Source organism: Cryptosporangium minutisporangium, from assembly GCF_039536245.1.
In the GTDB taxonomy this organism is placed as follows: Bacteria; Actinomycetota; Actinomycetes; order Mycobacteriales; family Cryptosporangiaceae; genus Cryptosporangium; species Cryptosporangium minutisporangium.
Window position 1 is genome coordinate 36088 of the sequence record NZ_BAAAYN010000027.1, and the last position, 57011, is coordinate 93098.

Annotated in this window: 50 protein-coding genes and 1 tRNA gene; 17 read left to right on the forward strand and 34 right to left on the reverse strand. The window is 70.9% G+C overall.

The features are described from left to right. Nucleotides 1–1762: 1762 nt before the first annotated feature. The 3 genes from ABEB28_RS21480 to ABEB28_RS21490 form a co-directional block, all read right to left on the reverse strand. Nucleotides 1763–2545, reverse strand: coding sequence for an alpha/beta fold hydrolase (locus ABEB28_RS21480; protein ID WP_345729954.1), 783 nt, complete (start codon nt 2543–2545; stop codon nt 1763–1765). Next, nucleotides 2542–3363 (reverse strand): alpha/beta hydrolase, encoded by an 822-nt coding sequence (locus ABEB28_RS21485; protein WP_345729955.1) that lies wholly within the window; start codon nt 3361–3363, stop codon nt 2542–2544. The genes ABEB28_RS21480 and ABEB28_RS21485 overlap by 4 nt, the downstream gene beginning before the upstream one ends. Nucleotides 3364–4197: 834 nt before the next feature. After that, a complete protein-coding gene (locus ABEB28_RS21490; protein WP_345729956.1) occupies nt 4198–5892 on the reverse strand; it encodes a 3-hydroxyacyl-CoA dehydrogenase family protein in 1695 nt (564 codons plus the stop codon). Nucleotides 5893–6266: 374 nt separating this feature from the next. On the opposite strand from ABEB28_RS21490, the gene ABEB28_RS21495 reads away from it, so the two are divergent. From ABEB28_RS21495 to ABEB28_RS21510, 4 genes are all read left to right on the forward strand, one after another. Beyond that, nucleotides 6267–7790, forward strand: a complete 1524-nt coding sequence (locus ABEB28_RS21495) for an aldehyde dehydrogenase family protein (RefSeq protein ID WP_345729958.1) — start codon at nt 6267–6269, stop codon at nt 7788–7790. Nucleotides 7791–7861: 71 nt separating this feature from the next. Then, nucleotides 7862–10003, forward strand: coding sequence for a S9 family peptidase (locus ABEB28_RS21500; RefSeq protein WP_345729959.1), 2142 nt, complete (start codon nt 7862–7864; stop codon nt 10001–10003). Nucleotides 10004–10189: 186 nt separating this feature from the next. Next, nucleotides 10190–11776, forward strand: coding sequence for a methyl-accepting chemotaxis protein (locus tag ABEB28_RS21505; protein ID WP_345729960.1), 1587 nt, complete (start codon nt 10190–10192; stop codon nt 11774–11776). Between the two features lie 86 nt (nt 11777–11862). Beyond that, complete coding sequence (locus ABEB28_RS21510) at nt 11863–12609, forward strand: SGNH/GDSL hydrolase family protein (protein WP_345729961.1); 747 nt, start codon at nt 11863–11865, stop codon at nt 12607–12609. 156 nt (nt 12610–12765) lie between these two features. Here the strand turns inward: ABEB28_RS21510 and nucS are convergent, their stop codons facing one another. Next, nucleotides 12766–13425: an endonuclease NucS gene (gene nucS, locus ABEB28_RS21515; RefSeq protein WP_345729962.1), complete on the reverse strand. Its 660-nt coding sequence runs from the start codon at nt 13423–13425 to the stop codon at nt 12766–12768. On the opposite strand from nucS, the gene ABEB28_RS21520 reads away from it, so the two are divergent. From ABEB28_RS21520 to ABEB28_RS21530, 3 genes are all read left to right on the forward strand, one after another. Then, nucleotides 13412–14962, forward strand: a complete 1551-nt coding sequence (locus tag ABEB28_RS21520; RefSeq protein WP_376980885.1) for a DUF2252 domain-containing protein — start codon at nt 13412–13414, stop codon at nt 14960–14962. The genes nucS and ABEB28_RS21520 overlap by 14 nt on opposite strands. A 432-nt stretch (nt 14963–15394) precedes the next feature. Further along, nucleotides 15395–16054, forward strand: coding sequence for a DUF4126 domain-containing protein (locus ABEB28_RS21525; RefSeq protein WP_345729964.1), 660 nt, complete (start codon nt 15395–15397; stop codon nt 16052–16054). Between the two features lie 126 nt (nt 16055–16180). After that, entirely contained in the window at nt 16181–17407 is a 1227-nt protein-coding gene (locus ABEB28_RS21530) for an arginase family protein (protein ID WP_345729965.1), read from the forward strand. Here ABEB28_RS21530 and ABEB28_RS21535 read toward each other — a convergent pair. Together ABEB28_RS21535 and ABEB28_RS21540 are read right to left on the reverse strand one after the other, a co-directional pair. Then, nucleotides 17386–19434 (reverse strand): protein meaA, encoded by a 2049-nt coding sequence (locus ABEB28_RS21535; RefSeq protein ID WP_345729966.1) that lies wholly within the window; start codon nt 19432–19434, stop codon nt 17386–17388. The genes ABEB28_RS21530 and ABEB28_RS21535 overlap by 22 nt on opposite strands. A gap of 130 nt (nt 19435–19564) precedes the next feature. After that, nucleotides 19565–19900 carry an STAS domain-containing protein gene (locus tag ABEB28_RS21540; protein WP_345729967.1) on the reverse strand — a complete coding sequence of 112 codons (336 nt, stop codon included), beginning with the start codon at nt 19898–19900 and terminating at the stop codon, nt 19565–19567. A gap of 313 nt (nt 19901–20213) precedes the next feature. On the opposite strand from ABEB28_RS21540, the gene ABEB28_RS21545 reads away from it, so the two are divergent. Beyond that, nucleotides 20214–20522, forward strand: a complete 309-nt coding sequence (locus ABEB28_RS21545; RefSeq protein WP_345729968.1) for a hypothetical protein — start codon at nt 20214–20216, stop codon at nt 20520–20522. 49 nt (nt 20523–20571) lie between these two features. On the opposite strand, the gene murA is transcribed toward ABEB28_RS21545, so the two are convergent. Continuing rightward, entirely contained in the window at nt 20572–21870 is a 1299-nt protein-coding gene (murA, locus tag ABEB28_RS21550) for a UDP-N-acetylglucosamine 1-carboxyvinyltransferase (RefSeq protein ID WP_345729969.1), read from the reverse strand. 91 nt (nt 21871–21961) lie between these two features. Here murA and ABEB28_RS21555 point away from each other — a divergent pair, with 91 nt between their 5' ends. Continuing rightward, nucleotides 21962–22534, forward strand: coding sequence for a cob(I)yrinic acid a,c-diamide adenosyltransferase (locus ABEB28_RS21555; RefSeq protein ID WP_345729970.1), 573 nt, complete (start codon nt 21962–21964; stop codon nt 22532–22534). A 199-nt stretch (nt 22535–22733) separates the two neighbouring features. On the opposite strand, the gene ABEB28_RS21560 is transcribed toward ABEB28_RS21555, so the two are convergent. The 24 genes from ABEB28_RS21560 to argS all read right to left on the reverse strand — a co-directional run bounded on the left by ABEB28_RS21560 (nt 22734) and on the right by argS (nt 47727). Further along, nucleotides 22734–23171, reverse strand: a complete 438-nt coding sequence (locus ABEB28_RS21560) for a DUF2550 domain-containing protein (RefSeq protein ID WP_345729972.1) — start codon at nt 23169–23171, stop codon at nt 22734–22736. Nucleotides 23172–23196: 25 nt separating this feature from the next. Continuing rightward, on the reverse strand, nt 23197–23484 hold the full coding sequence (locus tag ABEB28_RS21565; protein ID WP_345730025.1) for a F0F1 ATP synthase subunit epsilon: 288 nt from the start codon (nt 23482–23484) through the stop codon (nt 23197–23199). A 91-nt stretch (nt 23485–23575) separates the two neighbouring features. Further along, nucleotides 23576–25033 (reverse strand): F0F1 ATP synthase subunit beta, encoded by a 1458-nt coding sequence (gene atpD / locus ABEB28_RS21570; RefSeq protein ID WP_345729973.1) that lies wholly within the window; start codon nt 25031–25033, stop codon nt 23576–23578. Then, nucleotides 25033–25965 (reverse strand): F0F1 ATP synthase subunit gamma, encoded by a 933-nt coding sequence (locus tag ABEB28_RS21575; RefSeq protein ID WP_345729974.1) that lies wholly within the window; start codon nt 25963–25965, stop codon nt 25033–25035. The genes atpD and ABEB28_RS21575 overlap by 1 nt, the downstream gene beginning before the upstream one ends. A 3-nt stretch (nt 25966–25968) precedes the next feature. Continuing rightward, nucleotides 25969–27591 carry a F0F1 ATP synthase subunit alpha gene (atpA, locus tag ABEB28_RS21580; RefSeq protein WP_345729975.1) on the reverse strand — a complete coding sequence of 541 codons (1623 nt, stop codon included), beginning with the start codon at nt 27589–27591 and terminating at the stop codon, nt 25969–25971. A 192-nt stretch (nt 27592–27783) separates the two neighbouring features. Continuing rightward, on the reverse strand, nt 27784–28794 hold the full coding sequence (locus ABEB28_RS21585) for a F0F1 ATP synthase subunit delta (protein ID WP_345729976.1): 1011 nt from the start codon (nt 28792–28794) through the stop codon (nt 27784–27786). Then, on the reverse strand, nt 28794–29360 hold the full coding sequence (locus ABEB28_RS21590; RefSeq protein WP_345729977.1) for a F0F1 ATP synthase subunit B: 567 nt from the start codon (nt 29358–29360) through the stop codon (nt 28794–28796). The genes ABEB28_RS21585 and ABEB28_RS21590 overlap by 1 nt, the downstream gene beginning before the upstream one ends. Nucleotides 29361–29365: 5 nt before the next feature. After that, nucleotides 29366–29569: an ATP synthase F0 subunit C gene (gene atpE / locus ABEB28_RS21595; RefSeq protein ID WP_345729978.1), complete on the reverse strand. Its 204-nt coding sequence runs from the start codon at nt 29567–29569 to the stop codon at nt 29366–29368. 73 nt (nt 29570–29642) lie between these two features. Beyond that, nucleotides 29643–30434, reverse strand: a complete 792-nt coding sequence (gene atpB, locus ABEB28_RS21600; RefSeq protein WP_345729979.1) for a F0F1 ATP synthase subunit A — start codon at nt 30432–30434, stop codon at nt 29643–29645. Beyond that, complete coding sequence (locus tag ABEB28_RS21605; protein ID WP_345729980.1) at nt 30431–30853, reverse strand: AtpZ/AtpI family protein; 423 nt, start codon at nt 30851–30853, stop codon at nt 30431–30433. Before ABEB28_RS21605 ends, atpB begins: the two co-directional genes overlap by 4 nt. After that, nucleotides 30850–31383: a Cg1360 family ATP-synthase-associated protein gene (locus ABEB28_RS21610; protein ID WP_345729981.1), complete on the reverse strand. Its 534-nt coding sequence runs from the start codon at nt 31381–31383 to the stop codon at nt 30850–30852. The genes ABEB28_RS21605 and ABEB28_RS21610 overlap by 4 nt, the downstream gene beginning before the upstream one ends. Nucleotides 31384–31628: 245 nt before the next feature. After that, on the reverse strand, nt 31629–32276 hold the full coding sequence (locus tag ABEB28_RS21615) for an arsenate reductase/protein-tyrosine-phosphatase family protein (protein ID WP_345729982.1): 648 nt from the start codon (nt 32274–32276) through the stop codon (nt 31629–31631). Continuing rightward, nucleotides 32273–32989 carry an L-threonylcarbamoyladenylate synthase gene (locus ABEB28_RS21620; protein ID WP_345729983.1) on the reverse strand — a complete coding sequence of 239 codons (717 nt, stop codon included), beginning with the start codon at nt 32987–32989 and terminating at the stop codon, nt 32273–32275. The genes ABEB28_RS21615 and ABEB28_RS21620 overlap by 4 nt, the downstream gene beginning before the upstream one ends. Further along, nucleotides 32986–33897, reverse strand: coding sequence for a peptide chain release factor N(5)-glutamine methyltransferase (gene prmC, locus ABEB28_RS21625; RefSeq protein ID WP_345729984.1), 912 nt, complete (start codon nt 33895–33897; stop codon nt 32986–32988). The genes ABEB28_RS21620 and prmC overlap by 4 nt, the downstream gene beginning before the upstream one ends. 9 nt (nt 33898–33906) lie before the next feature. After that, a complete protein-coding gene (gene mptB / locus ABEB28_RS21630; RefSeq protein WP_345729985.1) occupies nt 33907–35358 on the reverse strand; it encodes a polyprenol phosphomannose-dependent alpha 1,6 mannosyltransferase MptB in 1452 nt (483 codons plus the stop codon). 107 nt (nt 35359–35465) lie between these two features. Then, the gene (gene prfA / locus ABEB28_RS21635; protein WP_345729986.1) at nt 35466–36542 is read right to left on the reverse strand and encodes a peptide chain release factor 1; all 1077 of its coding nucleotides are present in this window, start codon (nt 36540–36542) and stop codon (nt 35466–35468) included. A gap of 95 nt (nt 36543–36637) precedes the next feature. Then, complete coding sequence (rpmE, locus tag ABEB28_RS21640; protein WP_345729987.1) at nt 36638–36856, reverse strand: 50S ribosomal protein L31; 219 nt, start codon at nt 36854–36856, stop codon at nt 36638–36640. Nucleotides 36857–37442: 586 nt separating this feature from the next. After that, on the reverse strand, nt 37443–38228 hold the full coding sequence (locus ABEB28_RS21645) for a glycoside hydrolase family 16 protein (RefSeq protein WP_345729988.1): 786 nt from the start codon (nt 38226–38228) through the stop codon (nt 37443–37445). Between the two features lie 283 nt (nt 38229–38511). Continuing rightward, the gene (gene rho / locus ABEB28_RS21650) at nt 38512–40698 is read right to left on the reverse strand and encodes a transcription termination factor Rho (RefSeq protein WP_345729989.1); all 2187 of its coding nucleotides are present in this window, start codon (nt 40696–40698) and stop codon (nt 38512–38514) included. 410 nt (nt 40699–41108) lie between these two features. Beyond that, on the reverse strand, nt 41109–42041 hold the full coding sequence (gene thrB, locus ABEB28_RS21655; RefSeq protein ID WP_345729990.1) for a homoserine kinase: 933 nt from the start codon (nt 42039–42041) through the stop codon (nt 41109–41111). Continuing rightward, nucleotides 42038–43141, reverse strand: a complete 1104-nt coding sequence (gene thrC / locus ABEB28_RS21660; protein ID WP_345729991.1) for a threonine synthase — start codon at nt 43139–43141, stop codon at nt 42038–42040. The genes thrB and thrC overlap by 4 nt, the downstream gene beginning before the upstream one ends. Continuing rightward, nucleotides 43138–44466, reverse strand: a complete 1329-nt coding sequence (locus ABEB28_RS21665; RefSeq protein WP_345729992.1) for a homoserine dehydrogenase — start codon at nt 44464–44466, stop codon at nt 43138–43140. The genes thrC and ABEB28_RS21665 overlap by 4 nt, the downstream gene beginning before the upstream one ends. Next, a complete protein-coding gene (gene lysA, locus ABEB28_RS21670; protein ID WP_345729993.1) occupies nt 44463–45851 on the reverse strand; it encodes a diaminopimelate decarboxylase in 1389 nt (462 codons plus the stop codon). Before lysA ends, ABEB28_RS21665 begins: the two co-directional genes overlap by 4 nt. A 220-nt stretch (nt 45852–46071) precedes the next feature. Beyond that, nucleotides 46072–47727, reverse strand: coding sequence for an arginine--tRNA ligase (gene argS / locus ABEB28_RS21675; protein WP_345729994.1), 1656 nt, complete (start codon nt 47725–47727; stop codon nt 46072–46074). Between the two features lie 221 nt (nt 47728–47948). Here argS and ABEB28_RS21680 point away from each other — a divergent pair, with 221 nt between their 5' ends. The 4 genes from ABEB28_RS21680 to ABEB28_RS21695 all read left to right on the forward strand — a co-directional run bounded on the left by ABEB28_RS21680 (nt 47949) and on the right by ABEB28_RS21695 (nt 50835). Continuing rightward, on the forward strand, nt 47949–48971 hold the full coding sequence (locus tag ABEB28_RS21680; RefSeq protein WP_345729995.1) for a thioredoxin-like domain-containing protein: 1023 nt from the start codon (nt 47949–47951) through the stop codon (nt 48969–48971). A gap of 44 nt (nt 48972–49015) precedes the next feature. After that, a complete protein-coding gene (locus ABEB28_RS21685) occupies nt 49016–49816 on the forward strand; it encodes a DUF305 domain-containing protein (RefSeq protein WP_345729996.1) in 801 nt (266 codons plus the stop codon). After that, nucleotides 49813–50643, forward strand: a complete 831-nt coding sequence (locus ABEB28_RS21690; RefSeq protein WP_345729997.1) for a thioredoxin-like domain-containing protein — start codon at nt 49813–49815, stop codon at nt 50641–50643. The genes ABEB28_RS21685 and ABEB28_RS21690 overlap by 4 nt, the downstream gene beginning before the upstream one ends. A 120-nt stretch (nt 50644–50763) precedes the next feature. After that, nucleotides 50764–50835, forward strand: a tRNA-Arg gene (locus ABEB28_RS21695). A gap of 4 nt (nt 50836–50839) precedes the next feature. Here the strand turns inward: ABEB28_RS21695 and ABEB28_RS21700 are convergent. The 3 genes from ABEB28_RS21700 to ABEB28_RS21710 form a co-directional block, all read right to left on the reverse strand. Next, the gene (locus ABEB28_RS21700) at nt 50840–51808 is read right to left on the reverse strand and encodes an acyl-CoA desaturase (protein WP_345729998.1); all 969 of its coding nucleotides are present in this window, start codon (nt 51806–51808) and stop codon (nt 50840–50842) included. A gap of 196 nt (nt 51809–52004) precedes the next feature. Further along, nucleotides 52005–52820: a SigB/SigF/SigG family RNA polymerase sigma factor gene (locus ABEB28_RS21705; protein WP_345729999.1), complete on the reverse strand. Its 816-nt coding sequence runs from the start codon at nt 52818–52820 to the stop codon at nt 52005–52007. Between the two features lie 161 nt (nt 52821–52981). Then, entirely contained in the window at nt 52982–53599 is a 618-nt protein-coding gene (locus ABEB28_RS21710) for a hypothetical protein (protein WP_345730000.1), read from the reverse strand. A 286-nt stretch (nt 53600–53885) separates the two neighbouring features. Here ABEB28_RS21710 and ABEB28_RS21715 point away from each other — a divergent pair, with 286 nt between their 5' ends. From ABEB28_RS21715 to ABEB28_RS21730, 4 genes are all read left to right on the forward strand, one after another. Continuing rightward, complete coding sequence (locus ABEB28_RS21715) at nt 53886–54740, forward strand: glycosyltransferase family protein (RefSeq protein WP_345730001.1); 855 nt, start codon at nt 53886–53888, stop codon at nt 54738–54740. A 214-nt stretch (nt 54741–54954) separates the two neighbouring features. Continuing rightward, on the forward strand, nt 54955–55659 hold the full coding sequence (locus ABEB28_RS21720; RefSeq protein WP_345730002.1) for a GAF and ANTAR domain-containing protein: 705 nt from the start codon (nt 54955–54957) through the stop codon (nt 55657–55659). Nucleotides 55660–55730: 71 nt separating this feature from the next. Next, entirely contained in the window at nt 55731–56474 is a 744-nt protein-coding gene (locus ABEB28_RS21725; protein ID WP_345730003.1) for an ANTAR domain-containing protein, read from the forward strand. Nucleotides 56475–56795: 321 nt separating this feature from the next. After that, nucleotides 56796–56972 carry an RGCVC family protein gene (locus tag ABEB28_RS21730; RefSeq protein ID WP_345730004.1) on the forward strand — a complete coding sequence of 59 codons (177 nt, stop codon included), beginning with the start codon at nt 56796–56798 and terminating at the stop codon, nt 56970–56972. The last annotated feature ends 39 nt before the right edge of the window (nt 56973–57011 follow it).

Here is a 57011-nt window from a genome sequence, read left to right on the forward strand (position 1 = left end):
CGCCCGCCACCACCGAGGCCGACGAGTACGCCGCGCAGGTGCACGCGGAGGCCGAGGAGCTGTCCCGGTCCGCGACCGAGGAGGCGGCGAGCCGGGCCGAACGGATGATCCAGGAGGCGATCGCCGAGTCCGAACGCATCACCGCCGACGCCGCGACGCGCGCGAAGCAGCTGTTGGACGATGCGCGGAGCCAGGGCGCCACGATGCGGCGGGACGCCGAGTTGCGGGCCCGGAACACCAAAGAGAAGGCGGGCCTGGAGGCGCACAGCACGACCCGTAAGGCCCGCGAGGAGGCCGAGAAGGTCGTCGCGGGGGCACGCCGGGAGGCGGAGCGGCTCCGAACGGAGGTCGCCGCGCTGATCGAGCGCCGCGAGCAGATCAACGGCGAGCTCAACCGCCTGCAGGACGCGCTGTCCGGCCTCGGCGGAGGCTTGTTCGCGAGCCTGTCCGCGGTCACCGCGCCCGCGCCCGCAGCGGACGCCGCGCCGGCGGATGGTGCTCCGGCCGCGACTTCCAGCGGGGCCGACGACGCCGCCTCCGGCGCGAGCGACGCCAAGTCCGACGCCGAGAAGAAGCCCGCCGCGGTCGCCGAGAACGCTGCCACCGCAAAGGCCGCCACCCCGAAGGCCGACGTCGAGAAGGCCGCCGCACCGAAGTCCGCCACCCCGGAGTCCGCCGCCTCGAAATCCTCGGCGAGCGACGACCGGCCGACCGCCGGAGCGGAGAAGGGCACGGCCAGCGCGAGCAAGGGTGCTCCCGAGGCGGACAAGACGGCCGCAGACGGCTCGGACCGCCCTGCCCGCCCCGACGAGCCCGCCCGGACGGACAAGAACGTCGAGACGGACAAGAACGCCGAGGCGGAGAAGGGCGCCGGGACGGACAAGAACGCCGAGGCGGGGAAGGGCATCGGCTCGGAGCGGGCCGCCGGCTCCGACCGGCCTGCCGGGACGGACAAGACGGCCGCCGGAGCGGGCGAGCCTGCTGGCACGTCGGCCAAGACCGCTGACACTCCGGCCGAGACGGCTGGCCCCTCGGACAAGACCGCCGACAGCTCCGACGAGACCGCTGACGACCGTGGGGCCGACGCCCCGACGAAGGGCGCCACACCGCCGCGGCCCCCTGTTCCCCAGCCCCCGCAGCAGCTTCAGCGCTCCGCGGAGACCTCGCAGGCGGGCAGCGCCCCGAAGCCGACCGCCCAGAACCCGACCGCCCAGAACCCGACTGCGCCGAAGCCGAGCCCGGAGAAGACCCGCACGGACCGGCCCGGGACCGACACCACGAAGCCCACCGCCACCGCGGGTCCGCCCAAGCCGGAGCCGCCGAAGCCGACGCCCCCGCGTCAGACGTTAGGCGCCCGCTTGGCCGCCAACCCGATCCCCACGTCGCCGGCGCGCCCGCCGGTGTCCGCTCCCCCGGCGGCACCGGCCCCGGTGACGGCGACCGCGACCGCAACCCCGGCGGCCCCGTTCATCGCGCCCCCGGCGTCCGCTGCCCCGGTCGTCACCACCTCGGCACCCGCATCTGCGGCCCCCACGACCGCTGCACCCACGGCGTCCGCTGCTCCGGCGTCCACAGCCAAGGAAGCACCGGTCAACGGACGGGCACCGGTGCCGAACGGCGCCGCACCGCGCGACGACCGGGAGAGTCCCAACCGGCCGCAGTCGATGCTCGGCCTGGTCGACGACGACCGGGCCGCGGTCGCCGTCGGGCCGACGCTCGACCTCACCTGGCGCGCGGACCGCGGCAACGAAGGCCGCGACAGCTAGTCGCTGATCCGAGCGAGCAGCGTTCGCACGGCGCCGTCGAAGGCCGTCGGGTCCTCGATCGCGGTCAGGTGCCCGGCGTGCGGGATCTCGACGACCCGCGCGTCCGGGAGCGCCTCCGCCATCGCTGCGACGTCCCGGTCGGTGATCAGCGGGTCCTCCTCACCGGAGATGACCAGGGCCGGCACGTTCGCGGCACGCAGGACGTCGAACGAGTCGACCCGACCGGCCATCGCGTACTGCGCCCAGGCGGCGGCGCGCGGCGGGGCGGCGAGGATCGCGGCCTTCACCGCGTCGGCGACCGCCGGCCTGGCGGACCGGGTCGTCGGCCCGAGCAGGTTGCCGAACACGTTCTCGACCAGTGTCTCCGCCGAGCCGGTGTGCTCCAGCGCGTGCGCGATCCGGACCCGGTTCGCCGCCGCCCCCTCGTGGTCCGCCGACGCCTTGGTGTTCGCGAGAACCAGACCGCTCACCCGCTCGGGGTAGCGGCGCAGGAACGCCATCGTGACGTAGCCGCCCATCGAGAGCCCGCCCAACACCACCCGGTCGAGCTTCAGGTCGTCGAGCAGCAGCGCCAGATCGTCCACCAGGACGTCCATCGAGGGGTCCTCGTCGCCGAGCGGGGAGTCGCCCCAGCCGCGCTGGTCCGGCGTGATCAACCGGCAGGTGTCGGCCAGCAACCAGTGCTGGGCCGCCCACATCGCCGAGGAGAGCGGAAACGCATGCAGCAGCACCAACGGCGTGCCGTGCCCGCTCTCCTGGTAGGTCAGCTCGACCGTCACGGTTCCCCCTGATCCGCATCACCGCCGCCCCGCGGCTCCGGCCTCGGTACGTCCGCGAACGCGGCCACCGTCTGGTCGGCGTACTGGCTGGCGTCACCAGTCTCTATCGGGCCGTCGTATTCCGGTGGGAGCGGGACGGCATCGGGCGACACGATTCGCGCGACGACCTCGTCCAGGACCCGCTCCGCATAGCCCACCCAGAGGTGTTTCGCACCGTCCACAGGGACGAGTTCTGCCTGGGTGAGCGGCGCGAACCGGGTCGCGGCCTCCGCCGGTCGGAGGAAATCGTCGAACTCCGGGACCAATGCGGTGACCGGCTTACCCGAGTCGGCCCAGACCTTCAGGTGTTCGGGTCCGCTGAACCGCAGCGGCGGCGAGAGCAGGATCGCGCCGACCACGGACGGGTCGCAGCCGTACATCAGCGCCAGATCGGTGCCGAACGACCAGCCGAGCAGCCACGGGTTCGGCAACTCCTCGAACTCGGCGTACTCGATCGCGGCCGCGACGTCGAACCGCTCGCCGACCGCGTTGTCGAACGCACCCTCGCTGGTGCCGCGCGCCGAGGACGTGCCGCGCGTGTTGAAGCGCAGCACGGCGACGTCGGCGAGCTCCGGGAGACGCCACGCGGCTTTGCGGAACAGATGGCTGTCCATCATCCCGCCGTGCGTCGGCAGCGGGTGCAGGCAGATCAGTGTGGCCGCCGGAGGCCGGCCGAGCGGGAGCGCCACCTCGCCGACGAGCGTCAACCCGTCCGCGGTGTGCAGCGTGATGTCCCGGCGTTCCGCCGGCAGTACGGAGTTAGCGACGATGCGAGCCACGTACGAATCGTCGCATCCGAGCGTCCGCCAGAAGCAGTTGCCGTTGAAGCGCCGCCAGGCGCGCGAGGTTGTACCTGCTACGGCGGTGGAGCCCGTCGACGGCGGGGCTGGCAGTCGAGCGCGAGGCCGCCTCGTATTGGTCATACTCAAGGGCTCGCGCTCGCCTGTCAGCGTCGTNACGGCGGGGCTGGCAGTCGAGCGCGAGGCCGCCTCGTATTGGTCATACTCAAGGGCTCGCGCTCGCCTGTCAGCGTCGTCGTCGGCGGGCCGCCCAGCAAGGAGTGTGCCAGTGGCGTCGGTCGTCGGGGCTGGCCTGACCGGCCCAAGAACCAGCCTCCGGCCAGACGACGACGTGCGCGGTTCCGCCGCGGACCTCCTGGTCGCAGCCGGGGCACCGGTACGTCTTGCCGGTGGAGCTACCCGCCAGCCGCCGCACGACCCACCCGTCCTCGACGGTGTCGACGACAGGGACGTACGGGTCGCGCGGGCCGCGATCCGCTTCGGGCCGACCGCGGCGGCGCTGACGATTGTGCCGAGGACTCACGCTGAGAAAGCGTGCAGGACGCCGCCGAGGTTCCCACCATCGGGGTCACGCACCGCGAGCCGCGACGCCCACCCAGACGCCGCGCAGCGCGGAACTACGGTGCCGCGCGGCGCAGCGTCCACCTGATGCAGTTGCCGTTGAAGCGCCTCCAGGCGCGCGCAGTGGTACCTAATACGGACCTGGAGCCCGTCCAGGACGAGGCTGGCGTCCGCGCGCAAGGCCGTCGCGACCTTCGGGTGGTCTCAAGGCCTTGCGCGCGGCCGTCAGGCTCGTTCTGGGCGGGCCGCCCACTAACGGGCGTAGTCGCGGAAGCCGCGTTTGGTCTTCCGCCCGAGGTAGCCGGCCGCCACCAGGTGCTCGAGCAGAGGCGACGGCGCGAAGCCCGGCTCGTGGAACTCGGCGTGCAGCTCCTTCTGGATCGCCAGCGACACGTCCAGCCCCACGACGTCCAGCAGCGCGAACGGCCCCATCGGGTACCCGAACCCGAGCGTCACCGCGGTGTCGATCTCGTCCGCGTCGGCGTAGTGGGCGTCGAGCATCGCGACCGCGTCGTTGAGGTACGGGAACAGCAACGCGTTGACGATGAACCCGGCCCGGTCGCGGCAGTCCACCGGGTGCTTGCGGAGCGTCCGGGTCACGGCGTGGGCGGTGGCCACCACGTCCGGGGCGGTGGCCACCGTCGACACGATCTCGACCAGCTTCATGACCGGCGCCGGATTGAAGAAGTGCAGCCCGACGACGTCCTGCGGCCGCGACGTCGCGGTGGCGCACTCGATCACCGGCAGGCTGGACGTGGTCGTCGCGAGCACCGTTCCCGGCTTGCACACCGCGTCGAGCGTCGCGAACAGCTCGCGCTTGACCGTCAGGTCCTCCACGATCGCCTCGACCACCAGGTCGACGTCGGCCAGGTCGTCGTGCGTGGCGCTACCGGTCACCCGGCCCAGGACCGCGTCCCGCTCGGTCTCGGGGAGCTTGCCCTTCGATACCGCCCGGTCCAGCGACTTGGTCAACGCGGCGAGCACCCGAGCGCTCTTCTCGTCGCTGCGGGTCACGTAGGTGACGTCGTACCCGGCCTTGGCGAACACCTCGATGATGCCGGTGGCCATCGTCCCGGAGCCGACCACGCCGACCTTCTGCACGGTCCGGACGATGTCGGCGTCCGCCGTGCTCGAGGCCGTGTCCGCGACCGGCGCGCCGTCCACGTAGGTGTAGAAGCCGCGACCGGATTTCACGCCGAGTAAGCCGCCGGCGATCATCTGCTTGAGCAGCGGCGCCGGGGCGTGCCGACGGTCGCCGCTCTGCGCGTGGAGTGCGGTGAGCACGTCGAACGTGGTGTCCAGCCCGATCCGGTCGACGACCGCGAGCGGCCCGGACGGCAGGCCGCAGCCGAACCGCATCGCCGCGTCCACGTCGTCGCGGGTGGCGTAGCCCGACTCGACGAACGCCACCGCCTGGTTGAGGTAGGCGAACAGCAGCGCGGACGTGATCAGCCCGGTCCGGTCGCCGACCCGCAGCGGGTTCTTGCCGAGCCGGTCGGACAGCAGCGCGACCGCGTCGTCGACGACCTCGGGGTCGGTGAACACCGTCCGGACGACCTCGACCAGCGGCGTACCGTCCACCGGCGCGGCGAAGTGCAGCCCGAGCACCCGGTGCGGATGGGCAGCCGCCACCGCCAGTTCGGTGACCGACAGCGCCGAGGCCGCGGTGGCGAGCACCGCATCCGGACGCACCACCGCACCGAGGGCGGCGAACACCCGCTGCTTGAGCTCGAGCCGCTCGGGGACCGCTTCGATGACCAGGTCGGCGTCGGCCAGCGCGGACAGTTCCGCGTCGACCCGGACGCCGTCGACGCTGATCCGCGCCCGGACGGCCTCGTCCGTGTCCACACCCACCACCTGGAATCCGGCGCCGGCGAACACCTTCGCGAGGCCCGCTCCTACCGTTCCCAGACCGACGATTCCGATGCGAGCGAAGTCCCGTGGCACGGTCGCCTCCTCTTAGTGCTGCACTGCGGGAGGCCCGAGTGCAGAAGCGTGCTGATACGCGAGTGACAGCGCGCCCGCGGTCGCCGGTCGGGCGGCACGGAAACGCTGGCTGGCCGTGGAGTGGGCCGAGTGTGGCATACCGATCAGTAACTTAGGCCGGAGCATGGTCCGCATCACACCGCTTGCGGGTCTCTGCCCCCATCTGAACCGAGTCACCTTGGTTACTCGCGAGTCAGGTTCGCCCTACTGGCGAGTTCGTCGCGTCCTAGACTCACGCCAACGCCCAATGAACTTTTCAACCTCCGGCCCGCTCCGGGCCGAGCGACCGCAGCAGTCGCCGGTCGAAAAGAATTCACCCCTCCCAGGAGGTCCCGATGACCGTGACCGAGCAGTCGTCACGCCCTGGCACGCCGACGTTCGTCGACGGATTTCTGGTGTCGTCGAGCCCGGCGACCGGCGAGGAGGTCGGCCGGGTCGCGGTCACCGACGCCGACGCCGTCCGGGCTGCGGTCGACGAGGCGCGGGCCGCGTCGACGTGGTGGGCCGGGCTGGGCTACTCCGGACGACGCGCGCGACTGCTGGCGTGGCGCGCGCTGATCGTCCAGCGCATGGACGAGATCACCGACCTGATGCACCGCGAGAACGGCAAGCCGACCGACGACGCGATGCTGGAAATGCTGATCACCGTCCACCACCTGGACTGGGCGGCGAAGAAAGCGGCGAAGGTCCTCGGGCCCCGGCGGGTGTCGTCCGGCATGCTCGCCGCCAACATCGCCGCGACGCTGGAGTACTCCCCGCTCGGTGTGATCGGCGTGATCGGGCCGTGGAACTACCCGGTCTTCACGCCGATGGGTTCGATCGCGTACGCGCTCGCCGCGGGCAACTCCGTGGTGTTCAAGCCGAGCGAGTACACCCCGCTGGTCGGCAAGTGGCTGGTCGACACGTTCGCCGAGGTCGTTCCCGAACACCCGGTGCTCGTCGGGGTCTACGGCGGCGGGGAGACCGGCGCCGCGCTGACCACGGCCGGCGTCGACAAGATCGCGTTCACCGGGTCGACCGCGACCGGCAAGAAGATCATGGCGGCCGCCGCCCAGACGCTCACGCCGGTACTTATCGAGTGCGGCGGCAAGGACCCGCTGCTGGTCGACGCCGACGCCGACCTGGACGCGGCGGCCGACGCCGCGGTCTGGGGCGGGATGTCCAACGGTGGGCAGACCTGCATCGGCACCGAGCGGGTCTACGTCCACGAGGCCGTCTACGAGCCGTTCCTGGCCAAGCTGACCGAGAAGGCTCGCGGTGTGACGCCCGGCGAGGCGCCGGACGCGCTCTACGGACCCGCGACGATGCCATCGCAGCTCGACGTGATCCGCCGCCACGTGGACGACGCGCTCGCCCGCGGCGGCAAAGCGGTGGTCGGTGGCGCGGAGTCGGTCAGCGGGCCGTTCGTCGCGCCGGTCGTCCTCACCGACGTGCCGGAGGACTCGGCCGCCGTCCAGGAGGAGACGTTCGGCCCGACGCTCACCGTGTCCAAGGTGAAAGACATGGACGAGGCGGTGGAGCGGGCCAACGGCACCTCGTACGGGCTGGGCGCGGCGGTGTTCTCGAAGCGACGCGGCGTCGAGCTGGCGCGGCGGATCCGGTCCGGCATGACCGCGGTGAACTCGATCATCTCGTTCGCGAGCGTGGCCGCCCTGCCGTTCGGCGGCGTGGGCGACTCCGGGTTCGGCCGGATCCACGGCGAGGACGGCCTGCGCGAGTTCACCCGGCCGAAGGCGATCGCCCGCCAGCGGTTCGCGCTGCCGTTGGCGATCTACAGCTTCACCCGCACCGACAAGACGAACGCTCTGCTCCAGCGCACTATGCGCACGATGTACGGCAAGGGGGCCCCGAAGCGCTAGAACGGTGTGGCGCTGGGCCCGCTATGACGAGCCCAGCGCCACACCGTTCGGCCGGGAGATACGGTGCGGGCATGATTTCCCCCGAGTCGGCCCGGCCCGCTCCTCCTGTCGCGAAGCGCGTCCCGTTCGTCCGGAGCCACCACGGTGACGAGGTCGTGGACGAGTACGCGTGGCTGGCCGACCGGGACGACCCCGACACGATGGCGTACCTCACCGCCGAGAACGCGTACACCGAGCAGGTCACCGCCGACCAGGCCGCCCTGCGCGAGACGCTGTTCGACGAGATCAAGCGTCGCACCCAGGAGACCGACCTCTCGGTGCCCAGCCGCAAGGGCGACTGGTGGCACTACAGCCGCACCGAGGAGGGCAAGCAGTACGGCATCCACTGCCGCCTGCGCGCCGAGCCGGGTCAGCTGACGCCCCCGACCGTGCCCACTGAGCCGGCTCTGCCGGGGGCAGCGGACGGCACAGTCCTCCCGGGCGAAGAGGTGCTGCTCGACGAGAACGTCGTCGCGGGCGAAGAGCCGTTCCTCGCGCTCGGCGCGTTCGACGTCAGCCCGGACGACCGGCTGCTCGCCTACTCCACCGACTTCGCCGGCGACGAGCGGTTCACGCTCCGGATCCGCGACCTGACGACCGGGAAAGACCTCGCCGACGAGGTCCCGAACACCTCCTACGGCACGGCCTGGTCCGCCGACGGCACCGAGCTGTTCTACCTGACGGTGGATGAGGCGTGGCGTCCGCACCGGGTCTGGCGGCACACCGTCGGCACGCCGGCCGCCTCGGACACCCTCGTCTTCGAGGAGCCCGACGAGCGGTTCTGGGTGGGCGTCGGCCTGTCCCGCAGCGAGGCCTACGTCGTGATCCAGGCCAGCAGCAAAACCACCAGCGAGGTGCGCGTCATCGACGCGTCCGCGCCCACCGGTGAACCTCGGCTGATCGCTCCCCGCCGGGACGGCGTCGAGTACTCGATCGACCACCAGGCAGCCGGGCCGAACCGCCCCGAGCGCTTCCTCGTGCTGCACAACGACGGCGCGGAGAACTTCACGCTGGCCACCGCCCCGATCGACGCCCCGTCCGAGTGGACGCCGCTGATCCCGCACGACCCCGCGGTGCGCCTGACCGACGTCGACGCGTTCGCCGGCCACGTCGTCGTCCACCTGCGCAAGGACGGCCTGACCGGCCTGCGGGTGCTCACCGAGGGCGAGCCCGCCCGCGATCTGACGTTCCCGGAGGCCGTCTACACGGTCGAGCCGGCCGGCAACCCCGACTACTTCACTCATGAGTTCCGCCTGCACTACACGTCGCTGGTGACGCCGGACTCGGTGTTCGACTGCGACCTGGTGACCGGCGAGCTGACGCTACGCAAGCGGCAGCCGGTGCTCGGTGGCTACGAGCCCGATCAGTACGAGCAGTACCGGGAGTGGGCGGTCGCGGCCGACGGCACTCGGATCCCGATCTCGCTGGTGGCCCGGAAGGACACCCCGAGGGACGGGTCGGCGCCGTGCTTGCTCTACGGGTACGGCGCGTACGAGATCAGCATCGACCCCTGGTTCTCGGTTGCCCGGCTCTCCCTGCTCGACCGCGGTTTCGTCTTCGCGGTGGCGCACGTCCGGGGCGGTGGTGAGCTGGGTCGTCGGTGGTACATCGAGGGCAGGCTCGGCAACAAGATGAACACGTTCACCGACTTCATCGCGGCTGCTCGGGCCGTGGTGGAGGCCGGCTGGACGTCCACCGACCGGCTCGTCGCCCGCGGGGGCAGCGCCGGCGGCCTGCTGATGGGAGCGGTCGCGAACCTGGCGCCGGACGCATTCCGCGCGATCGTCGCCGACGTGCCGTTCGTGGACGCACTGACGTCGATCCTCGACCCGTCGCTGCCGCTGACCGTCACCGAGTGGGAGGAGTGGGGCAACCCGCTCCACGACCCGGAGGCGTACTCCTACATCCGCTCGTACGCGCCGTACGACAACGTCGAGGCGCGTCCGTACCCGGCGATCCTGGCGCTGGCCGGGCTGAACGACACCCGCGTGCTGTACCACGAGCCGGCGAAGTGGGTCGCGAAGCTCCGTGCGATCGGGGCATCCGACGTCCTGCTCCGCACCGAGATGGGCGCTGGGCACTCCGGGCCCAGCGGCCGCTACGACGCGTGGCGCGAGGCGGCGTTCGCGACCGCCTGGATCGTCGACGTGGTCGGCGCCGATTCCCGCGCCTGACGAGCAGGTTCGGCGCCCGGCACGAGCGTCATCGGCCGGGCCGCCGGACTCGCACGCCGAGGACCGGTAGCTCTACCCACTCGGCGCCGCGGCATGCTCAAAGGCTCAACTCGCCGACCCACGGGCCGACAGGAGTACGAGACGTAGGTCACCCCGACCGCGTCCTGGACTGTCGAGGCGGCGCTCGTGGCCCGGTTGACCCAGGGGTTCCAGAACCTCCGGATTGCAGTGAAGCTCGGCGTGCTCATCGTCATCGCGGTGGTCTGCGCGCTCGTCGTCGGGCTGATCGGGCTCCGTTCCCAGTCCCAGCTCACCGACCAGGCCGAGAAGGTCCGGTTGCTGGAGGTCGCGAAGGGGGCGCTCAACCACCTCGACACGCGGAACGCCGAACTGAAGGTCGACGGTTACCGGGCGTTGATCGAGACCGACCAGCTGGACTCGGTGCGGCAGGACGCCACCGATGACGCGGCCTCCATCGACGAGGCCGTCGCTGCCGTGAAAGCCGCCGGACTCCCAGCCGACCTGAGGTCACAGTTCGACGCGATCGAACCCGACATCGAGACGTTCAAGTCCACGGTGACGACGCTGGTCGACACCGCGGGCACCAACTACGCCGCCGCACGCGCGAACGAGGGTCAGATCGCCGAGAAGAACCACGTCGTCGACGATCAGCTGGAGGCGCTCCACGAGGCCGTGGACTCCGCGATCGCCGCCGGGCGGAGCGAGATGCAGAACACCAGCGACGGCGCGACCCGTGACGTCCTGATCGCCCAGGTGCTGGCTCTGCTCCTGCTGCTGTTGATCGCGATCCCGATCGTCCGCGGCATCACCCGGCCGGTCGCTCGGATGCGGACGGTGCTCGACGGCCTGGCCCACGGCGACCTGACGCGCTCGGCCGGCATCACCGGCCGGGACGAGATCGGTCAGATGGCGGCCTCGCTGGACGCCGCCACCGAGAGCATCCGGGAGGTGCTGGACGCCGTCGACGGAAACGCGACCGCGCTGACCCGCTCGTCGCAGCAGCTCTCCGAGGCCAGTACGAGCATCGCGCACGCCGCGGACGACACCAACTCGCAGACCGCGGTCGCGTCCTCGGCAGCCGACGAGGTGGCGCGCAACGTCAACTCGGTGGCCGCCGGTGCGGAAGAGATGGGCGCCGCGATCGGGGAGATCGCCCGCAACACCACCGAGGCCGTCGGAGTGGTCGCCAGCGCGGTCGACGAGGCCAACCAGGCCACCCGCACGGTCGAGCGGCTCGGCACGTCGTCGGCGGAGATCGGCGAAGTGCTCGGCCTGATCACGTCGATCGCCGAGCAGACCAACCTGCTCGCGCTCAACGCGACGATCGAGGCCGCCAGGGCCGGCGAGTCGGGCAAGGGCTTCGCCGTCGTCGCCAACGAGGTCAAAGAGCTCGCACAGGAGACCGCGAAGGCCACCGAGGACATCGGGACCCGGGTCGCGGCGATCCAGCAGGACACCCGGAGCGCGGTCGAGGCGATCAGCCGGGTGGCCGAGGTGATCGAACGGATCAACGAGTACCAGGCCACGATCGCCAGCGCCGTCGAGGAGCAGAGCGCGACCACGCAGGAGATGAGCCGGAGTGTCGCCGAGGCCGCGAGCGGTGCAGACGTGATCGCGACGAACATCAGCGCGGTCGCGACCGCGACGGCGTCCACGACGCAGGGCGTCGAGCGGGCGAAGGAGGCGGCCGCGGAGCTCGCCGAGATGTCCTCTCAGCTGCGCGGAATGATCGGCCGCTTCGTCACTCGCTGAACGAACGCGCTGGACCGGTGCTTGTTCACTTTGGCGTGTCACACTTCCGCTCGCTGAACGGATGGTGAACGCCAGGAGGAGCACCGATGACGCAACCGGTCGGACGGCTGCACGCCGCGATCTCACGCCGGATCCCGCACCTGCCCGACGCGGCCGGGCCGCTCTCCGGCTCGACATCGGACGGCTCGGCGCCGAACGCGAGTGGGAACCCGCCGCTCTCGGTCCTGTTCGTGGGTGACTCCTCGGTGGCTGGCGTCGGCGCGAGCCACCACGACGAGGCGCTCGCGGGGCAGTTCACGGCCGCGCTGGCCGAACAGACCGACCGGCCGGTGGCGTGGCGGGTGCTCGCCCGCAGCGGTGACACCGTCCGTGGCCTCACCGCGCTGGTCACGGCGCACGCCCAGGAGCTCGACGCCGACCTGGTCGTGCTCTCCGCGGGCACGAACGACGCGCTGCGTCTCCGGCGCCCGTCTGCCTGGCGGGCCGACGTCACGGTGCTGGTGGACGCCGTCCGCGAGCGGCTCGGGCGGCCGGTACCCGTCCTGCTGGTGGGCATCCCGCCCGTGCACCGGTTCGGGTCGCTGCCGCGGCTGATTCGCTGGTCGATCGGCGGGTACGCGATGCTGCTCGACCGGCAGCTCGTCCGGCTCTGCGCGGCGGCGTCCGATCTCTGCCACCTGACCGCGAAGCCGCTCCCGACCGACACGTCGGCGTTCTTCTCGATCGACCGATTCCACCCGTCGCCGGTCGGCTACCGAGCCTGGGCCCGCCTGCTGGCCGCGTCAGCCGCCACTTTCGTCGCCGAATCGGCGCCTGCCCCCGCGTCCGCATAGTGCAGTTGCCGTTTGAAGCGCCGCCAGGCGCGACTGTTCTGAGCTGGAGCCCGCCGAGGACGAGGCTGGCAGTCGAGCGCGAGGCCGCCGCGACCTTTGGGTGGTCTCAAGGCCTCGCGCTCGCCTGTCAGGCTCGCCCCTCGGCGGGCCGCCCACCTAGAAAAGCTTTCCTTCTGTGTCGTCCACTCCGCGGAGCGTGTCGTAGTTGAGGGTGACGCAGCGGATACCGCGGTCGGTGGCGAGAACGGAGGCCTGCGGCTTGATCTGCTGCGCGGCGAAGATACCGGTGACCGGTGCGAGCAACGGGTCCCGGTTCAGCAGCTCCAGGTAGCGGGTGAGCTGCTCCACCCCGTCGATCTCACCCCGCCGCTTGATCTCCACGGCCACCGTCGTCCCGGACGCGTCCCGGCACAGGATGTCGACCGGCCCGATCGCGGTCGGGTATTCGCGACGGATGAGCGTGTAGCCCTCACCGAGCGTCGTGATGTGCTCGGCCAGCAGCCGCTGGAGGTCGGCCTCGACCCCGTCCTTCACCAGACCTGGGTCCACCCCGAGGTCGTGGCTGGAGTCGTGGAGTACCTCCTCGATCGTGATCCGCAGTTCCTCGCCTGCTTTGTTCACGACGGTCCAGACGCCGGGCTGTTCCTCCAGCCGGCAGGGCGGACTCATCCAGTTCAGCGGCTTGTAGGCGCGATCGTCGGCGTGGATCGACACCGACCCGTCGGCCTTGACCAGCAGTAGCCGTGTCGCGGGCGGGAGGTGGGCGGTGAGTCGACCGATGTAGTCGACGGAGCAGCGGGCTATGACCAAGCGCACGGCGAACCAGGCTAGGCCATCCGCCACTGGCCTGCCCGCCCGGCCAGCAACACCGAGTCGGGACCCGGACATCGATGCAGTAACCAACGGAACCGGCGCTACCGTCATCCACGTGAGTGCGACGCCCCATACCGACGCCACCGGCCCGAGATTCGCCAGCCACGTCTTCGGGCGGTGGACGGACCCGCAGGAGGTCCACGCCGCCGGCGTGGCGCTCCGAGAGAAGACGCCGGTCAGCGCCTGCGCCGAGTACGTCCGGCGGCCGGACCGCCCGGATCCGGTCGCGTTCGTCGAGGCGACCAACGAAGGCCGGGTCGACGACCTCGTCGCGCTCCGGGTGGGTCGGATGGCCGCGTCGCCGTTCGCGTTCCTCCGGGGCAGCGCCGGCTTGATGGCGGCCGACCTGGTCGGCACCCCGACCTCCGGCATCACCGCCTGGATCTGCGGTGACGCGCACGCGTCGAACTTCGGGCTCTACGCCTCCCCCGAGCGTCGCCTGGTCATGGACGTCAACGACTTCGACGAGACCGTCGTCGGCCCGTGGGAGTGGGACCTCAAGCGGCTCGCCGCGAGCTTGGTCGTCGCCGGTCGCGAGGCCGGGGTGGACGAGGCGAGGGTCCGCAGCGCCGCGGCGGACGCCGCTCGCATCTACCGGGCCGCGCTCCGCGAGCTGGCCGGGATGCCGATCCTCGACGCCTACTACCTGACCACCGACGAGAAGACGATCGACCACTTCGACGTCGCCCAGCTCGGCGAAGTGTTCAAGCGGATCGGCAAGAAGGCGCGGAAGAACACCAGCCGGCGGGTCGTCGAGAAGTTCGCCGAGCGCGCCGAGACCAACCACTGGCGGTTCGTAGACGACCCGCCGACCCTCACCCACGTCGACCGGAACGCCGAGCGGGCGGTGCTCGACGGCCTGGAGTCCTACGTCGAAGGTTGCCTCGACGACGAGCTGCGGACGCTGCTGTCGCGGTACTCGGTGACCGACATCGCGCACCGGGTGGTGGGCCTGGGCAGTGTCGGGCGGCGCAGCTACATCGTCCTGCTGCACGGCAACGGCGAGGACGCCCTGGTGCTGCAGGTGAAGGAGGCCGGTCCGTCCGCGCTGGCCCCGTACGTGTCCGCGACACCGTACTCCCACAACGGCGAACGCATCGTCCGTGGTCAGCGCTGGATGCAGACGGTCAGCGACATCCTGCTCGGCTGGACGACCGTCGACGGGCGACCGTTCCTGGTCCGCCAGTTCCGCGACATGAAGGGCAGCATCGACCCCGCGCTGCTCAAGCCGAACCAGCTGGACGACTACGCCCGGGTGGTCGGCGCGGTGCTGGCCAGGGCGCACGCCCAGTCGGCCGATCCGCGCCTGCTGAGCGGCTACGTGGACGGCCAGGTCCGTACTCCGGGCGGGGACGGGTTCGACGAGGCGATCGCCACGTTCGCCGTCGCCTACGCCGACCAGACCGAGGCGGACCACGACGCGCTCGTCGGCGCGGTCAAGGCCGGCCGGCTGCCGGCGATCTTCGAGGCGGAAGACTAAGCCTCCCGCGCGGTCCCGACACGACCCGCCGGGCGCGTCGACATGACGCCCCCGGCGTGCCAGGCTCGTGCCCATGGTCACCGGAACGCCCGATCCGCTGCAGAGTCGTGTACCGCCGATGCCCGTGCCCGGTCCGCCGGTACCGCCGCCGGCTCCCGCGCCGGTTCCGGTACCGCCGCCCGGGCCCGGCGGTCCCCAGCCCGGCCCCGGCCCACTGCCGCCGGACCCCGAGCCGCAGCCGAGCCCCGACCCGGTCCCACCGCCGTCCTAAGGACTGCCTTAGACCTGGAGCCCGTCCAGGGCGACGCTGCCGATCGGGCGGGAGGACGCCGCGTATAGGTTCATACTCAAGTCCTTCCGCCCGCTCGGCAGCGTCGTTCTGGGCGGGCCGGGCACGGCGTCGTTCTGGACGGGCCGTGCAACTGTGGAGTTGTGTTCGAACTACTGACCGGCACCGGCCTCGCCGCGTCGTCCGGTCTCAACGCCTACATTCCGCTGCTGACGCTCGGTGTCCTCTCCCGGTACACCGACACGGTCAGCCTTCCCACGGGGTGGCAGTGGCTGGACAGCGGCTGGGCGCTGCTGATCCTCGCCGCGCTGCTCGCGGTGGAGATGGTGGCGGACAAGGTGCCGGTCGTCGATTCCCTCAACGACGTGCTGCAGACCGTGGTCCGCCCGACGTCCGGCGGACTCGCGTTCGGAGCCACCGCCACGTCGGACGCCGTGACCGTCAGCAACCCGGACAGCTTCGTCGGGGGCGGACAGTGGGTCCCGATCGCGGTCGGCGTGGTCCTCGCGCTCGTCGTCCACGCCGGCAAGGCCACAGCCCGGCCCGCGCTGAACACTGCTAGCGGTGGGTTCGCCGCACCGGTCGTCAGCGTGGTCGAGGACGTCGCGAGCTTCGGCCTCTCGTTGCTGGCCCTGCTGGCCCCACTCCTGGTCGTCGTCGCGCTGGCCGCGATGGCCGCGGTCTTCTGGCGAGCGATCCGGAAAGTACGCGCACTCCGACGCCGAAAGGCCGAGCGCCGCGCCCGGAACCGCCCGTTATCTGCCGACCCGAGCGCTGCGATGCACACTCAGAATTCTCTTTAGGTAATATTTCGGTCCCCATTACTCTTTTTGCGGGGCGGGCTATTCCTCCAGGTGTAGCCGGAGCCGAGGGAACGTGTCACGGTCGTCGTACCGGGTAGGACCCGGGCACGATCGCAGGGGGGTCCGATGGAGATCGACATCGTCAGCGTGCCGTTCAGCGCGACGGGGCGCGCCGGTGGTGCGGCCGCCGCGCCGGCCGCCGTCCACGCCCAAGGACTGATCGGACGGATCCGTTCGGCGCTGCCGAACGGATGGTCCCCCCACGAGACGTCGCCGGTGCTCGGGGGCGAGCGGTCGCTGATCCGGAGCCCGGACACCGGCCTGCTCAACGAACCGGCGCTGGCAGCGATGATCGACGGCGTGGCCGACGCGGTGTCCGCGAGCCACGCCGACGGACACTTCCCGCTGCTGCTCGGCGGCGACAACCCGATCCTGCTGGGCGGCCTCGTCGCCACCGGCCACCGTCCGGAGGGGCCGGCCGGGCTGCTCGTGCTCTCCGGCCGTGAGTGCGCCTGGCCGCCGGACAAGTCGCCGACCGGGTGCGCGTCCGACTGCACGCTGGGGTTGGCACTGCTCGCGCAGACGAACGCCGTACTCTCCAACGGCCTGTCCCGTCGGTTGCCGCTGGTGCCGCCGGGGGCAGTCGCGGTGCTCGGCGCTCGCGACGCCGCCGAACTCTCCGCGGCCGGCATCCCGTCGCTCTCCGGCAGCATCCTCATCCGGTCCGACGAGGACCTGGGCGCGATCGGCGCCCGCCCCGCGACCGGACTGACCATCGCGCGCCACGCCACCGATGCGATCGAGCACCTCCGGCGCACCACCGACAACTGGTGGCTGCACATCGACCTGTCCGTGCTCTCGACGCCCGCCCTGCCCACCGTGGACCGGCGCCTGCCCGGCGGCCTGAGCTGGGAGCAGCTCACCGCCCTGACCAAAGCCGCGCTCGCCACCCCCGGCCTGGTCGGCTGGAGCGTGACCGGTTACGACGCCGATCACGACCTGGAGCGGATCAGTGCGGCACACCTCGCCGACTACCTGGTCGAGTCGGTCGGCGCGCTGCCAGCGGCCGGCCGGAACGGTGCGGCCCGCTCGGCACCCGCCGGATCCGCACTGGACGCTCTCGCCGGCGGACGTCCGCCCGGCGCCGGTTCTTCGCACGGCCGCCAGCCTGCGCAGGACCAGCCGACGCAGGACCAGCCGGAGGGCCCGGCCGAGAAGCGGCCGGACGCCCCGGCGGAGAGCCGATCCGACGCCCGCGCGGAGAACCGATCGGACACCCGTGCGGAGAGCGCGGCGGGTGGCCGGCCGGAGAGCTCCCCGGCGCCGCGGGCTCAGACCGTCGCGAGTCCGTGAACCTCGTCGATGACCGTCACGATCTCGTCCATGATCTCGTTCAGGCCGTAGTCCTTCGGCGTGAACACCCGGGCGACTCCGGCCGCCTTCAGCATCTCCGCGTCGTCCTCGGGAATGATGCCGCCGACGATGACCGGCACGTCGGTGAGGCCCTGCGCGCGTAGACCCTCGATCACGGCGGGTACCGCGAGCGCGTGCGCTCCGGACAGGATCGACAGCCCGACGACGTGCACGTCCTCGGCGACGGCGGCGGCCACGATCTGCTCCGGCGTGAGCCGAATGCCCTGGTAGACGACCTCGAAGCCGGCGTCCCGGGCCCGCACAGCGATCTGCTCGGCGCCGTTGGAGTGCCCGTCGAGGCCGGGCTTGCCCACGAGCATCCGCAGCCGACCCCCGAGCCGCTCCCCGGTCACGCGGACCCGCTCGCGAAGAGCGACCAGCGCGTCAGCGGTCTCGGCCCCAGGGTGGGACGCGGAGGCCGCGCTGACCCCGGTCGGCGCCCGGTACTCACCGAACACGTCCCGGAGGACGTTCGCCCACTCGCCGGTCGTGACGCCGGCGCGCACGCACGCCAGGGTCGGCTCCATCAGGTTCGTGCCGTTCTTCGCGGCGTCGGCCAGCTCGGCCAGCGTCGCGTCGACGGCTGCCTGATCCCGGTCGGCCTTCCAGGCCGCCAGGCGCTCGCGCGCGGCCTCCTCGACGCTCGCGTCGACGGTGAAGATGGCCTTCGCCGCGCCTCCCGCGCCGCCACCCGCCGTCAGCGGGCTCGGCTCGGTCTCGGTGTACTTGTTGACGCCGACGATGACGTCCTCACCGGCCTCGACCCGGGCACGCCGCTCGGCCAGCGAGCGCACCAGCTCGCCCTTCATGTAGCCGGACTCGATCGCCGCGACCGCGCCACCGAGCTCCTGCACCCGGGCGATCTCCGCGCGCGCGCCCTCCAGAATCGATTCGACCTTGGCCTCGACCACGAGGGAACCGTCGAAGAGGTCGTCGTACTCGAGCAGGTCACTCTCGAACGCGAGCACCTGCTGCATGCGCAGCGCCCACTGCTGGTCCCAGGGGCGGGGCAGCCCGAGCGCCTCGTTCCAGGCGGGCAGCTGGACGGCGCGGGCGCGGGCGTTCCGAGAGAGCGTGACGCCGAGCATCTCCAGAACGATCCGCTGGACGTTGTTCTCCGGCTGCGCCTCGGTGAGCCCGAGCGAGTTCACCTGCACGCCGTACCGGAAACGGCGGTCCTTGGGGTTCTCCACCCCGTAGCGCTCGCGGGTGATCTCGTCCCAGAGCTGCGCGAACGCCCGGAGTTTGCACATCTCCTCGATGAAGCGCATGCCGGCGTTGACGAAGAACGAGATGCGCGCGACGACGTCGCCCATCCGCTCCTGCGGCACCTGGCCGGAGTCGCGCACCGCGTCCAGCACCGCGATCGCGGTGGAGAGCGCGTACGCGACCTCCTGCACCGGCGTCGCGCCGGCCTCCTGCAGGTGGTACGAGCAGATGTTGATCGGGTTCCACTTCGGCAGGTGGACGACCGTGTGGGCGATCATGTCGGTGATCAGCCGGAGGCTGGGCCCGGGCGGGAACACGTAGGTGCCGCGGGACAGGTACTCCTTGATGATGTCGTTCTGGGTCGTGCCGGTGAGCGCCGCGAGCGCCGCGACCGGGTCACGCCCCTCCGCCTCGGCCTGCTCCAGCGCGACCGCCTCGTAGAGCGCCAACAGCCACATCGCGGTCGCGTTGATCGTCATCGAGGTGTTCATCCGCTCCAGCGGAATGCCCTCGAAGAGCGCGCGGGCGTCGCCCACGTGCGAGATCGGCACGCCGACCTTGCCGACCTCGCCCCGGGCCAGCTCGTGGTCGGGGTCGTAGCCGGTCTGCGTCGGCAGGTCGAACGCGACCGAGAGCCCGGTCTGGCCCTTGGCCAGGTTCCGCCGGTACAGGGCGTTGGACGCAGCAGCCGACGAGTGGCCGGCGTAGGTGCGCATCACCCACGGACGATCGCGCTCCGGCGAGGACGGGTACGGCATCGGGCACCTCCGGCGTCGGTGTGGGAATTCTACTGGCGAGTAACCGGTGAATGCTCATGATGCACGCCACACAATGCCGGGTGAATCGAACAAGACGCCCAGGCCCGGACGCCGCCGCGCCCCTCCGGTCTCAGCTCGCGACCGCGGATGCGGGCTCGCGCTCGACGGTCGACGCCACGTGGCCGGGCGTCTCCTCGTTGCGGAGCACACGGCTCAGGCCGGTCGCTCGGAGCAGGCGTGCCACCCGGACCGGGACGTCCCGCAGCAACAGCTGCCGGTCGGCGTCCGCGGCCCGGCGTTCGACGCCGAGCAACATGCCCATCCCGATGGCGTCGACGGTCTGCACGGCGGAGAGATCGAGGATCAGCGGCCCGGCGCCCGAGCGGATCGCCTCGTCCAAGCTGGTGCGCAACACCCCGACGGTGGCCGCGTCGAGCCGTGGACCGGCGGCGACGAGCTGGCTCATCCGGTGACCCCCTCCACGACCGCCCCGCTCGGATCGAGAAGGCAGCGCTCCGCTAACAGCGTCCCAGCCAGCATTATCCATTAACAGTCTAATTTGAGGAAACAACACCAGTAATGGCGTATTTGACGGTATTGCTCTGACTGGCAGTACCCCAAGTAGCGAAACGATCAATTCCGGCAATACCGGCGTAGGACATCGCCTCCCCCAAACGGAGGAATCCCTCCGTACGGGCCGGTGACGAAGGCCTCCCGAGCGGGCGCAGAGCGCTCCACGAGCGTCGTCAGGGTGGCTCCCGGCTGGCACACTGGAAGACGTGACGGGTGTCGTGGCTATCGGCGTCGCTTTTCTGGTGGTGGCGTTCCTGGCCGTGTTGTTGCGGTGGACGTTCGGCACGGCGCGGGTGTCCGGCCCGGCTCCGGACGGCAAGAGCTCGGACTACGGACTGCTCCACGAAGTGGCGGTCGCCGCCTCCGCCGGCGAGGCCAACGCGCTCCGCGCGGTGCTCTCCGACGCCAACATCCGGTCGACCACCGCCGACGCCGGGCGCGGACGCGTCCGCGTGCTGGTGTTCGCCGCCGACCTGGAGATGGCCCGGGCGCTGGTCGGCCCGGGCACCTACTGAGGGCCCAGTCGGTTACCGCGGGCCCACCGGTTACTGAGGGCTCAGTCGGTCAGAGGGCGACGTGGTCGAACTCGTCGTCCTCGACCGTGATCCGCTCGATCGTCGCACCCAGCCCGCGCATCTGCGTCAGGAAGTCAGGGTAGCCGCGGTCGATGTGGAACGCGTCGGCCACCTCGGTGACGCCGTCCGCCCGCAGACCCGCGATGACCAGCCCGACACCCGCCCGGATGTCGGTGGCGCGCACCGGGGCGCCGGACAGCCAGTGTTTGCCGCGGACGACCGCGTGGTGCCCGTCGGTCCGGACGTCCGCGCCGAGGCGGAGCATCTCGTTGATGAACATGAAGCGGGCGTCGAACACGTTCTCGGTGACCATCGACGGCCCGTCGGCCACCGCGCCGAGCGTGATCGCCATCGGCAGCATGTCGGTGGCGAAGCCCGGGTAGGGCAGCGTCACGATGTCGACCGCGCGCGGACGCTGGTCCATCCGAACACGGAAACCCTCGGACGGCTCCATCGGGTCGAGCAGGTCGATCTGCGCACCGGCCTGGTTGAGCTTGTCGAGCGCGATCTCCAGGTGCCGCGGCTCGCCCTCCCGCACCGTGATGTCGCCTTGGGTGATCGCCGCCGCGAACGCCCAGGTGCCGGAGACGATCCGGTCGGGAACCACCCGGTGGCTCACCGGCCGCAGCTCCTCGACACCCTCGACCTCGAGCGTGGAGGTGCCGGCGCCGCTGATCTCGGCGCCCATCTCGGTGAGCATCGAGCAGATGTCGACGATGTCCGGCTCGCGCGCGGCGTTGTCGATCACGGTCGTGCCCTTCGCGAGCACGGCGGCCATCAGGATGTTCTCGGTGGCGCCGACACTCGGGAAGTCGAGCCAGATCCGCGCACCGTGCAGCCGCGAGGCCCGGGCCACCACGAAGCCGTGCTCGCTGGTGATCTCGGCGCCCATCCGCTCCAGGCCGGCGATGTGGTAATCGAGGCCACGGGAGCCGATCGCATCGCCACCCGGGTGCGGCACCCGCACCTCCCCACGGCGGGCCAGCAGCGGCCCGAGGACGTTGATCGAGGCGCGCATCCGCCGGACGAGGTTGTAGTCGGCCTCGGTGCCCGGCTGGGCGGGCACGTCGATCGTCAGCGTGTCGCCCTCGAGGGCGGCTTCACATCCGAGCCGCCGGAGCACTTCGCTCATGATCGTGACGTCAAGGATGCGGGGGACGTTCGTCAGCACCGTCCGTCCCTCGACGAGCAGCGCGGCCGCCATCAGCTTCAAGACGCTGTTCTTGGCACCACTGACCGTCACCTCGCCTACCAGCGGGGTCCCACCTGTCACACGAAAGAGCTCCACCCGGACATCGTACGGGTCTCGGCGGAGTGCTCTGTGTCATGTCCACAACGGTCTGGCCGTCCGGTGGATCACCTCTCCCTATGCTCAAGGGATGGCCGTCCACCTCACCCGTATCTACACAAAAACCGGCGATACCGGCACAACTGCACTCGGCGACATGACCCGAGTTTCGAAAACTCACCCCCGGATCGGCGCCTACGCCGACGTCAACGAGGCGAACGCCGTCCTCGGTGTCGCGCTCGCGCTCGGTCAGCTCTCCGACGAGGTGACCGGAGTGCTGCAACTGGTGCAGAACGACCTGTTCGACGTCGGCGCGGACCTGGCCACGCCGGTGGCGGAGGCGCCGAAGTATCCGCCGCTGCGGGTCACCGACGCACAGGTCGATCGGCTGGAAGGCTGGTGCGACGAGTTCAACGCCCGGCTGACCAAACTCGACAGCTTCATCCTGCCCGGCGGGACGCCCGGCGCGGCTCTGCTGCACCAGGCGACGACCGTCGTGCGGCGCGCGGAACGTTCGACGTGGACGCTGATCGAGGCGGAGTCCGACACGACGCACTCGCTGCCGGCGAAGTACCTCAACCGGCTGTCCGACCTGCTCTTCATCCTGTCCCGGATCGCCAACAACGGCGACGACGTGCTGTGGCGCCCAGGCGCAGGCGCCTGACCCAGCCCTCGGGGGCCGGGCGCCGGGGCGCCGGGGGCGGCGGGCGCCGGGCGGATTTCCCGAAAGAAGACCTCTGCGGCGGGCGGGAGAGGTTGTCTTCCCGAAAACCACGCCAGCACCGCCCGCGAGCGGTGCGGTCCCGAAAATCCACCACGCGCACGCGCACGCGGGCCCGGGCGGGCGCTCGCCTACGGAGCGCTCAGCGCGCCGTGTGCGGGGGTGCTGCGCCCGGGGCGGCGGACTCCAGCCAACTCAAGAACCCCGTGAGGGCCGTGCCGCTCATCGCGAGGTCGACCGGACCGGCGCGGTCGGCGCACTCCAGCACGACCGAGCCGGTCATCAACGCGAGCGTCTCCTGCTCGCTCGGGTCACGCCGCCCGACCACCACCAACTCGCGGCGGGTCAGGACGCGGCGTGGCCACGGGGAGAAACTGAACAAGCGGTACCACCGCAGCTGGTCACCGGAGAACCGGGCCAGCCCGAGCGCCCAGCCGCGGCCGAAGCGCGCCCGGTACAACCGGACAGACAGCTCGACCGCGCCGCTGCGCGCGATCACCAGTCGCCTGGCGAACAGCACCGCCAACAACACGAACACCAGCGCGAACAGCAGGGCGACTACTTCGAGCACAGTCGTCATCACCGCGCTCCCCCGCCGTCCGGCCTCAGTACTGACCGGCGGGAGCGCCGTCCGCGGTGCTCACGGTCTCGGCGAGCACCGACACACCGTCTCCGGTGACCGACAGGAACCCGCCGTGCACCGTCCACTGGTGCTCACCCTCCGCGGTGCGCACGCGCACCTCGCCCGGGTCCACCAGCTCGCCGAGCAGCGGCGTGTGTCCGGGCAGCACGGCCAGCTCGCCCTCGGTCGTGCGGGCGATCAGGATCGACGCCTGGCCCGACCAGATCTTCTCCTCGACGGACACGACCTCGACGCGCAGCTCCGCCACCACTGGCTCCTTCATTCGTGGGGTGCGGGCTCCGATCCGGCGGTACCGGATCGGAGCCCGCAATTCAGTCCGACAGCGAGCCTGGGCCCGCTAGCTACTCCTTGGCGAGCTCAGCCGCCTTCTTCTCCACGTCCTCGAGACCACCGCACATGAAGAACGCCTGCTCCGGGAACTTGTCCAGGTCGCCGGCCGCGATCGCCTTGAACGCCTCGATCGTGTCCTTGACCGGCACGGTCGAGCCGGGGATACCGGTGAACTGCTCGGCCGCGTAGGTGTTCTGCGACAGGAACCGCTCGATCCGGCGGGCCCGGCCGACGAGGAGCTTGTCCTCCTCGGAGAGCTCGTCGATACCGAGGATCGCGATGATGTCCTGGAGCTCCTTGTACCGCTGGAGGATCTCCTTGGTACGGGACGCGACCCGGTAGTGCTCCTCGCCGACGTAACGCGCGTCGAGGATCCGGGACGTCGAGTCCAGCGGGTCGATCGCCGGGTAGATGCCCTTGTCGGAGATCGCCCTGGACAGCGTGGTGGTCGCGTCGAGGTGCGCGAACACCGTGTGCGGAGCCGGGTCGGTGATGTCGTCGGCGGGCACGTAGATCGCCTGCATCGAGGTGATCGAGTTACCCCGGGTCGAGGTGATCCGCTCCTGCAGCTGACCCATCTCGTCCGCCAGCGTCGGCTGGTAACCCACGGCGGACGGCATCCGGCCGAGCAGCGTCGAGACCTCGGAGCCCGCCTGCGTGAACCGGAAGATGTTGTCGACGAACAGCAGCACGTCCTGGTTCTGGACGTCGCGGAAGTACTCCGCCATCGTCAGCGCGGCGAGCGCGACCCGCAGCCGGGTGCCCGGCGGCTCGTCCATCTGGCCGAAGACCAGCGCGGTCTTCTCCAGAACGCCGCTCTCGTCCATCTCCAGGATGAGGTCGTTGCCCTCACGGGTGCGCTCACCCACGCCGGCGAAGACAGACACACCACCGAAGTTGTTGGCGACGCGGATGATCATCTCCTGGATGAGCACCGTCTTGCCCACGCCGGCGCCGCCGAACAGGCCGATCTTCCCACCCTTGACGTACGGGGTAAGCAGGTCGATCGCCTTCAGACCGGTCTCGAAGACCTCGGTCTTGCTCTCCAACTGGTCGAACGGCGGCGGGTCACGGTGGATCGGCCAGCGCTCGGTGACCTCGAACTGCTCGCCCTCCTTGAGGTTGAGCACCTCCCCGAGGGCGTTGAACACCTTGCCCTTGGTGGCGTCGCCGACCGGAACGCTGATCGCCTCGCCGGTGTCGATCACCTCGGCACCGCGGACCAGGCCGTCGGTGGGCTGCATCGAGATTGTCCGAACCACGTTGTCACCCAGGTGCTGGGCGACCTCGAGGGTCAGCGTCTTCGCGATGCTCTCCGCGTCGACCTTCACGTGGAGGGCGTTGAACAGGTCGGGAATCGAGCCCTTGGGGAACTCGACGTCGACGACGGGGCCGCGCACGCTTACGACGCGGCCGCTGGCGGCCTCGGACTGCGTCCCGGCCGTGTTCTCAACAGTGGTGGCAGTCATCAGTCGTCACTTCCTGCGGTGGCGAGGGCGTTGGCGCCGCCAACGATCTCGCTGATCTCCTGGGTGATCTGGGCCTGGCGTGCTGCGTTCGCTTCACGCTTGAGGCTTCGGACGAGGTCGTCGGCGTTGTCACTGGCCGACTTCATCGCCTGCCGGCGCGCAGCCGACTCCGAGGCCGCGGACTCCAGCAGAGCCGCGTAGATGCGGGTGTTGACGTACTTGGGGAGCAGCGCCGACAGCAGTTGCTCGGGCTCGGGCTCGAACTCGTAGATCGGACGCGGACCCTCGGGGTGCTCGGCCTCCGACACGTCCAACGGCGCGAACCGGTGCGCGACCGGCCGCTGGGTGATCATCGAGACCAGGTCGGTGGAGACCAAGTGAAGTTCGTCGACTCCCTGCAGGCCGTCCACACCCGGACCGTCGATCGTGTCGTCCGCACCGGCCACGAAGGTCCGCACGAGGAACTCGCCGACCTCCCTGGCGTCGTCGTAGTCGGGCGACTCGGAGAAGCCCGTCCACGAACGCTCGATGTTCCGGTTCCGGAAGCGGAAGTACGCGGCGCCCTTGCGGCCGATCACGTACAGCACCGGCTCGTGGCCCTCGGACCGGACCTGAGCGACGAGCTGCTCGGCCCGACGGAGGACGTTCGCGTTGTACCCGCCGGCCAGGCCCCGGTCACTCGTGATGATCAGGATCCCGACCCGCTTGACCTGCTCACGCGGGGCGAGCAGCGGGTGGTCGAGCGACGAGGAGTTCGTTGCGAGCGCGGTGAGCACCCGGGTGATCTCGTCCGCGTAGGGGCGGGACGCCTCGACCCGGGCGCGCGCCTTCGCGATCCGCGAGGTGGCAATGAGCTCCTGCGCCTTGGTGATCTTCTTGGTCTGCTGAACCGACTTGATCCGGCGTCGCAGCACCCGAAGCGAGGCGGCCACGGATCAGTCCTTCCGGTCGGTGTGTCGGGTGACGCTCTCGGACGACTCCTCGCCCTTCGGCTCCACGACCTGGTCAGCGCCCGCGCCGACCTCGAACTGCTGCTTGAACTCGTTGATCGCGTCGGTGAGTGTCGCGACGGTGTCGTCCTCGAGCTTGCCGGTCGTGTCGATCGTCGAGAGGATCTCCGACTTGTTCCGGCGGATGAAGTCGAGGAACTCGGCCTCGAAGCGGGCGATGTCGGCGACCGGGATGTCGTCGAGCTGGCCGGTGGTGCCCGCCCAGACCGAGACGACCTGCTCCGGCACCGGGTACGGCGAGTACTGGGGCTGCTTGAGCAGCTCCACCAGGCGGGCACCGCGCTCGAGCTGGTTCCGGGACGCGCGGTCCAGGTCCGAGCCGAACGCCGAGAACGCCTCGAGCTCGCGGTACTGGGCCAGGTCCAGGCGCAGGCGTCCGGCTACCGACCGCATCGCGCGGACCTGCGCCGAACCACCGACTCGGGAGACCGAGGTACCGACGTTGATCGCCGGACGGACACCCGAGTTGAACAGGTCGGTCTCGAGGAAGACCTGGCCGTCGGTGATCGAGATGACGTTGGTCGGGATGTAGGCCGAGATGTCGTTGGCCTTCGTCTCGATGATCGGCAGGCCGGTCATCGAGCCGCCACCCAGCTCGTCCGAGAGCTTCGCGCAGCGCTCGAGCAGCCGCGAGTGCAGGTAGAAGACGTCACCCGGGTAGGCCTCACGGCCCGGCGGGCGGCGCAGCAGCAGCGACACCGCGCGGTAGGCCTCGGCCTGCTTGGACAGGTCGTCGAAGATGATCAGCACGTGCTGGCCCTGGTACATCCAGTGCTGGCCGATGGCCGAGCCGGTGTACGGCGCGATGTACTTGAAGCCCGCCGGGTCGGACGCCGGAGCCGCGACGATCGTCGTGTACTCCATCGCGCCGGCCTCTTCGAGGGCGCCGCGCACCGAAGCGATCGTCGAGCCCTTCTGGCCGATCGCGACGTAGATGCACTTGACCTGCTTCTTCGGGTCGCCGCTGGCCCAGTTGTCCTTCTGGTTGATGATCGTGTCGATCGCCACCGCGGTCTTGCCGGTCTGGCGGTCACCGATGATCAGCTGCCGCTGGCCCCGGCCGATCGCGGTCATCGCGTCGATGGCCTTGATCCCGGTCTGCAGCGGCTCCTTCACCGGCTGCCGCTGCACCACGGAGGGCGCCTGCAGCTCCAGGATCCGGCGGCCCTCGGCCTGGATCTCGCCCTTGCCGTCGATCGGGTTGCCCAGCGGGTCGACGACCCGGCCGAGGAAGCCGTCGCCGACCGGCGCGGAGAGGATCTGCCCGGTACGGCGGACCGTCTGGCCCTCCTCGATGCCCCCGTACTCGCCGAGGATGATGACGCCGAGCTCGCGCGCCTCGAGGTTCAGCGCCATCCCGAGGGTGCCGTCCTCGAACTGCAGCAGTTCGTTGGTCATCGTCGAGGGGAGGCCCTCGACGTGGGCGATGCCGTCGCCGGTATCGGCGACCACACCGACCTCCTCGCGGGAGACCTCGGGTGAATAGGAAGAGACGTAACGCTCGATCGCGCCGCGGATCTCCTCGGAGGAGATGGTCAGCTCGGCCATCTGATAGTTCCTCGATCTCGTCTTGTGGTCAGCGCCTGAGCTGACCGAGCCTGCACGTCGTCCTGCAGCGGATGGAACGGCCGTAGGTCGTACGCGTCCTGGGTCGGGTGCCGGATGGTGCGTCAAGTTAGCTCTTTCAACCTCCGGCCTTCCTCCCGTCTGACGACCGTTGGAAGAGTCGGTCGAAAAGAGCTAATTCGTGAGCGCGCCGCGCGCCTGCTCCAGCCGGCGAGCGACACTTCCGTCGTACAGGTCGTCGCCGACCCGAACCGTTACTCCACCGAGCAGCGAGGGGTCTACCTCGACCTTCAAGGAGACCGATCGCCCGTAGATCGCGGCGAGGCGCGCGGCCAACCGCTCCTCCTGCGCCGGAGTCAACGGCGCGGCCGCTGTCACATACGCTATCTCGCGGTCACGCCGTGCAGCGGTCAGCTCGACGAGCCGCAACAGCGACGCGTCGAACCCTCGACCGCCCAGGCCGTGCACGGCGGTGCGAACCAGCCGTACGGTGACCGGATCGGCGTGGCCCTCCAGCAGCCCGTTGGCCAGCTCGGCACGCTGTGCGGCGGGCGCCGTCGCGTCCGCCAGCAGCCGTGCGAGCTGCGGGTTGCCGTCCACGATCCGCGCGAACCGGAACAGCTGGTCCTCGACGTCGGACAGCGAGCCGTTGGCGTCCGCCTCGGCCAGCTCGGCATCCACCGCGAGCAGCTCGACCGCGTCGACCAGGTCGTGCGGCCTCGACCAGCGGGCGGACACGGCCGCCCGCAGGACGTCCAGTGCCGTCCGGCCTACCCGCTGCCCCACCAGCGCCTCGAGCAGCCCGGTGCGGTCTCCGCCCGACTTGCTGGCGTCGGCCAGCGCGCGACGCAGACCCGGCTCGCGTCCGAGCAGGTCGGCGACCGCCCGGAGCTCGGCGGCGAGCGCATTACGGTCGACGCCGCCCGGCGTCGCCGCCGGGGTGGCCGCCGCCGGCGGAGTCACCTGCGCCGGCCGGGCACCCACCGGAGTCGCCTCCGCCTGAGTAGCAGCCGTCGGAGTGGCCTCCACCGGAGTCGCACCCGGAGCGATCACCGGGCCCGCGGGGTGAGCACCCGCGGGAGTCGCGCCCGTCGGGGTCGCCCCCGCCGGAGCAGCCCCACCGCGGAGGACCTCGGCGAGCTGCTCCCGAACGCCGGCCAGGGACTCCCGGCTAGCGCCCTGCATCAGCTCCGCCCTCCAGTGGTCGCGCTGGTGTCCAGCTCGTCGAGGAACCGCTCCACCGTGCCGGCCCGACGGGCCTCGTCGGCGAGCGACTCACCGACGATGCGGCCGGCCAGGTCGACCGCGATCCGGCCGATGTCGGCGCGAACCTCGGTGATCAGACGCTGCCGCTCGGAAGCCAGCTGCACTTCACCCCGCTCGACGATGCGAGCGGCCTGCTCCTGAGCCTCGGCGCGGAGCTCCTCGACGATGCGCGTGCCCTCGGCACGAGCCTCCTCGCGGATCCGGCCTGCCTCGGCCCGAGCGTCGGCCAGCTGCGCCCGGTACTGCTCGAGCGTCGCCTTGGCCTCGGCCTGGGCCTCCTCGGCCCGCTTGATCCCGCCTTCGATCGCTTCCGATCGCTCCGCGTAGGTCTTCTCGAAGAGGGGGTAAACCTTCTTCGCCATGAACCAGAACAGCAGAGCGAAAGCGACGAGTCCGACGATGAGCTCGGACATGTGCGGGAGGAGCGGGTTCACCTCGCCGTCCTCGGACGCGAGGTAAGTCACGATCTCCGTCGTCGCAGACATGGGCGTCAGAGCGCGAACGCGAGACCGATACCGATGATGGCGAGCGCCTCAGCCAGGGCGAAGCCCAGGATCGCGATGCCCTGGAGCGTGCCACGGGCCTCCGGCTGGCGCGCCACACCGGCGATGTACGCGGCGAAGATCAGACCGACACCGATACCCGGACCGATGGCGGCCAGACCGTAGCCGACCATGTTCAGGTTGCCTTCCATGCTGCGTTCCCTTCTCGTTGGGTGAATGGCCGCCGCTCGGAGGTGGGTGTGAGCGGCGGGCGGGGAGTTTCGGTCAGTGCTCGGCTTCCATCGCACCGGCGATGTAGATCGCCGACAGGAGCGCGAACACGTAGGCCTGCAGGATCTGGATGAAGCCTTCGAAGAAGGTCAGCACGATCCCGCCGAGGAAGCCGACCCAGCTGAGGAACGGCAGCGCACCGGTCCCCTCGGTGAGCATGTACTCGCCGCCGAGGATGCAGAGCAGCAGCACCAGGTGACCGGCGAACATGTTCATCGCGAGACGGAGGGCGAGCGTGAACGGCCGGATGACGAACGTGGAGAAGAACTCCAGCGGCGCCAGCAGGATGTAGATCGGCCAGGGCAACCCGGGCGGGAACATCATGTTCTTGAAATAGCCGACGAAGCCCTGCCGCCTGATACCGACAGCGTTGTAGATGACCCAGGAGATCACCGCGAGGAACGCCGGGATGGCGATCTTGGAGGTCGCTGGGAACTGCAGGATCGGAATGATGCCGGAGATGTTCAGCGCGGCGATGAAGAAGAAGAGCGTCGCGATGTACGGCACGAACTTCTTGCCGTTCTTCGCACCGATCGCATCGAGCACAACGCTGTTCCGGATGAACCCGTAGGCCGCCTCGCCGGCGAACTGCAGCTTGCCGGGGATCAGCTTCGGGTTACGCGCGGCCACGTAGAAGAAGGCCGCGACGGCGATCGTACCGAGAACGACGATCAGCATCGGCTTCGTGAACTCGAACCCGGCCACGGTGAAAAGCGGCGGGAACTCGAAGTCGGCGGGGCCCGGCGCTTCGAATCCCGGCCCTGCGGCTAGGAGCTGGGTCCTCACGGCTTCTCCTCCTCGGCGGTGGTGTCTGACGACGACGGCGGCCCTGACGGTCGCTGTGCGCTCTGCGAGCGGGACGGAGCCGAGGCGCGTGGCAGATCAGGCTGGGCAGGGCTCATCGAAGTCGACGGCCCGGATTGGGGCCTACCGTACCGGATGTATGTCAGCCAGATTCCGAGCACCCCCCCGATGACGAATCCGACTCCGATGAGTGCGGGAATGTCCAGCCAACGCGCCGCTGCCCACCCGATCAGGCCCCAAAGCGTGACGCCAGAAATGAGGTAACTCACCACGTTCCACGGGTCCACCGTGGGCACGTTGCGGGCCGCCTCCCAGCGATTACGCTCCCTCTGCGCGGCGTCACTCTCCGGTGTCGCGGAGGCGACCTCAGGTGATCGTTTGTTGTGGTCGGGGTCGGTCATGATCGGCCACCTCCCACAGTTCGAGTAGCGGGCGGAATGCTCTCGGAAGAGTCCGCCGTTGTTTCTTCAGAGTTCACGTTCGGCGACTCGCCGTCCATTACCTCAGAGGTCGTATTCCGGGCGGCGTCGAGATGACGCCGGAGCGCCATCGCATTCCACACCAGTGCCCCGGCGATCACGACCACGCCGAGCGCCCGGGCGTCCAACCAGTCCTTGTCTTTCAACGCGACCAGCGCGACCAAGAGCAGGACGACTCGGAACAGATAGTTGATTCCGAGCACGAGGTAGGCCAGGCCCGGCGCCAGCTGGGCGTCGACCAGGAACGGTAGGCGACCGGAAACCAGGAACGCTGCGACCAGGGCCACACCGACGGCGGCGCCAGCCAGTGCGTCGGAACCGCCGAGAAGGAAGGCCCCACCCAGCAGGACGATTACGGCCCCGAGCCCGAGGAGCAGCGATTGGCGTCCCACGGCGCCGGAGCGACCGCGTCGGGTCGATTGGGTGGTGCGGGACGTCGCTATGCGGGACATGAGGCGGCTCCGGTCGGCGCGGCGCGGCGGTGCGCCGAGTTCGTCGGTCGGGGTCGTCAGGGCGGCGTTCAGCGGGCCAAATCGCGTATCTGACTAGCTCGTGAAACTTATCACGAACGCTCGTACCGTGTTTTCGCGGGGTCGTGCCGTGGGCACGCCGGACGGCCGTCCTCACGGACGGCGTGACGAAGACCGTACTCGTTCACCGTCGCCGGGTTCGTGCGGGGTACCCCGTGGCGCCCGGTTCAGCCGTCCGCGAGGCGATCGGCGAGGACGGTGACCGCCTCGTCGATCTGGTCGGCGACCGCGGTGAAGTACTCGGGCGCGCGTCCCCAGGGGTCCGGCACCTCGTCGGAGTACCGATTCCCGTCCCGACGCTGGTGCGCGGCGGCCACCAACGCTCGCCCCCGAGCCCCCAGCGACGCGGCGTCGGCGCCGCCCGGCGGGAGCGTCGCCGGGTCGACCGCGGCGGCCAGCCGGGCGAACTCGCCGAGGACGAAGGTCCGGGGTGCGGCGTCCGGCACCAGCTCGGCGACGAACGCCACCTGTTCGATCGTCGCGGTGAGCACCAGGTCCGAGCCGGGCACCTCGTCGGCCAGTTCGGCGACCTCCGCGGTGACCGGCACCGACGGATCGACGAGCATCGCCGCGGTCAGCGCCCGGGCCTGGAACCCGGCCGGGTCTCCCCCGCGGGCCAGCACCTCGTCGGCCGCCTGGTGGTGCATCGGCTCACCCTCGTGCCAGCCACCGGTGCCGGCGCCGTGGACGACGACGAGATCCGCCGCGGCGGGTCCGAGCCGGTCGGCCAGCCGGAGCCGTAGCAGCCGCTCGGCCATCGGCGACCGGCAGATGTTGCCCATGCAGACCATCAGGACGCTGAACGGCTTGCTCATGCGTCGCCAGCCGTGCTGCCGGTGCTGACCGCGTCCTCGGCTGAGGGCTCGTCGTCCGGGCCGTTCCCGTCCCTGTCCAGCGCGTTCGGGACCACGCCGCGCAGCGTGGCCAGGTCGAGCGCGCCCTGGCGCAGCACCCGCGGCACCTCGCCGGTGACGTCGACGATCGTGGACGCGACCGGCTCGCCGCAGGACCCGGCCTCCAGGTACACCTCGACGAACCAGCCGAGCTGGTCGCGCGCCGCCTCGGCCGTGGTGGCCGGCGGCTGCCCGGAGACGTTCGCGCTGGAGACCGCCATCGGACCGGTGGCCTCGAGCACCTCGAGTGCCACCGGGTGCAGCGGCATCCGGACCGCGACCGTTCCGTCGGCGTCACCGAGATCCCAGGCCAGGGTCGGCGCCTGCTCGACGACGATCGTCAGCGGCCCCGGCCAGAACGCGTCGACCAGGTCGTGCACGGCGGGCGGCACGGCCATCACCAGGCCGTCGAGCGTCCGGCGATTGCCCACCAGCACCGGCACCGGCATGTCCCGGCCACGCTGTTTCGCGGTCAGCAGCGAATCCACCGCGGTGGGCGTGAACGCGTCGGCGCCGATGCCGTAGACGGTGTCGGTCGGCATCACGATCAAGTCACCGCGGCGAACCGCGTCGATCGCCGCGGCGATGCCGGCCGTGCGGTCGGCCGGGTCGGAGCACTGGTAGGTCCTGGTCACGACTCAATCCTGGGTTGGTCGGTTTCTCCCGCCGCCACCTTACGGCGACGCGCGGTCGTGAAGCGGGGCCGGTCGGCGAGATCCCGGTGGTCGGTGACGTCCTCGAACGCGGGATGCCTGCGGACCAGTGCGGGCAGGGATTCGCCCTGCACGTCCGCGTGTTCGATGCCCAGCCAGCCGCCCGGACGCAGCAGCGCCGCCGCCCGCACCAGCAGGCCGCGAACGACGTCCAGGCCGTCGGGGCCACCCCACAGGGCGGCCGGCGGGTCGTGGTCGGCGACCTCGGGGCTGACCGTCGAACGGTCCGGGACGTACGGCGGGTTCGTGACGACGACGTCGACCCCACCGTCCAGTTCGGCCAGGACGTCGGGCGCCGTCGCGTCGCCCTGCACGAGCGTCACCGGCCGGTCCCCGGCCGCGGCACGCGCGTCGGCGTTCCGTCGGGCCCAGGCCAGCGCCATGGTTTCGCGTTCGACGCCGTAGACGGTCGCGTCCGGGCACTCGTTCGCCACCGCGAGCGTGATCGCACCGGAGCCACTGCACAGGTCGACGACGACCGGTGCCGCCACCGCACGAGCCCGCTCGATCGCCCAGCCGGCCAGTAGTTCGGTCTCCGGCCGCGGCACGAACACCCCCGGGCCCACCGCCAGCTCAAGGTGGCGGAACCCGGCGAGGCCGGTGAGGTGCTGCAGCGGGATCCGGCTCGCCCGGTCCGCGACCAGGTCGTCGAAGCGGGTCAGCTGCGTCCGCTCGAGACCGTCGACCAGCAGGAGCCGGCTGCGTGGCACGCCGAGGACGAACGCCGCCAGCTCCTCGGCGTCGAAGCGCGGGGAGGCCACGCCGGCGTCGGTGAGCCGACGGACGGCCCGGGCCAGCGCCGGAGCCAGCGGTACGGTCTCGGTCTCCACCGGACGACCTTATGCCGCGTCCACCGCCGGCCTAGTCAGCACCCAGCGCGTCACCCGCGGTGGGACGACCGTGCGGATCGCGTCCGCCACGACGACGACGACGCAGACCGGCACCGCCAGCACGCTCCACACCGTGCCCCCGAGCTGGTCGGGCACCGCGCTGAAGCAGAGCGCGGCGCCCAGGACCACCGCCCAGCGACGGCTCCGCGGTCCGGCGCAGGCCGCGAGCAGGACACCGCCCCAGACCACGTACCAGGCGTGCATCACCGGCCCGGAGCACGCGAGGGTGAGTAACGCGGCACCGACCAGCGCGCCCGCTCGCCGCCAGCTCGGCTCGGCGCCGGCGCGCCAGAGCAGGACCGCGATCGTGATCGCCCCGCCGGCCGCGACCAGCGACCGGGCCAGCGCCAGCGCGTCGGTGAACGCCAGCTCCGCACCGGTGACCAGGTACACCAACCCGCCGACCAGCGACGCGGGCGCCCAGTAGATGCGGACGCGCCCGGGGACGTCCATCGCACCGAGCCACCCCCACCCCTCCGGCACCAGCCACGCGTACCCGATCACCACCGCACCGGTCGTGACCACCGCACCCAGCAGCCGGTGCACCGGCACCCGCTGCCGGACCAGGTGCGCGAGCAGGTATCCGATCAGCAGGATGCCGGGCAGTTTGATCGAGAACGCGGTCGCGGCGGCCAGCGCGGCCACCAGGTACCACCGCTTGCGCACGCTCCAGATCGTCACCACCGCCAGCAGCCCGAGCAGCGCGTCCAGGTGGGCGCCGCCGATCACGTGGACGACGACCAGCGGGTTCGCCGCGACGAGGGTCAAGGCGAGCGCCCGGTCCTCGCTCGGCGCGATCCGCACGACGAGCACGGACACCGCGACGACCGAGAGCACGACCAGCAGCCGGAGCAGCAGCGCCGCGACCGACATGTGACCCGCCGAGACGAGCGCCACCAGCCACAGCGTCCCGAGCATCAGCGGCCCGTACGGCGCCGGGGTGTCCCGCCAGACCGGCGAGACGGCGTCCAGGGTGGTGCCGGGGCCGAGCAACGACGGCCCGTAGGAGTAGGGGTCGAGTCCGTGGTGCACCATCGTCCCCTGGGCGAAGTACGACCAGACGTCCAAGCTGAGGATCGGCGGCGCGACCAGCATCGGTGCGCTCCACCACGCGGCGATCACCGCCACCGTCCGGACGCCGACCGCGTGGGCACGCACGACCCGGTAGAGCTGCAGGAACGCCAGCGCGAGCAGGGTCAAACCGAGCAGGGCCAGGACCGCCCAGCCGGCCGGGTGCTCGGCGTCCGGACGCCAGAGCGCCAGCGGTCCGTCCGGCGGCGACGCACCACCCGCCGTTCCGGCCCGGGTGACGCCCAGGGCGATCGCGGCCGACGCCGCGGTGCCACCCCAGGTGACCAGGGGTAACGCAGATGTGCGGGATACCTCGACGGACGCGGCCACAGCTCTCCCCACGGCGTGCTCGGCAGGCGGTTGGGAACACCCAGCCAGACCAGTGAGCAGGCCGGACGGCGCCGGAGTGGCGGCCCGGTGACGGGGAGGTGAAAGCGTTACTCGGCGGTGGCGAGCCGAGCCGCGTTGTCGGCCTCGGTCAGCGCGTTCAGCACGCCGTCCAGGTCGCCGTCGAGCACCTGGTCGAGGTTGTAGGCCTTGTAGTTCACCCGGTGGTCGGAGATCCGGTTCTCCGGGAAGTTGTACGTCCGGACCCGCTCCGACCGGTCGACGGTCCGCACCTGCGACCGCCGCGCGTCCGAGGCCGCCGCGTCCGCGTCGGCCCGCGCCTGCGCGAGCAGCCGGGCCCGCAGGATCCGCAGCGCGGACTCCTTGTTCTGCAGCTGCGACTTCTCGTTCTGGCAGGAGACGACGATCCCGGTCGGCAGGTGGGTGATCCGGACCGCCGAGTCGGTCGTGTTGACGCTCTGCCCGCCCGGGCCGGACGACCGGTAGACGTCGATCCGCAGGTCGTTGGGGTCGACGGTGACGTCCACGTCCTCCGCCTCGGGCATGACCAGCACACCGGCGGCGGACGTGTGGATCCGCCCGGCCGACTCGGTCACCGGAACCCGCTGCACGCGGTGGACGCCGCCCTCGTACTTCAACCGCGCCCAGACGCCGTCCGGTGCCCCGGCGCGACTCTTCACCGCGACCGAGACGTCCTTGTAGCCGCCGAGGTCGGAGCCGGTGGCGTCGATGACCTCGGTCTTCCAGCCCTCCCGCTCGGCGTAGCGCAGGTACATCCGGAGCAGGTCACCGGCGAACAGGGCCGATTCCTCGCCGCCCTCACCGGCCTTGATCTCCAGGATGACGTCCTTGCCGTCGTCCGGGTCGCGCGGCAGCAGCTGCTCGCGGAGCCGCGCCTCCAGCGCGGGCAGCCGAGCGGCCAGCTCCTCGGCCTCCTCGGCGAACGCCGCGTCGTCGGCGCCCAGCTCGCGCGCCGTGGTCAGGTCGCCCTGTACGGCTTCGATCTCCCGGACCGTCGCCACCACCGGGCCCAGCTCGGCATAGCGCCGTCCCAGGTCACGGGCGCGTCCCTGGTCGGTGTGGACCGCGGGGTCGGCCAGTTGCCGCTCGAGCGACGCGTACTCGTCGAGCAGGGCGGTGAGCCGATCGGTGCGGGTGTCGGTCATGTCGGGAGCGCTCCGAGCGTCGATGGTGACGAGTGCTGGTGACAAACACAGCGCCCGCCCACCCTGGAACAGGGCGGACGGGCGCTGTGAGGACGCTACTTGGCAGCCTGACGCTTACCGAAGCGACGCTCGAACCGGGCCACGCGGCCACCGGTGTCGAGGATCTTCTGCTTGCCCGTGTAGAACGGGTGGCACTGCGAGCAGACGTCGGCGTTGATGACGCCGCCGGTCGCGGTGCTGCGAGTCGTGAAGGTGCTCCCGCAAGAGCAGACGACCTGCGTCTCGACGTACTGCGGGTGGATGTCGGGCTTCATGGTTCCTCTTCTCTCGTGGTCGCCGGGTCGCAGGCCCCCAGACGGAGAGCAGCGTGAACCGGTACCGATGAGGTCCAGTGTGTCAGACGGATAGCCGTTTCTCCCAACGCGCGACCCGGGCATCCGATTCCCGCGGCCCGGCGTTCATCCGCTGAGTAACGCCGTCCCGCGTCGCTCCTGACGTGACCGCTGGGCAGCGCGAACGGGCACGCTAGCGGCCCGCGGAGCCGGGCGCGGGCACGCTAGCGGCCGCGGAGCCGGGCGCGCACAGGACGCTAGCGGCCGCGGAGCCGGGCGCGCACAGGACGCTAGCGGCCGCGGAGCCGGGCGCGCACAGGACGCTAGCGGCCGCGGAGCCGGGCGCGCACAGGACGCTAGCGGCCGCGGAGCCGGGCGCGCACAGGACGCTAGCGGCCGCGGAGCCGGGCGCGCACGCGGGTCCAGAGACCGCCGCTCGGGCGGAAACGGGGGCAGCCGCAGAGCGCGCAGTCGGTGCCGCGCCGGTAGTGCCGGTGCGCGCGCTCCGCGTGACCACAATCACACTCCGTGTCACCAGCCATCCATCGCCCCCGGACGCCGCCGCCGATCAGGCCGAGCGGCGAGCGTACGCCACCACCCAGTCGACCTGCAGATTCACCTGGGCGGGCGTGGACGAGTCGGGGCAGCGCTGCCAGGTGTGGCCGCAGTACCACGCCTGCGTCTGCAGCGCGAGCGCCATCGGCTGGTCGGGCACGCGCTCGTCGAGGAGCGTCGCCCACACCCTCCCGTCCACGGTGTACGCCAGCCGACCGGGCGTCCACTCCACGCCGACGACGTGCCAGTCGGTGAAGTCGCCGGTGACGGAGCGTTCGATCTGCGAGCCGCCGATCGCGTGCAGCGTGGCGTGGAGTCGGTCGCGCCGGTCGCCGTTGTCCTCGGCGAAGTCGATCTCCGGCGGCCAGCTGTCGTCCACCGGCCAGAGCAGCAGCGCGTACGAGATGCCCTTGCCGCGGTCGGCGCGGAACCGCACCTCGTACTTGCCGTACGTCTGCTTCAGGCTGTTCCTGGTGGAGACGCCGCCGGTCACCCACTTCCGACGCGCTTTCTGGTACGCGCCCCGAATCGTGAGGACGCCGTCGGAGACCCGGACGTGGGCCGGATCGAACCAGCCGGCCGGGTCCCCCGACGGCTGGCCGTCGTAAGCCAACCACCGGTTGCTCAGCTCGGTGCCGGTGAAGTCATCGCTCAGGACGCGGCGCCACCCGGCCAGGTCGGTGGCGGGCATCGCGGTCGCCGCCGAGCCAACCGCGTTCACCGGCCCGGCCGACGTCGTCCCGCAGGCGGTGAGCGCCAGCACGACGACGATCGCGAGAGCTATGCCCGCCCGCTTCATGCCCGCAGACTACCCAAATCAGCCCAAAGTCCCGCGCAGCTGCCCGCGCCCCCGAACGGGACGAGGTCCGGTTTCGGGAAAACCACCGCTCGGGCGGTCCTCACACGTTGACTTTCGGAAAGCCACCCCCACGAGCGGCCCCCACACGCTGGCTTCGGGACAACCGTCCCGCACCCCGGCCCCGCACGGCGCGTTCTCGGTAAACCCGCCCAAGGCCCCGCGGGGAGTTCTGGAAACGCCGCGGGCCGGCCCCCGGAGAGGCCGGCCCGTGACGGGGAACGACTCAGTCGTTCGAGACGGTCGTCTTCTGCACCTGCATCAGGAACTCGATGTTCGTCGAGCTCTTCCGCAACCGGTCCAGCAGCATCTCGATCGCCTGCTGCGGCTCGAGCGCGTGCAGCACCCGGCGCAGCTTGTGGATGATCACCATCTCTTCCGGCGCCAGCAGGATCTCCTCCTTACGGGTGCTGGACGCGTCCACGTCCACCGCGGGGAAGATCCGCTTGTCGGCGATCTTGCGGTCGAGCTTGAGCTCGGCGTTGCCGGTGCCCTTGAACTCTTCGAAGATCACCGTGTCCATCGTGGAACCGGTCTCGACCAGCGCGGTCGCCAAGATGGTCAGCGAGCCGCCGTTCTCGATGTTGCGCGCCGCGCCGAGGAACCGCTTCGGCGGGTAGAGCGCGGTCGAGTCGACACCACCGGAGAGGATCCGGCCGGACGCCGGGGCCGCCAGGTTGTACGCACGACCCAGACGGGTAATCGAGTCGAGCAGCACGACCACGTCGTGACCCAGCTCGACCAGCCGCTTCGCCCGCTCGATCGACAGCTCGGCGACCGTGGTGTGGTCGGACGGCGGGCGGTCGAACGTCGAGGCGATGACCTCGCCCTTCACCGACCGCTGCATGTCGGTGACCTCTTCGGGCCGCTCGTCCACGAGGACCACCATCAGGTAGCACTCGGGGTTGTTCTTGGCGACGGCGTTGGCGATCGCCTGCAGCACCATCGTCTTACCGGCCTTCGGCGGCGAGACGATCAGCGCGCGCTGGCCCTTACCGATCGGCATGACCAGATCGATGATCCGGGTGGTCATGATCGTCGGCTCGGTCTCCAGCCGCAGGCGCTCCTGCGGGTAGAGCGGCGTGAGCTTGTGGAACTCGGGGCGCTTCCGCGCCTCCTCCGGCGGGACCCCGTTGACGGTGTCGAGCCGCACCAGCGCGTTGTACTTGTCGCGCCGCTCGCCCTCGCGGGGCTGGCGGACCGCACCGGTGACGGCGTCACCGCGACGCAGACCGTTCTTGCGCACCTGCGACATCGAGACGTAGACGTCGTTCGGGCCGGTCAGGTAGCCGGACGTCCGGACGAACGCGTAGTTGTCGAGGATGTCGACGATGCCAGCGACCGGGATCAGGACGTCGTCGTCGGCGACCTGCGGCTGCTGCTCGTCCCCGCTGAACCGCTCGGTGCGCTCGTTACGGCCACGACGGTTCCGCTCCCGGAATCGGCCGCGGCGCCGGCGACCGCCGCCCTCGCCGTCGTCGTCGTCCGAGTCGGCGTTCTGGTTCTGGCTCTGGCTCTGCTGGCGGTCGTTCTGCTGCGCCTGGCTGTTGACGCGGTCGCGGTTCCGCTGGCCGCGCTCGCCGCGGTCACCACGCTCGCTACGGTCACCACGCTCGGAGCGGTCACCACGCTCGGAGCGCTCGCCGCCTTCTTCGCTCGCGCGGCCACCCTGGCGGTCGCCGTCGGCGGCGGGACGACGGTCGCGAGATCGCTCCCGGCGCTGCTCGCCGCCCTGGTTGTCGTCACGGTCGCCGCGCTCGGTCCGGTCACCGCGGTCACGACGGCCGCGCTGGCCGCCCTCCTCGGACGACGGGGTCTCGCTGGACGGCGCCTCGGTGTTGTCACCGCTGGGCGTCTCGGCCGGAGCAGCCGACTCCCGCGCGGGCCGTTCCGGCGCCGGAGCCGACGCGGTGGCCTGCGCCGGGGCGGCGACCTGCGGTTCCGCAGTGGCCACCGGCGCGCCCGACGTGGTCGGCTCGGCTGCGGCGGGCGCACCCGCGGCGCGGCTGGCGGCACGACGACGACGGGTCGTCGTGGTGGCCGTGGAGGTGGCCGGCTCCGCGTCCACCGGGAGCGTCGGCTGCTCGGCGGGAGCGTCCGTGGCGGACGCACGCGGCGCCGGCACGGTCGCGGCCTTCGCGGGCTCCTTGCTGGCCCCCGAACCAGCCTGGCGCGCCTCGATGGCGGCGATGAGTTCACTCTTCCGCATCCGGCCGATGCTCGGAATACCGAGGTCAGCGGCCATTTTCTGCAGCTCGGGCAGAAGTTTCGCGGACAAACCCCCCGCCCGGCGGCGGGTCTTGGCCGCCGGGGCACTGGCCCGGTCGGCACCGGTATCCGGCGCCGGGGTCAAGGTGCCCGCCGCCGCAGAAGCGTCCTGCGACTGAGGGGCGATATCAGTGGTGTCGCTCAATGGGGGTCCTTCCCTGCGACGGGCGACGGCTGACGTAGCCGTACGGCCGGGTATGGAGCACCGGTCTGACGACCGGTCTTGACCACCCGTCGGCAGACGGATGGATCGGGGACAACCGCGCCTGACCTCAAGAGGGTGCCGGGGTGGAGCGCTCTCTGGCTCGACCTCAGCGCCGGTTGCGGTCAGGTACCGCCCCCGCTGCATCGGCTGGAGTTGCCGGCGGGAGCGCTCAGAAGACACTCGGCCCGGCGTGATCGCGCGCCCGAGGGCGGCTGTGCTGCCTAGCAGCGTAGACGCACGCGTCCACTCGCAGCAACACATCCCGCCACCGGCGTGTTCCCGGCGGCGTCCGGATGACGTCGTGGGAGTTCCGCTGGATACGTCACACTCGTATCACCGCAGGTCACGGCTCAGCGCTGGATAACCGCCGCGCCGGCCGTCGAAACGTCGAGCGCGGTTACCGCAAAGGTATCCGAACCGGCGACCTTCGTCGCAATCGCCTCCACCCCCTCCGTGCCGGGCATTGCGGAGAACGCCAGCACGGTCGGTCCGGCTCCGCTGACCACCGCCGGGATCCCCTCGGCGCGCAAGGCGTCGACGAGATCGAGGCTCTGCGGCATGGAGGGCCGACGGTAGTTCTGGTGCAGCCAATCGCGGGTGGCGGGCAGGAGCAGCTCGGGCGCGGCGGTGAGCGCGCGGACGAGCAGCGCGGCCCGGCCGGCGTTCGCGGCGGCCTCGGCGTGCGGCACGTCCGCGGGCAGCAAACCCCGGCTCGCGGCGGTGTAGCCGCGTAGGGCGGGCACGCAGATCACCGGGTGCACGCCGGCCGCCGGCTCCATCCGCGCGGCGCGAGCCCGGCCGGTGACGTCGTCCGCCCAGGCGATCGTGACGCCGCCGAGCAGGCAGGGCGCGACGTTGTCCGGGTGACCCTCGATCTCCGCGGCCAACGCGAGCGCGGCCTCGTCATCGAGCAGTTCGTCGCCGCCCTCGACGAGCGCACGGGCCGCCACGATGCCGCCGACCACGGCTGCGGACGACGAGCCGAGGCCGCGCGCCTGGGGGATGGTGTTCACGCACCGTAGCCGCAGGCCGGGTGGCTGGCCGCCGAGCCGATCGAACGCCGCCCGAGCCGCCCGGACCAGTAGGTGCCCCTCGTCCCGGGGCAGGTCGGCCGCGCCCTCGCCGTCCAGCTCGACGGTCAGGCCGGTGTCGGCGACCGCCAGCTCGACCTCGTCGTACCAGGTCAACGCCGCACCGAGCGCGTCGTAGCCGGGGCCGATGTTCGCGGTCGTGGCCGGTGGCCGGACGGTCACCGGCCCGCCCCGGAAGACCGGACCGCTCACGCGAGGCCCAGTTCCGCGGCCGCGACCGCGGCGTCGACCGGAACCGTGCGCGGCGCCGGCGCACCGGAGATCGCCCAGTCCGGGTCCTTCAGGCCGTTGCCGGTGACCGTGCAGACGACCCGCTGGCCGCGCTCCAGCGTCCCGGCTTCGGACGCCGCGAGCAGACCGGCCACCGACGCGGCCGAGGCGGGCTCCACGAACACGGCCTCGGAGCGCGCGAGCAGCCGGTACGCCGCGAGGATCTGCCGGTCGGTCACGGCCTCGATGGCACCGCCCGACTCGTCCCGCGCCGCGATCGCCTTCGTCCAGGACGCGGGGTTGCCGATCCGGATCGCGGTGGCGATCGTCGACGGCTCGCGGACGACCTCGCCGGAGACGAGCGGCGCCGCGCCGGCGGCCTGGAAGCCACGCATGACCGGCCGCTTCGTCGCCCAGCCGTGCTCGTGCGCCTGCACGTACCCACGCCAGTAGGCGGTGATGTTGCCGGCGTTGCCGACCGGCAGGAAGTGCGCGTCCGGAGCGTCGCCGAGCGCGTCGACGATCTCGAACGAGGCGGTTTTCTGGCCTTCGAGCCGGTACTCGTTGGTCGAGTTGACCAGGCTGACCGGGTACTCCAGCGCGAGCTTGGACGCCAGCTGGAGGCAGTCGTCGAAGTTGCCGCTGACCTGCAGGAGCTTCGCGCCGTACACCAGCGCCTGCGCCATCTTGCCGAGCGCGATCTTGCCCTGCGGGACCAGCACCGCGCAGACCAGGCCGGCGCGCGCCGCGTACGCAGCCGCCGATGCCGAGGTGTTGCCGGTGGACGCGCAGATGACCGCCTTGGCGCCCTCCTCGACCGCCTTGGTGATCGCCATCGTCATCCCGCGGTCCTTGAACGAACCGGTCGGGTTGGCGCCCTCGATCTTCAGGTAGACGTCGCACCCGGTGCGGTCGGAGAGGATCGGAGCCGGGAAGAGCGGCGTCCCACCCTCACGCAGCGTAATTACCGGCGAACCGTCAGAGACCGGCAGGAACTCCCGGTACTCCTCGATGATTCCCCGCCAGGCGGGTCTCGATCCGCTCCGGGTTACTCCCGCTGGCTGGACGCCGCGCGCGTTCACTTCGCCTCTCCCCCTTCGACCCGCATGACGCTGACGACGTTCCGGACGATCGACAGCTCGCGCAGCGCGTCCACGGTGGCCGCGAGCGCGGCGTCGGTGGCGGTGTGCGTCACGATCACCAGCGTCGCGTCGTCGCCACGCCCCTCCTGCCGGACCGTCGAGATGCTCACGTCGTGCCCGGCGAACGCGGCCGCCACCTCGGCGAGCACCCCGGCCTTGTCGGCGACGTCGAGCGAGATGTGGTAGCGGGTGCGCGCCTCGGCCACCGACCGGATCCGCAGGTCGGCGTAGGGCGACTCGGCGGCCGTCCGGGCACCGGCCAGCCGGTTACGGGCCACCGCGACCAGGTCCCCCACCACCGCGCTGGCGGTCGGTGCACCACCGGCGCCGCGTCCGTAGAACATCAGCTGACCGGCGGCGTCGGCCTCCACGAAGACCGCGTTGAACGCGTCCCCGACCGACGACAGCGGGTGGGTGCGCGGCAGCATCGCGGGGTGGACCCGGACGCTCACCGACTCCCCGCCGGACGGGTCGAGGTGTCGCTCGGCGATGCAGAGCAGCTTCACCGTGCAGCCCATCGCCTTCGCGCTGGCCACGTCCGCGGCGGTGACCTCGGTGATGCCCTCGCGGTAGACGTCGGCCGCGGTGACGCGGGTGTGGAACGCGAGCGAGGCGAGGATCGCGGCCTTGGCCGCGGCGTCGAAGCCCTCGACGTCCGCGGTCGGGTCGGCCTCGGCGTACCCCAGCTCGGTGGCCTCGTCGAGCGCCTCGTTGAAGCCGGCGCCGGTCGCGTCCATCTGGGACAGGATGTAGTTCGTCGTCCCGTTCACGATGCCGGTGACGCGGGTGAGCCGGTCACCGTGCAGCGACTCCCGCAGCGGGCGGACGATCGGGATCGCGGCGGCGACCGCGGCCTCGTAGTAGAGGTCGGCGCCTCCGGCCGCGGCGGCGTCCTGAAGCGTCGCCCCGTCCTCGGCCAGCAGCGCCTTGTTCGCGCTGACCACCGACTTGCCAGCCTTCAGCGCGTCGACCAGCCAGCTGCGGGCCGGCTCGATGCCGCCGACCACCTCGACGACCAGGTCGACGTCCTCGCGGACCACCAGCGCGTGTGCGTCCGTGGTGAACAGCGCCGGGTCGATTCCCAGGGCACCGCGATCCCGGCCGCTGCGGCGGACGGCGATGCCGGCCAGTTCCAGCGGTGCGCCGATGCGCGCGGTCAAATCGTCCGCCTGCGTCTGGAGCAGTCGGACGACCTCGCGGCCGACCGTGCCGCAGCCGAGCAACGCGACCCGGAGGGGTCGCTTCTCGGACTCCTTGCTCGTCATCCGACGTCCAGCCGCATGAGGTCGTCCTCCGTCTCGCGCCGGACCAGGACCTTTCCGGTCCCGTCGGCCACCGCGACCACCGGTGGACGCGGCGTGTGGTTGTAGTTACTCGCCATGCTCCGGCAGTACGCGCCGGTCGCCGCGACGGCCAGCAGGTCGCCGGGCACCGTGTCGGACGGCAGCCAGACGTCCTTCACGACGACGTCGCCGCTCTCGCAGTGCCGACCGACCACGCGGGCCAGCATCGGCGGCGCCGTGCTGGCCCGAGAGGCCAGCACGCACGTGTACTCGGCGTCGTAGAGGGCGGTGCGCAGATTGTCGCTCATGCCACCGTCGACGCTCACGTAGGTGCGGGTCCCGCTGCCGGTGTCCACCGGCTTGACGGTGCCGACCTCGTAGAGCGTGACGCCGGCCGGGCCGACGATCGCGCGTCCCGGCTCCACCGCGATCCGGGGCAGCGCGAGGCCGGCCGTCGAGCACTCGGTCTCGACGATCCGGCGCAGCTCCTTCGCGACCGCGTCGATCTCGATCGGCGTGTCGCCGGTGACGTAGGCGATACCCAGGCCGCCACCGAGGTCGATCTCGGGCAGCTCGACGTCGTGTTCGTCGCGGATCTGCCGCAGCAGCCCGACCAGCCGGTGCGCGGACACCTCGAAGCCGGACGTGTCGAAGATCTGCGAGCCGATGTGGCTGTGCAGGCCGACCAGCTCCAGGCCGGGCTGACGCAGGACCCGGGCCACCGCCTCGGCGGCCTCGCCACCGGAGAGCGAGAACCCGAACTTCTGGTCCTCGTGGGCGGTCGCGATGTACTCGTGCGTGTGCGCCTCGACGCCGACCGTGACCCGGATCAGCACCTGCACCGTCGTTCCGGCCTGCTGGGCGATCTCGGCGAGGCGGACGATCTCCACGAACGAGTCGATCACCACGCGGCCGATCCCGGCCTCCACCGCACGCCGCAGCTCCGCGGTCGACTTGTTGTTGCCGTGCAGCGCGATCCGCTCCGGCGGGAACCCGGCGGTGAGCGCCACCGTCAGTTCACCACCGGTGCAGACGTCCAGGTGCAGGCCCTCCTCGGCGACCCAGCGGGCGACCCCGCGGGAGAGGAACGCCTTGCCCGCGTAGAACACGTCGCCGCCGGTGAACGCCTCGGCGTAGCCGCGGGCCCGAGCCCGGAAGTCGCGCTCGTCCAGCACGATCGCCGGCGTGCCGAACTCGGCGGCCAGGTCCCGGACGTCGACGCCGCCCAAGTGCAGGACGCCGTCGACCCGGGTGGCGCCGGCCGGCCAGATCCCCGGGTCGAGCGCGTTGAGGTCGCCGGCGGGACCGCCCAGGTGGGAAGCGGGCAGAACCTCGGCGTGGCGAGGTCCTGCCGGGTGAGCCCTCACATCCGCCCCCTCAGGATCTCAGCAGCGGAGACGCCGCGTCCCACGGGCCGGTTCACATCCGCCCCCTCAGGATTTCAGCAGCGCAGACGCCGCGTCCCACGGGCCGGTTCACATCCGCCCCCTCAGGATTTCAGCAGCGCAGACGCCGCGTCCCACGGGCCGGTTCACATCCGCCCCCTCAGGATTTCAGCAGCGCAGACGCCGCGTCCCACGGGCCGGTTCACATCCGCTCCGGAGCGGAGACGCCGAGCAGGCCTAGTCCGTTCGCGACGACCGTGCGGGTGGCCACGTTGAGCCAGAGCCGGGTCCGGTTGAGGTCGGTGATCTCCTCGTCTCCCTTCGGGATCACCCGGCACTCGTCGTACCAGCGGTGATAGGTGCCTGCGAGCGATTCCAGGTAGTGCGCGATCCGGTGCGGTTCGCGCAGCTCGGCCGCGCTCGCCACCACGCGGGGGAACTCGCCCAGCGCGCCCAGCAGCGCCGACTCGCGCTCGTGCGTGAGCAGTTCCGGCTTGAACGCAGTCTCGTCGAGCGTGATGCCTACGTCAGCTGCGTTTCTGATGACGGCCGCCGTGCGAGCCGCGACGTACTGCACGTAGAACACCGGGTTGTCGTTGCTGCGCCGGGCCCAGAGGTCCAGGTCGATGTCGATCGTCTGGTTGACGCTGGAGCGGGAGAGCGCGTACCGGGACGCGTCGACCCCGATCGCGTCCACGAGCTCTTCCATCGTGACGACGGTCCCGGCGCGCTTCGACATCCGGACCGGCTGGCCGTCCTTGACCAGGTTGACGAGCTGACCGATCAGTACCTGGATGTTGTAGTTCGGGTCGTCGCCTGCGCAGGCCGCGAGCGCCCTGAGCCGCTGCACGTACCCGGTGTGGTCGGCTCCGAGCATGTAGATGCAGATCTCGAACCCGCGCGCCCGCTTGTCGAGGTAGTAGGCGGCGTCCCCGGCGACGTAGGCGGCCTCGCCGTTGCTCTTGATGATCGGCCGGTCCTTGTCGTCCCCGAAGTCGGTGGTGCGGAGCCAGACCGCGCCGTCCTTCTCGAAGATGTGACCATGCTCACGGAGCGTGGCGACCGCCCGCTCGACCGCGCCGGACTCGAACAGCGAGTTCTCGTGGAAGTAGACGTCGAACTCGACGCCGAAGTCGCGCAGGCTGTTCTTCACCTCGTCGAACATCAGGTCGACGCCGACCCGGCGGAAGACCTCCTGCGGGTCGTCGCTGGCCAGCGCGTCGGGCTCCCGGCGCAGGACCTCGGCCGCGATCTCGCCGATGTAGTCGCCGCCGTACCCGTCCTCCGGGGTGGGCTCGCCCTTCGCCGCAGCCAGCAGCGACCGCGCGAACCGGTCGATCTGCGCGCCGTGGTCGTTGAAGTAGTACTCGCGGGTCACCTCCGCGCCGGACGCCTCCAGCAGCCGGGCCAGCGAGTCGCCGACCGCGGCCCACCGCACGCCGCCGATGTGTACCGGTCCGGTGGGGTTCGCCGAGACGAATTCGAGGTTGATGCGCAGCTTGTCCAACGTGTCGGTGCGCCCGTAGGCGGCACCGGCCGTGACGATCGCGCGCGCCAGCTCGCCCTGCGCGGCGGCGTCGAGCGTGAGGTTGAGGAAGCCGGGCCCGGCGACGTCGGCCTTCGCGACGCCGTCGACGCCCGCGAGGGCCTCCGCCAGCCAGCTCGCCAGGTCCCGGGGCACCACCCCGGCGCGCTTCGCGACCTGCAGTGCGACGTTCGTCGCGTAGTCGCCGTGCTCCGGGTTACGGGGTCGCTCCACCGTCACCGCGTCGGGCAGCATCTGCGGATCGAGTCCGCGCTCGGCGAAGACAGCGCGCGCGGCAGCGAGGATCGCGGCCGAAAGGGCATCGGGAGTCACTACGTCATGCTATCGAGCGTCGCTGGGCAGCCCCGCCCGCTACCGTGGGGGCGAGCGCACGCGTGCCCCGCGGGCCGAGCGCGCGGAACGAGACGCGATCATGAGTCGTTACCTGATCGGGCCTCGGTTGCCTGGAGTGCCGGCCCGCACGCACGGTCCGCATCCTCCCCGGGGCCTTCGCCAGCACGGCGGGCCCGCGCACGGAAGTCATGAAAGGTCCCATGCCGTCCAACAGCACGCAGCGCAGGTCCGGTTCCGGTAAGCGGCCCGAGCGCGCCTCGACCGGCAAGTCGACCCCGGCCGAGAAGGTCGCGAGCACGCCGACCGAGCCCACGGCCGAGGCGGCCGACCCCGACACGCCCGGCACCGAGACGCCGAGCGCCGAGAAGTCCGGCGCGACGAAGGCTGCCGAGAAGAGCACGGGCGCCAAGACGACGGCGAAGACCACCGCAGCCAAGGCGGGTGCCACGAAGCCCGGTGCCGCCAAGCCAGGGAAGTCCACCCCCGGCCGCGCGGGTTCCGGCGGCGGGAAGGGCCCGACCGGTCGGGGGCCCGGCAAGGGGCCGGCCGGCAAGGGCGGCGGCCGCGGCCGGCAGCCGGTGAAGGTCGTCAAGGCGGGCCTGCCCTGGGGCAACATCGCGCTCGGCGGCATCGTGGCGATCGTCGCGCTGAGCATCATCGGCTACGGCGTCTGGTACTCGTGGGACGCCAGCAAGCCGTTCGGCGAGCGCCGGTCGCAGCAGATCGACGGCGTGCAGAACTACCGGGCCAAGGACGTCAAGTGGCTCACCCAGAACCACGTCGGCGGCAAGGTGAAGTACGAAACCGCACCGCCGGTGGGCGGTAACCACAACGGCGCGTGGGAGAACTGCAACGGCGACGTCTACGCCAAGCAGATCCCGAACGAGCACGCCGTGCACAGCCTCGAGCACGGCGCGGTCTGGGTGACCTACAACCCCGACCTGCCGCAGGCGCAGATCGACCAGCTGGCCAAGAAGGTCAAGGGCAAGGACTACATGCTGATGAGTCCGTACCCGGGGCTCGACAAGCCGATCTCGCTGCAGGCGTGGGGCTTCCAGCTCAAGGTCGACAGCGCGAGCGACAAGCGGATCGACGAGTTCATCACCCAGTTCCGGCTGAACGCCACCGTGGAGTCCGGCGCGAGCTGCTCGAACGGCGTCACCGTGACCGGTGACACGCCGCAGGAGGCCGGGGCCACCGACGGGATGAACCCCGGTAGCTGACCGAACTCGGTAATCGACAGGACTCTGTAGCCGATTGGGGTGGGGTGGCGCACGGACGGGGGTTCGTCGGCGCGCGGCGTCGGCTCGACGAACTCGACGCAGAGGACGCTTCGGCCGGCGTCGGTGACGACGCCGGCGACGTCTCGTCGGCCGAGCCGACGACTAACGACGAGGCGGACGCTCAGCCGCGCGCCGACCACGACGGAGCGGACAGCGGGGGCACCGCCGCGCGGCGGTCGGGGCGGAAGACGCGCATCTTCCGTGCGGTGATGGCCGCGCTGCTGGTGCTGGCGGTCGGACTCGGCGTCGGCTTCTGGGCGGGGAAGCCGCACCGGCCGGGCGACGACTCGGCGGACGCCGGCTTCACCCGCGACATGCTGACCCACCACGCCCAGGCCGTGACGATGGCGTCGCTGGAGTACCGGGTCACCACCGACGGAGGGCTGCGGCAGCTCGCGATCGACATGACGCTGACCCAGCAGGCGCAGATCGGTCTGATGATCGGCTGGCTGCGCAGCTGGGACCTGACGCCGACCAGCACCGAGCCCGCGATGGCGTGGATGCCCGATGGCGGACGGACGCTGATCGTCGACGGACGAATGCCCGGCATGGCCAGCGACGCTCAGTTGCGGCAGCTGCGCACGTCCACCGGCACCGCCAGGGACCTGCTCTTCATCGAGCTGATGATCCAGCACCACCTGGGCGGTATCCACATGGCGGACGCCGCGCTGAAGCAGGCAGAGGACGACCAGGTGCTGCACCTGGCGCGGGAGATCAAAACGTCGCAACAGTCGGAGATCGACGCGTTGCAACAGGCACAGAAGCGGTTGAGCGGAGAGAAATGAGCTCGACGTCGCCCGGCGAGTCACCACCGCACGGGGAGGTCCCGCCCGCACCGGACGGCACACCGGGTTACCCGCCGCCGGGATACCCGCCGAACGCCCCGCCGGGCGGGTACCCGTCCAGCGGCTACCCGCCGCCGACCGGCTTCCCGCCGCCCGGCGGATTTCCGCCCCCGACCGGCTTCCCGCCTCCTGGCGGCTTTCCACCCCCGGCAGGCTTCCCGCCGCCGGGTGGAGCCAAGCCGCCGCGCAGCAACGGCAAGCTCGTCGCGGGCATCGTCATCGGCGTCGTGCTGGTGCTGCTGGTCTGCGGCGGCATCGTCACCACCACCGTGCTGGTGCTGAACAACAGCCCGAGCACCTCGACGGCGACCACGATCGACGGCGTCGTGGACTACCGCAAGACGCAGCCGGAGATCCTCACGACCAAGCACGTCGACAGCGCCCCCGGCTACCCGGTCACACCGCCGGTCGGTGGCGACCACAACACCCAGTGGCAGAACTGCCAGGGCGACGTCTACGCCGCGAAGATCGACGACACCCGCGCCGTCCACAGCCTCGAACACGGCGCGGTCTGGATCACTTACCGGCCAGGCCTCCCGGCCGACCAGCTCGAAGCGCTGAAGCGGCGCGTCGTCGGCAAGAACTACACGATGCTGAGCCCGTACCCCACCCTCGACCAGGCGATCTCGCTGCAGGCCTGGGGTTATCAGCTCAAAGTCGACGACGCCGACGACGAGCGCATCGACGAATTCCTGACCAAGTACCGCATGTCCGCGTCGATCGAGTCCGGCGCGCCCTGCAGCAACGGCTCAACAGCCACCGACTGACGCCGGGCCCGACAGGCGTTGCACACTCGCATCCCCGATAGCGGCCAGAAGTGTGCAACGCCTCCCCGGACCTGATGCGCGAGCTGCCGAGGGCTGCTGCTAGGCTTTAGCCGTTCCTGAGCCCCCGTAGCTCAGGGGATAGAGCACCGCCCTCCGGAGGCGGGGGCGCAGGTTCGAATCCTGCCGGGGGCACTCGCTAATGATCGACGTTGCGCTTGGTCGCCAGCCGGATCGGATCGGGCCACCGAACGTCCCACGCCCAGCCCAGTCGCTCGAACACCCAGATCAGCCGAGCCGACGGATCGAGCTGTCCGCGCAGCACTCCGTGGCGCGCACCGGTCGGGTCGGCGTGGTGGGAGTTGTGCCAGCTCTCGCCGAACGACAGGATCGCCAGCGGCCAGAAGTTCGTCGCCCGGTCCTTGTCCCTGCTGACGAACGGCCGAGAGCCGACGACGTGGCAGATCGAGTTGACCGACCAGGTCACGTGGTGCAGCAGCGCCATCCGCACGAGACCGCCCCAGAACAGGCCGGTCAGCGCGCCCGTCCAGGACCAGGTGACGAGGCCACCGATCACGGCGGGGGTCAGAAGCGAGACCGCGATCAGCGGGCCGAACAACCGGTCCACGGTCCGCATGTCGCGGTCGGCGACGAGATCGGGCGCGAAGCGAGCCCGGTTGGTCGTCTCCTTGTCGAAGAACCATCCGCAGTGGGCGTAGAACAGGCCCTTGGCCAGGGCGCCGACGCTCGTCCCGTACCGCCACGGGGAGTGCGGGTCGCCCTCTCGGTCGGTGAACGCGTGATGGCGACGATGGTCGGCCACCCACTGGATGACCGAGCCTTCGACCGCCAGCGAGCCGGCGACGGCCAGCGCCACCCGGAGCGGGCGACGGGCTTTGAACGAACCATGGGTGAGGTAGCGGTGGTATCCGACCGTCACCCCGAGCCCCGTGATCACGTAGCCGGTGACGGCCATCGCGGCGTCGAGGGCCGTGAGACCCCAGCCCCAGGCGAGCGGCACGGCGGCGACCAACGCGACGAACGGCAGGGCGACGAAGGTCCACAGGGTGACCAACGAGAGGGTGGAGTGCGGGCTGTCGATCAGCAGCGGCTTCGGCTGACGGGGCGCCGGCGCCGGTCTGGTGGGGGCGGAGGTATCTGTGCTCATGCCATGGCTCCTCGGCGCACCTCGTCGGCTCACCCGTCGTAGTGACGAGCGGTTACCGGACGGGGACGTAGCGAACGAATACTGGACGGGCCGCGGAGTCTGGGCGGCCGGCCACCGTGGACGTGTCCACACAGTGGGGCAATTGTCGTGTACCCGAATTTTCGCCGAGGAAACCGGCCATCGCGGATTGCGTCGATCAGCCCGGGACGAACATGCCTTTCCGCAGCTGGGCCAATGTTGCGGACAGCAGTCGCGAGACATGCATCTGGGAGACACCGATCTCCTGCGCGATCTGCGTCTGGGTCTGCTCCTCGACAAACCTCAGGTACAGGATCCGGCGTTCCCGCGGCGGCAACGCCGCCACCAGCGGGGCGAGCGCCTCGTGGTCGTCCACCCGCTCGAACGGTCGGTCGAGATCGGGGAGCAGGTCGCCCAGCGTCGGCGCGCCCGGCCGCGGCGTGCTCGGCCGGTCCAGCGATCCGGCCGTGTACGCGTCGCCGGCCTGCAGTCCCTCGATGACCTGCTCCCGAGGTAGTCGCAGATACGTGGCGAGCTCACCGGCCGTGGGCGCGCGGCCGGTGCGGTGCGACAACTCCTGCGTCGCAGCGCGCAGCTGCAGATGCAGCTCTTGCAGACGACGCGGCACCCGCACGTCCCATCCGCGGTCCCGAAAATGTCGGCGCAATTCCCCGGTGATCGTCGGAATCGCGTACACGGGGAAGGCAATTCCCCGACCAGGGTCGAAACGATCGACGGCCTTGATCAGCCCGACGCGGGCGACCTGCACCAAGTCGTCGAGGGGCTCACCGCGGTCGCGAAAGCGCCACGCCAGGTTGCGTGCGAGCGACAGATATTCGGTGACCAGCGCGTCCCGAACCACACCTCGTTGTCGGTCGTCGACGGCCAGTCCCGCGAGCCGCACGAACAGCCCGTCCACCACTGCAGGGTCCGGGCGTGTGCCGGCGAGCCGGTCGGCACGGTCCGGAGTCTTCTCAAGCGTGTCCGGGCTCACGGGGCCTCCTCGGCACGTCGAGACCGGATGCCCGCGACGCCTTGCCATAGCACGCGATCCGGTTCGGACGGGCGATCCCGTACAGCCGAGCACGGATCAGCGCTCTCGCACCTTTAGTAACCAGTTCCCGGGTGAACGAACCCTCGTACCGAGTCGGCCGGCTACTCCAGGAGATCCTCGGCGTCGAGGTCTTCCAGGCGAACCGCGTCCCGGCCATCGAAGACGACGAGTACCCCGTCGGCGGTCGGGCCGCCCTCCGCGAACCGCAGGACCCACTCGCTGCCCGGGTAGAACGTGATCTCCGGACCGGCCAGCCGAGCTGCGTCCCCCACCGAGGTCCGCGCCAGGCGCGTCGCCGCGTCGACGTACCGGTCGGTGTCGAGCAGGACGTCCGCGAGCAACAGCAGATCGACCTCGGCGACGTCCTGCCCCTGTTGCAGGAGGATGCTGAACCAGCCCTCGGTCAGGAACCGCCAGAGCACGATGCCCTGCGGGCCCTCCTCCGGCTCCACCAGGAATCGCAGCGCCCGCACGGCGGAACCGTCGATACCGGCACGCGCTGCGGTCCGGCGAGGATCCGCGTCGAAAGCGTCGATCGCTTCGCGGGACGGGAAGCTGAGCAGATGCGCTTCCGTGCAGCCGTCCGCCGACCGGACGCGTCGCTCGACCAGCGCCCCGTGATCGGGCAGCAAGCCCAGCACGAGTTCCTCGTACCGCGCCAGGTTCTGCGCTTGGTCAGGAGGAACTCGAACAAAGGCCACCATCGTCAGGCTGGTCATGACCCGACACTAATCCCCCGACGTCCGGAGCCTCGGACGAGCGTCGTCCACTGTCCCCAGCACGTAACTACTGACTGCTATCGTTCCGGATGTTTGAGTAGCGCTTCCATCGCCGTTAGTACCACTTCGCGCGAGCCGAGACCCCGCTCGTTCGGTACCGGGTTTCAGCGACCGATCAACCCACCGCCGCTAGCCGGCGCGCATGCCGCAGGCGACGCCTCGTCGACGCCTCCAGGCCTCTCCGCGCCGCATCTCGGACGGTCGGGTCCGTCCACGAGGGGCCCTCGTGACCGTTCGATACAGCTTTGTCAGCACTTACCCGCCGACCCGCTGCGGCCTGGCCGGTTACACGGCTTCACTCCGCGCCGCGTTGCCCGGCGACGACGCCGTTGACCGGCCCGTCATCAGGGTGACGGAGGAGGCGCGGGACGACTCACCGCCCGAGGTGGTCGCCGAGCTGCTGGCCGGCGACCGGGGCAGTCTGCGGCGCGCGGCGAGCGAGATCAACCTCACCGACGTCGCGATCGTCCAGTACGAAGACGGCCTCTACGGCGGCCCCGACGGAGAAGAGGTGCTCGCCCTGCTGGACGCGATCCGGGTGCCGCGGATCGTCGTACTGCGCACCGTTCCCGCCGCTCCCTCGTGGCGGCAGCGGTGGGTGCTGCAGTCCATCCTGGACCGGTCCGAAGCGATCGTCCTGTTGACCGTCGCGGCGAAGAATTGCCTGGCGGCCGAGTACCGGGTCGCTCCCTCGAGACTCCACGTCATACCGTACGGCGCCCATCCGGTCGGACCACCGGCACCAGTCCGACCTCGCGGACGACCCACCGTCGTGACCTGGGCGCTGCTCGGCCCGGGCGAAGGCATCGAGTGGGGCATCGACGCTCTGCGAGAGCTGCATGACCTCGAACCGCGGCCGCAGTACGTCATCGCCGGCCCAACCCACCCGAGGGTGCTCGCGCTCGAGGGCGAGGCGTACCGGGAACGGTTGTCGGCGCACGTCCGCCGCTGCGGACTGGACGACTACCTCCACTTCGACGAGCAGTGCGGCGACGCCGCATCGCTGGAACGGTTGATCGCTGCCGCCGACGTCGTCCTGCTGCCCTACGACTCCCCGACCAGATCTCCTCCGGGGTGCTGAGCCAGGCCGTCGCGGCACCTCCTGCCGGTGGTGGCGACTCCGTTCCCACAGGCGTTGGAGATCCTGGCCGATGGGGCCGGCCGGCTGGTCCCGTACCGCGACCCGTACGAAGCGTAAGGTTGGCACGCGTCGTACGGAGGAGGGCCATGCAGCGCCCGGTACGCAGCCAGTCGACCGGCTCCTCCTCGAGGTGTCGGCGGTCGGCTGCTGCTCCGTGACCGCGGATAGGCGCGCGAAGGTGCTCGCCGCACTTGCGGAGCAGGATCCTGGCCTGCCGATGCAGGAGAGGATCTGCGCTACGGCGGTCCTGGCGCTACCGGTCACCGGGGCCGGGCTGAGCCTGATCGGTGGTGCTCGCGGCCATCGCATTCTGGTCCACGGCACCGACCCGGTGGCCCAGCGGCTGGAAGACCTCCAGCTGACGTTGGGCGTGGGGCCGTGCGTGGAGAGCGTCCGCCGCGGCGGCCCTGTGCTGGTGCCGGACCTGGAACGTCAGCCGGACGCACGATGGCCCGGGTTCATCCGCCCGGCGCTGGAGGCCGGTGTGCGTGCGATGTTCGCCTTCCCGCTACAGGTCGGCGCGGTCTGTCTCGGGGCGCTCGACCTGCACCGGGACCGGGTCGGTGGCCTCGTCGACGACCACCTGGCGGATGCCCTGGTGTTCACCGACCTGGTGACGGCGACCCTGCTGGACGCCCCGCTCGACGGCGTCAATGCGGGGCACGGGCCGAGTGACTGGCTGAGCCGCGCGGACAGCGTCGTCTACCAAGCATCGGGCATGGTGAAGGTGCAGCTCGGTGTGTCGATCGACGACGCGCTGCTGCGCATGCGTGCCCACGCGTTCCTGCGCGATCAGACGATCTCCGCGGTCGCCCAGGAGGTCGTGAACCGTCGGCTGCGGTTCGACCCCGATCCGTAGCAACGATCGCGCACCCGTTCCGGATGGCCGGCAAGACCCCTTCGATGCCCCGGCAAGCAGGAGAGATCACCATGGACCTTGTGGACGAGGCCACACGCCCGGACGACGGGCGCGAGGGCCGGCTGGCCGCCGCCTTCGTCCAGCTTGCTGACACGTTGGTCGACGATTTCGACGTGATCGACCTGCTCGCGCTGCTGGCGGAGTACTGCGTCGACCTGGTCGGCGCCACCGCGAGCGGCATTTTGCTCACCGATCAGCGCGGGGCTCTGCGGGTGGCCGCAGCCTCGTCGGAGGCCGCCTGGGTGATGGAGCTGTTCGTGTTGCAGGAGGACGAAGGCCCCTGCTACGAGGCCTGCCGCACGGGGCTGTCGGTATCGGAGCCGGATGTCGCCAGCTCGACGTCGCGATGGCCGACGTTCAGCGCACGCGCGCGGGAGGTCGGCTTCGGGGCGGTGCACGCCCTGCCGCTGCGGCTCCGGGGAGAGACCATCGGAGCGTTGAGCCTGTTCTCCAGCGCGACCGGCCCCCTACCGGCCCAGCAAGCCTTGTTGGCCAGAGCGTTCGCCGACGTAGCGACCATCGGCATCCTGCAGCAACGGGCGATCCACGAGCGTGAGGTGCTCGCCGAGCAACTCCAGACGGCTCTCAACAACCGGGTCGTCATCGAGCAGGCCAAGGGCGTCCTCGCCGAGCGGCACGAGCTCGGCCTCGAGGCCGCGTTCTCCCTCCTGCGAAGCACCGCGCGCAAGCGTCGAAGCCGTCTGATCGACCTGGCCAGGGCCGTGGTGGCCGACTCCGAAATTCTCGGCGACTGATTCGTTCCTTCGCGCGTCATTGTTTCCCCGACGAGATCCGGCTCCCCGAATGTCGAGCCGGTCCCTGGACGTCCGATCGGCGCGTAACGAACGGCTCACCCGGGTGTAGGCTCGGGGGTGAACGGAGGCTCCGCCCCTGGTATCCCTACCAGCGAGTGGGCGAACCATTTCCCAGTGCCGGGTTCCATGATTTCCACGTTCGCGAAATCGGCTCGGCTGCTCGGGAGTTCCGCTGATTCGATGAACAATGCCGCGGCCGAATCCCCTTGGCACGGACGAGTCGGTCGGAGAATCCGCTTCACCGAAGCAATGGAGTAATCGATGACGAGCCCCGTGACTATCACCGAGGACCGAGCGACCGGCCCCGACGAGAAAGACTCCGCCGTTCAAATCTGCGATGTCTGCGCGCACGCCGCCGAGGGGCACGACCCCATCTCGCGTCGCTACTGCGCCGCCACGCTGGCGAACGCGCTGAGCCGCAACTGCATCTGCCCCTGATCGGGCCGGTCCGGCCGGCCGGCCGGCCGACGTCGCCGT

What these genes read in the sequence shown, in the direction of transcription:
- atpE (WP_345729978.1), bottom strand. Translation starts at nt 29,569, where the DNA reads ATGGAAGGCAACCTGAACATGGTCGGCTACGGTCTGGCCGCCATCGGT.
- ABEB28_RS21585 (WP_345729976.1), bottom strand. Translation starts at nt 28,794, where the DNA reads ATGCAGGGCGCTAGCCGGGAGTCCCTGGCCGGCGTTCGGGAGCAGCTC.
- ABEB28_RS21535 (WP_345729966.1), bottom strand. Translation starts at nt 19,434, where the DNA reads ATGCCGTACCCGTCCTCGCCGGAGCGCGATCGTCCGTGGGTGATGCGC.
- rpmE (WP_345729987.1), bottom strand. Translation starts at nt 36,856, where the DNA reads ATGAAGCCCGACATCCACCCGCAGTACGTCGAGACGCAGGTCGTCTGC.
- ABEB28_RS21555 (WP_345729970.1), top strand. Translation starts at nt 21,962, where the DNA reads ATGGCCGTCCACCTCACCCGTATCTACACAAAAACCGGCGATACCGGC.
- ABEB28_RS21610 (WP_345729981.1), bottom strand. Translation starts at nt 31,383, where the DNA reads ATGTCCCGCATAGCGACGTCCCGCACCACCCAATCGACCCGACGCGGT.
- ABEB28_RS21615 (WP_345729982.1), bottom strand. Translation starts at nt 32,276, where the DNA reads ATGAGCAAGCCGTTCAGCGTCCTGATGGTCTGCATGGGCAACATCTGC.
- ABEB28_RS21520 (WP_376980885.1), top strand. Translation starts at nt 13,412, where the DNA reads ATGACCAAGCGCACGGCGAACCAGGCTAGGCCATCCGCCACTGGCCTG.
- ABEB28_RS21495 (WP_345729958.1), top strand. Translation starts at nt 6,267, where the DNA reads ATGACCGTGACCGAGCAGTCGTCACGCCCTGGCACGCCGACGTTCGTC.
- ABEB28_RS21690 (WP_345729997.1), top strand. Translation starts at nt 49,813, where the DNA reads ATGAGCTCGACGTCGCCCGGCGAGTCACCACCGCACGGGGAGGTCCCG.
- atpD (WP_345729973.1), bottom strand. Translation starts at nt 25,033, where the DNA reads ATGACTGCCACCACTGTTGAGAACACGGCCGGGACGCAGTCCGAGGCC.
- ABEB28_RS21665 (WP_345729992.1), bottom strand. Translation starts at nt 44,466, where the DNA reads ATGACGAGCAAGGAGTCCGAGAAGCGACCCCTCCGGGTCGCGTTGCTC.
- ABEB28_RS21725 (WP_345730003.1), top strand. Translation starts at nt 55,731, where the DNA reads ATGGACCTTGTGGACGAGGCCACACGCCCGGACGACGGGCGCGAGGGC.
- ABEB28_RS21500 (WP_345729959.1), top strand. Translation starts at nt 7,862, where the DNA reads ATGATTTCCCCCGAGTCGGCCCGGCCCGCTCCTCCTGTCGCGAAGCGC.
- ABEB28_RS21710 (WP_345730000.1), bottom strand. Translation starts at nt 53,599, where the DNA reads ATGACCAGCCTGACGATGGTGGCCTTTGTTCGAGTTCCTCCTGACCAA.
- ABEB28_RS21540 (WP_345729967.1), bottom strand. Translation starts at nt 19,900, where the DNA reads ATGAGCCAGCTCGTCGCCGCCGGTCCACGGCTCGACGCGGCCACCGTC.
- ABEB28_RS21680 (WP_345729995.1), top strand. Translation starts at nt 47,949, where the DNA reads ATGCCGTCCAACAGCACGCAGCGCAGGTCCGGTTCCGGTAAGCGGCCC.
- ABEB28_RS21730 (WP_345730004.1), top strand. Translation starts at nt 56,796, where the DNA reads ATGACGAGCCCCGTGACTATCACCGAGGACCGAGCGACCGGCCCCGAC.
- ABEB28_RS21510 (WP_345729961.1), top strand. Translation starts at nt 11,863, where the DNA reads ATGACGCAACCGGTCGGACGGCTGCACGCCGCGATCTCACGCCGGATC.
- ABEB28_RS21530 (WP_345729965.1), top strand. Translation starts at nt 16,181, where the DNA reads ATGGAGATCGACATCGTCAGCGTGCCGTTCAGCGCGACGGGGCGCGCC.
- prfA (WP_345729986.1), bottom strand. Translation starts at nt 36,542, where the DNA reads ATGACCGACACCCGCACCGATCGGCTCACCGCCCTGCTCGACGAGTAC.
- ABEB28_RS21700 (WP_345729998.1), bottom strand. Translation starts at nt 51,808, where the DNA reads ATGAGCACAGATACCTCCGCCCCCACCAGACCGGCGCCGGCGCCCCGT.
- ABEB28_RS21560 (WP_345729972.1), bottom strand. Translation starts at nt 23,171, where the DNA reads ATGACGACTGTGCTCGAAGTAGTCGCCCTGCTGTTCGCGCTGGTGTTC.
- ABEB28_RS21590 (WP_345729977.1), bottom strand. Translation starts at nt 29,360, where the DNA reads ATGTCTGCGACGACGGAGATCGTGACTTACCTCGCGTCCGAGGACGGC.
- ABEB28_RS21605 (WP_345729980.1), bottom strand. Translation starts at nt 30,853, where the DNA reads ATGACCGACCCCGACCACAACAAACGATCACCTGAGGTCGCCTCCGCG.
- ABEB28_RS21645 (WP_345729988.1), bottom strand. Translation starts at nt 38,228, where the DNA reads ATGAAGCGGGCGGGCATAGCTCTCGCGATCGTCGTCGTGCTGGCGCTC.
- atpA (WP_345729975.1), bottom strand. Translation starts at nt 27,591, where the DNA reads ATGGCCGAGCTGACCATCTCCTCCGAGGAGATCCGCGGCGCGATCGAG.